Source organism: Xenorhabdus sp. SGI246 (assembly GCF_040838225.1).
Taxonomy (GTDB): domain Bacteria; phylum Pseudomonadota; class Gammaproteobacteria; order Enterobacterales; family Enterobacteriaceae; genus Xenorhabdus; species Xenorhabdus indica.
In genome coordinates this window covers 1-57671 of the sequence record NZ_JBFPEZ010000030.1, presented here as the reverse complement: position 1 = coordinate 57671, position 57671 = coordinate 1, and the positions used below count along the sequence as shown (strand labels likewise).

Sequence of the window (57671 nt, the reverse complement as noted above, 5' to 3'; positions counted from 1 at the left end):
GAAATTAATCAGACTCAATCTAAAGTATCTCTGTAATAGGCTCATTAGTAATAGAAGTGCAAACCCCATGTTCACGCATGGGGTTTTATTTTGCAGTAAGCTTCGTCTGTCATCGTGCTATAAGTTGTCGGATTCATTTCCCTAAAATAGCAGCCAAATCCTGTTTCAAGCTCAACATCTGGTGAGTGTATTTTTCTTTATATTCAGCATCTTCCAATAGTTGCACTATTGTTTCTGATAACGTCTTACCTCGGCGCTGGGAAAGATTTGAAAGGCGCTGCCAGACATGAAAATCCAAATCAATAGACTTTTTACGTGAATGCTGATGTTCAGCATTAAAATGGCGTTTACGTCGTGCCCGAATGGTTTGTTTCATGCGATTGGATAAATCTTGATTCATGTGCTGTGATATCCATTGCATTACCTTGACAGGTTCTCGTTCCAGCTTCAGCAATTCACTAACGGCATCCTGAGCAGCACTTTTTTCAATATACTTAGTAATTGGCTCACCTTCACGATGCTTTTTTACCAAATAAGCCCATTTCCAGCCACATTCCAGATTTTCCAATTGTTGATATTTCATTTCATCTCTCAGTGACAGCGTAACTTAATTTAAGCATAGCAATTATTTATCTAAATTGCTCATAACAGCACAAGATACTGAAATATTTTATGGGCAGTTAATGAGTTAGCACGAATATTATCTTTTTCAAAGATTATAACATGTTGGTTCACTGCTTAATCTTGTATAATAAATGTTTCTTTTTTCACTACATGTAGCTATCACTTTGACGAATCTAAAATTAGACTGGCAGTCATTACAGCCAGACAGTGCACCTTATCAAGCACTTTTCAATTCTGTTGCTAAATTGCCTGCTATTACTATAGAAGCAATTCAACCCAGATTGCATAATGGACTAACACTTTTTTGTCAGGCCAACTTACGTCAATCTTTTATGTTGCTAAAAGCAGAAGAGAGTGATGCCTATCTGGCTCTTCTGTCTGATACAGTGTCTACATTATTACCAGAAAATCGTCCCAATGTTGGAGGCTACTATCAGATTGAACACCAAACCATCACGTGGCACCCTTCTGGTGAAGGCCCTTTCTCACCAAACCAGCGTGTTGCTTATCGTGAGTGGATTGAACCGGAACAATTGTTTGGCAATATTTATACACATCAAGGCGTGCTTCAGTTACAACCAGGGCTTATTCATCACGTTAATGGTGGAGTCCTAATTCTACCTCTGCGCACTCTGTTATCCCAACCACTAATGTGGGTTCGTCTCAAGCAGATGATCATTCAGCGCCGTTTTGATTGGTTATCACATGATGAGAATCGTTCCTTACCTCTGCCAATTCCCTCTATTCCATTAGATTTACATCTGATTCTTGTAGGAGATCGGTTGAGCCTTGAAGAGTTACACGCAATCGAACCAGAGTTGGCAAGTAACGCTTTATACAGTGAATTTGAACTGGATATGCCATTCCATGAAGAAGCAGATCTGGCAATATGGTGTCGCTATGTCAACGGACTCATTCAGCAACAAAAATTCCCATCTTTGAGTGCCGATGCATGGACAGAATTGCTCAGACAAGCTATCCGTTATACTGAAGATCAATTCAGTCTGCCTTTAGATATCCAGTGGTTGAACCAAAAACTGACAACGGCAGCCAATTATCAGCAGAAAAATCAGATTACACTTCATTCTCTGCAACAGGCAGAAGAGAATCGACGTTGGCGCCATGCATATTTGGCTGAGCGTAGTATAGATGAAATCCTGAAAGGCCAAATACTGATCCGCACTCAGGGTGCTGTTATTGGCCAAATTAACGGATTATCCGTACTTGAATATCCGGGCTATCCAGATCCCATCGGTGAACCTTCTCGTATCAGTTGTGTTGCCCATTTAGGCGATGGGGAGTTTATTGATGTAGAGCGTAAGGTTGAACTGGGTGGCAATATTCATGCAAAAGGCATGATGATCATGCAGGCTTATCTGATCTCTGAATTAAAACTGGATCAACCACAGCCATTCTCTGCCTCGATTGTATTTGAGCAATCCTACGGTGAGGTTGATGGGGACAGCGCTTCATTGGCAGAATTATGTGCATTAATCAGTGCCCTGTCACAACAACCTATTGACCAGCAAATCGCTGTCACAGGTGCAGTAGACCAATTCGGTTTTGTTCAACCAATTGGTGGCGTTAATGAAAAGATTGAAGGTTTCTTCCATGTGTGCAACTGCCGTGAATTGACTGGTTCACAAGGTGTGATTATTCCAATGGCCAATGTACAACACCTATGCCTGCATCAGGATATTGTTAGCGCTGTGAAAAGTGGCAAATTCCATATTTGGGCTGTTGAACACGTATCCGAAGCCGCTTCATTATTGACCGGTATCCCTTACTATGATGCACAAAAAGAACACTTGTTAGCTATGATATACGAGCGTATTACACAAGTGAATAATCAAGAACGTCCTAAGCTACCTTGGTTCTTACGCTGGTTGGGTTAGTGAACCTATATCTGATCGGAGTTGTTCAGCGTACAACTGTACGCTATTCTTTAGCCTTACCCAATGATAAGGCTATTTCAAAATATGTTTAAAAAACAAGAGTCCTACACGAAAGAAGAACTTCTAGCCTCTGGAAAAGGTCAGTTATTTGGTGAGAATGGGCCACCGCTCCCTTCTGGCAATATGTTAATGATGGATCGCATCATTAAGATGACAGAAGACGGTGGCACTTATAATAAGGGGTATATCGAAGCTGAGCTCGATATTCATCCTGACCTGTGGTTTTTTGATTGCCATTTTATTAATGATCCCGTTATGCCTGGTTGCCTTGGCCTTGATGCAATGTGGCAACTTGTTGGTTTCTTCATGGGCTGGCTTGGCGGCGAAGGCAAAGGTCGTGCACTTGGTGTTGGAGAAGTAAAATTTACAGGGCAAGTGTTACCAACAGCTAAAAAAGTCACTTATCGCATTAATTTTAAACGTGTTATTAACCGTAAACTTATTATGGGTCTGGCTGATGGTGAAGTATTAGTGGATGGTAAACTTATCTACACAGCGACCGATCTGAAAGTTGGCGTATTCAAAGATACTAGTAATTTTTGATATTTTTGTATTAATTACCCATTCCTTCACCTATGGCAATCACCTCCGATAATTATTGCAGAGGTGATTTTCTTAAGCTGAGTTGTTAGCTAAATACAGAATAAAAAAGCAAAGCAAACTCAATTAATTGATAATCAAATAACCTTATTACTCTGAATAATTGATTAGCCCTGTGAAGCTATCTGGCTGGTAATGGACTGAGTCAACTGATTATAGCCCGTGGCCAAAGTGCGCACTAATTCCGCATAACCATCTTTCGTTTGTTTCAATTCTAAGTTAAATGCTCGCTTAATCACTTCTTTCTGTTTAGATAAGACCCAATATCCTTGAATAGTAACCCGCCCATCATATCTCCCATGAAAAGCTGTTATTGTGACATCCAGTACATCAGCATTCTTCTCTATTGGTTGGTCAGAAACCAACCTTTGTGGAAATGCAGAACTCAGTTGATTGACTAAAATTTGGTGTAATTGTTGTTCCAGTGGACTCGCCCATAAGTGATTTGAGGCATCACTATAAGTGACATCTCCCGTTTGATAAACAATGCCAGATGATGCGAGATAATCAACGAGGTGTACCCTTTTTACCCATAACTGACGCTCTTGATTGGTATTTATCCTGCTTACCTCTGAAATCATTGTTGAATCAGGTAATTGGTAATAAATTTTCTTCGGTTGGCTACTACTGCATCCCGAAATTAATAAGTTTCCCATAATCAAGAAAATGACAGGAATTAAAAGAGCCAATCTTAACATCAACTTTTTCATTAATTATGCGCCTTTTTGGGTTCCGGATCTGGAGTTGCTTCTGCTTCAAATACCAATGCATTGCTCTTATTGTTCAGCGTTTTCAATACTGGCTGCAATTCGCGCAAGACCTGATCCAGGCGCTGCATATTATCAACCAGTTTATTGTAAACCGGCGATCCTGGCTGAATACCCTGCATACTGCGATTTAATTCATTCAACGTATTATGTATATCTTTGGGAAGATTTTGAGCTTCTTTACTTGCAAGAATGCTATTTAACTCATTCATGGTCTTATGTGCTGCCTTGATTGTTTTCTGGCTCTCTTCTAACGTTCGCGTTGCCTGAATAAAGACGGGTTCAATTGGCATTTGATTAATTTTGTTCAGAGCCATGATGACTTTTTGCTGAATTTGAGCTAATCCACCACTTATGGTGGGTAAAATTTCATAACTGGCAAGTTTTCGCGGGCCTTTCCATGCTTTCTCATCGGAATAAAAATCCAGATCAATGTACAGTGCCCCTGTCAGTAAGTTTCCTGTTTTTAAAGAAGCTCTTAAACCACGGGAAATAATTTCTTCCAACTCTTTATCTGTATAAAAACCACCACCAATTTCTTTCTCAAACCGTTCAGGTTCCATATGAATTAAGACAGGAATACGAAAATCGCTATCAAGGCGCTGTCTGATCCCATCAGTATAAAAAGGAACTTTTGCTACCGTTCCTACCCGTATACCACGAAATTCAACAGGTGCTCCCGGTTGCAATCCTCTGACCGAATCAGAGAAGAATAGTAAGAAGTCTCTGTGTTCTGTATAAAGTGAATTTTCGATATTTTTTTCATTATCGTAAAGTCTAAAAATTTCTTTTTCTTTAACCGGACTACCTAAATCCCAACCTTTCGGCACATCAAAACTCACACCTCCGGCAAACAAAGTCGATAATGCAGCTACTTCAACTCTCAGCCCCTGCGAAGAAACATCAAAAGCAATACCGCTGTCTTTCCAAAACCGGACATTAGTTGTCAGTAGTCCATCATAAGGAGCATTCACAAAAATCTGATACTTGGCTAAGCGAGCTTTAGGATCAAAAGTACTCGTTTCCACTGAACCAACACGATATCCACGAAATAAAACCGGATCACCGGGAGATAGTCGTCCTGCTTTCTCGCTGGTTAAAACTAATCGAATACCTTTGGCATCAGGCGATGCCAAAGGTGGTGCATCTAGCAATGAAAATTTTCTTTCTTCACTACCTTCATTGCCGGGTTGTAATTCAATAAATACCCCAGATAACAAGGTACTCAGGCCGGAAACCCCTTCACGACCAATTTGGGGTTTTACAACCCAAAATGCAGTATCTTTATGTAATAACCTCTCCATACCATCATTTAAGCGCGCTTTGATAATCACTTCACCTAAGTTATCGCTTAATGACACTCTTTCAACCACACCAACATTAACACTACGGCTTTTTATTTTCGTTTTTCCGGCTTCAATACCTTCAGCATTAGATGTTATCAGAGTGACTTCGGGCCCTTGATGGCTAAAGTGATAAAATAATATCCAGGCTCCAATAAGCACAGTAACAATCGGTACGATCCATACAGGTGACCAACTCTTAAGTTTACTGATCCTGGCCTGGGTCAGCTTCTCTTCTTTATCTGTCACCTTACGATTCCTCATTCTTCTGTAACTCAAATTTCTTATTAGCTTTATCCCAGGTTAAGCGTGGATCAAATGTCATTGACGCAAACATTGTCAAAATCACCACCAAAGCAAATAATATTGCCCCTGTCGCAGGATAGATACTCATGAACTGCCCCATGCGTACTAATGTCGATAAAATAGCAATAACAAAAACATCAATCATTGACCAGCGCCCAACAAATTCCACCACTTCGTAAATCAAATGCATAGTTTCCGAGTTATATCTGCCGTGACTTTTAGCATCCCAGCATAACCAGCAGATAGAGAACATTTTCAGCAAAGGCACCATAATACTGGCAATAAAAATAACCAGAGCAACCGGATAAGAGCCAGTACTCCAGAGCAAAATAATGCCTTCCAAAATGGTTGAGTTAATGTGACTTCCTAACGTCTGAGTCACCATGATCGGCAATGCATTCGCTGGAATATAAAGTATGGCTGATGTGACTAATAGTGCCATAGTCCATTGCAGACTATAGTGACGGCGAGCATGCCCTCTTGAATGACAACGAGAACATTGATGTTGTTGAGCAGGCAAAATAGCAGTACAACATTGACACAATCTGATGCCCTGGACTAAACCGGGTTTACCCGCTTGCACAGGCATACACACTTTGGGTGCAGATTCTATATCATTCCAAATCCAATATCTGTCAAGGCATTGGAACGCTCTGATCTGAAACAGGCAAAAAAGACAGTAAGGCAGAAAACTCAGACCAACCGCAATATCACCATAAGCCATAAGCTTAACGAAACTAACCAGCACGCCGGCTAAAAAGATCTCAGCCATACACCAGGTTTTCATTTGAAACAAAATACGCGCCAACTCAATTTTTAGCCGGCGTGCTATTTTAATGTTCTGACATAAAAGGATAATGGAAACCATACAGAATGCAGGTACAAACTGCACAAAGATCAAGAAGAATACAGCTATGCTCGAATAATCTTCACTGAACATGACCTCTGGGATCTCTGTCAGAGTAATTTCATTGACAATACCCGCAACATTCATGCTGACGAAGGGAAACAGACAAGCAAGAAATAACATTAATAATGAACTTACGGCATAACCTGTCGGTTGATTACGTGGTTCTTTCCACTTTGCAGTCAGTAAAGTATCACATCGTGGACAAACAGCCTTATTTCCTTCCTCAAGGTCAGGTAAGGCCACCAGCATATCGCATTGGGAGCATAAAACCAGTTTGTCATGCTGATGATTGTCAGAACACAAAGTACCTCTCCTGTAAACAAATCAATGCCGCTTTTTCTTATTTAGCCCTGTAAATTGCCGCTGAATTAGCGGCAATTGGTACACTATCAGATATATATGCAGCAAATATCATCCATTTTTCATCATTTCCAGCTCCTGCCAGCGATCAAAAGCTTTTTCTAATTCTTGCTCTTTATCTGCCAGTTTCTGCAACACGTTTTGTGTGATTTCGTGTGATTGATTAAAAAATTCTGGATCACTGACCTGAGTTTGTAGCTGTTCTATTTCTTGTTCCAACGTTTCCAGTAATGATGGTAGTTGTTCTAACTCTCTGAGTAAATGGTAACTTATCTTATTATTTGAACGTTTCGTCGTTTCCTTAGCTTTAACCGGCTTGGCTTCCACTTTCTCCTTTTTTACGGAAGACTGGCGTAAAGAGACTGTTTGTGCCCGTTGCTGCTGAGCATCAAAGTATCCGCCAACATAGTTGTTAATCTCTCCATTACCTTCAAAAATCCAACATTCTGTTACTGAATTGTCAACAAACTGACGATCATGGCTTACCAAAATTACTGTACCGCTATAACCATCCACGAGTTCTTCCAGTAACTCCAGCGTTTCAACGTCGAGATCATTGGTAGGCTCATCAAGAATAAGCAAATTGCTAGGTTTCAGGAACAAACGCGCTAACAGCAGACGATTACGTTCACCACCCGAAAGCGCCCGAACGGGTGTCATTGCCCGTTTAGGATGGAAAAGGAAATCTTGCAGATACCCCAAAACATGACGTGGTCGCCCGTTTACTACCACTTCCTGTTTACCTTCGGCAAGGTTATCCATCACCGTTTTGTCTGGATCAAGGGCTGCACGATGCTGATCAAAATAAGCGACTTCAAGTTTTGTTCCACAATGGATCCGACCACTATCTGCCGACAAATCCCCCAACATCAACTTCAATAATGTTGTTTTGCCACAACCATTCGGCCCGACTAAAGCAATTTTGTCACCACGTTGAATTTGAGCTGAGAAATTCTTGACTAATGGCTTATCACCAATCTGGTAATTAACATTTTCCAGTTCGAACACAATCTTACCGGAGCGTGTCGCCTCTTCGACCTGCATTTTTGCCGTACCAATAACATTACGGCGTTCAGAACGCTCTACACGCAGTGCTTTCAATGCCCTTACCCGCCCTTCATTACGGGTACGGCGTGCTTTAATCCCTTGACGTATCCAAACTTCTTCCTGAGCCAGTTTTTTATCAAATTCAGCATTCTGTAGTTCTTCAACCCGTAAAGCTTCTTCTTTGCCTTCAAGGTATTTATCATAATTTCCCGGCCATGAAATCAGTTTTCCACGATCCAAATCGACAATTCGAGTCGCCATACTGCGGATAAACGAACGGTCATGGGAAATAAAAACTAAGCTGCCATTAAAATCTCTCAGAAAATTTTCCAACCACTCAATTGTATCAATATCAAGATGGTTAGTTGGTTCATCAAGGAAAAGCACTTTTGGTGAACTGACCAAAGCCCTTCCTAAAGCGGCTTTACGTAACCAACCTCCTGACAGAGAAGATAATTTCGCTTCGGCAGGCAAAGAAAGCTGTTTTAATACATCATTAATGCGGCTGTCGAGTAACCAAAGACCGCGAATATCTAACACTTCCTGCAATTCCGCCAACCGGTTAAGGTTTTTGTCGCTAGGATCTGTTTCTACCAAACGTGAAGTGTGATGAAATGCTTTGATATATTCCGCCTGCTCTTTTACTCCTTCAGCAACAAAATCAAATACTGTTCCTTCTACATCACGAGGAGGATCTTGTTGCAAACGGGCGACAATCAGATCCTGTTCATAGGTAACTTGCCCATCATCCAGCATCTGTTCTTTCGACAGTACACGCAATAAGGTAGATTTCCCTGCCCCATTGCGACCAACCAGGCACACTCTCTCATTCTCTTCGATATGTAACTCAGCATTATCCAATAACGGCGCATCACTGAATGATAACCAGGCACCAGATAAACTAATCAATGACATAATATTATTTTTCCTCGCCAACGTGACGCAGCAACCAGCAATTATGGATCTGGCGGTTACGGGCAAAATCTTGAGATAACGTTTTTTCTGTAATTTCTTCTGCAACCAGACCTAACTTCTCAAGTTCAACAAAATCCATTTTAAAACCACGCTTATTGTTGGAGAACATTAAAGTTCCTCCCCGACGAAGCAAGCGCTTCAGCCCTTTCATTAAGGTAATATGATCACGTTGAACATCGAATGTCTCTTCCATACGTTTGGAATTGGAGAATGTCGGAGGGTCAATAAAAATCAGATCAAATTGTTCACGTGTCTGCTCAAGCCAACCCAAACAATCAGCCTGAATTAAACGATGCTGACGACCAGTCAGGCCATTTACCTGCAAGTTTTTCTCAGCCCACTCAAGGTAAGTGTGGGACATATCCACTGTGGTCGTCGAGCGCGCTCCTCCCAACCCGGCATGAACGGTCGCTGAACCGGTGTAAGCAAATAAGTTAAGAAAATCTTTCCCTTGACTCATTTCTCCCAATTTCCGTCGGGCAATACGGTGATCGAGAAATAGTCCTGTATCCAGATAATCTGTCAGGTTAACCCAGAATTTCGCCCCATACTCATTCACCAAAAAGAATTCTTTCTTTTCAGCAAGTTTTTCGTATTGATTTTTGCCTTTCTGACGCTGACGGGTTTTCAGTATTAGCTGATTAGATTGCAATCTGAGCACATTCATTGTTGCGCTGAGCACATCAAATAAACGTTGACGAGCTTTATTGGCATCAACAGACTTAGGGGGTGAATATTCCTGAACAATAACTTTATCAGCATAGCGATCAACTGCTACATTATATTCCGGTAAATCTGCATCATATAATCGATAGCAATCAATACCCTGCTGCTTAGCCCATTTACTCAGCTTCTTCTCATTCTTACGCAGACGGTTCGCATAATCTTCGGCAATACCGCTATCCAGTGATTGAGGTTTGTCTGATAACTGTGTGTTTTTCTGGATGGTAGAGTTTGTCTGGATAAAATAGTTTTTCTGAATACAATCCAAAGGACCATTTTTCGCTTTAAACTCACGTTCAGCCCGCAATTGCAGGCAACTCAACAATTCTGGTGAAGCACTGAATAGAGATAAGTGCCAGCCCGAAAAACGGCTTTTCATGATCCGGCCAAATACATTGTGTAAAGCGATCAGTGCAGGCTCACTTTCGAGACGTTCTCCATAAGGCGGGTTACTCAATACTGTACCTGTTACCCCTTCCGGCAATGGGTTTTCCAGCTTACTTGCATCTCCCTGCTGAAACTGGATCAATTGGGAAACTCCAGCTCTTCTGGCATTTGAGCGCGCCATATCCATAACCCGACGGTCAATATCTATACCAAAAAAGCGGGAAGTCGTTTCTTGCAATCCCTTTCGGAAACGCACCTGCGCTTCCGTGACAACTTCACGCCAGATTGCTTCATTGAATTTCAACCATGAAGTGAATCCCCAATGTTGACGGCGTAAACCAGGAGCACAATCTGCCGCTATCATTGCCGCTTCAATCAATAACGTTCCTGAACCACACATCGGATCAACCATCGGCGTTCCCGCATTCCAACCAGAACGCAAAACAATCGCTGCGGCCAAATTTTCCTTTAACGGGGCTTGTCCGGCCAAATCACGATAACCACGGATATGCAACCCGTCGCCACTTAAATCCAGGGAGACAGTTGCTTTTTCTTTATTCAGGAAAACATTAATACGCACATCCGGTTGCTGTTTAGTAACATCGGGACGCTGCTTTATCTTGCGCATAAAGCAGTCAACAATGGCGTCTTTTACTTTCAGAGCTCCATATTGTGTATTTCTGATTTCTTCATTTGTACCACTGAAATGGACTGAAAATGTACTATCTACTGAAAAAATCTCAGTCCAGTCAATAGATTGAACTCCCAGATATAGGTCCAGGTCACTGTATACCTTGAATTCATTAAGCGGAAGCAGGATTCGGGATGCCAGTCTGCTCCAGAGCAGGCTTTTATACATCACTCGTTCATCACCTTTAAAATGAACCCCGCCTTGGGCAATCTTGCAGGATTGCGCACCCAGTACTTCCAGTTCGTTTTTTAACAGTTCTTCCAGTCCACGTGCCGTGCTGGCAAAGAGAGAGTTCATGCTATTATTCACCAAGACTATTATTTACCAAGAAATGTACCACCAAAAAAATTGCTGCCATTATAGCTAATACCAGCAACATGTCATAAGATTGCTCACCCTGAACAAAAATCAACCTGTTTTTTATGTGTTACTGCGTATTGTGTTACTGCGGAACTGTACGAAAAAATGCCGGAGACTCTCGATGATCAGATATTAGTTAAGATAGTGAAAGAGAGGAAAAATCAGCCTTTGATTGATGTCGATATAGATCAATATTTATAAGCTATAAAGTTAATTTGCTATCTACCCATAATACAATAACGTTAGATTACCTTAAATCACTTTGTCATATATTGGCTCTTGGGCGGGTTCAATATAAGGCATTAAACGATCATTCATTATTTTGATCGGATCACAAAAATGCATCACGCGATCACCGAGATCTAATTTTTGCTGCACTAATAAGCATAGGCTGGCACTATCTCCAGCTTCAGCAACCATAAACAAAATTTCTGTTCCATCATTTTGTAAACGCACCTGAACAATTTCTCCTTGCTTCGGTTTAGTCATTAAAGAAAAAACAGAAAAATACCAGCTTCTTGGCATTTGTGGCTTCATAAAGCGAAACGCAACTAATCCATTTAGCGCTAATTCAGCCCTGAGCTCTGGTGCAATATTAATACGGCGGGAATATTCTTCGAAAGTATAATAAAGTGCTGCATCATCGACAGAAAAACAGCTTTCTTTCATCGTGGTTGCATAAATAGTCAACATTTTGGCAGGAAAACGGGAACGAAAAACCATACCATTAGCGAGATCGAGCATGACACGATTATGCTCAGCATCAAAATACCAGCACCACTGATCATCAGGTCTAATTCTCATTACTTACCCTTTTATACTCAAAATAGTCTACTTGTTTAAAAATAAGCACCACCATCATGGAGATTCAAAAGAATTGATAAAAGATTAATCTGCCAGACAAAATATAGACGAATTGGGGGCAGAAATAAACCCCCAACATAAAACCTTTAATACAAGATTACAGAAAATACTCAGATATAATTGACAATATCTTTGATTAATTTTGGCCCTTTATAAATAAAACCAGAGAATATCTGAATCAATGAAGCTCCTGCTTCGATTTTTTCTCTGGCAGAAACCAGGGAGTCAATTCCACCAACACCAATAATTGGTATTTCTTCTTTTAATTCCTGAGAAAGACGTCGAATAATCTCTGTGCTGCGCAGTTGTACAGGGCGACCACTCAAACCACCAGCTTCATGACAATGATTCAATCCTGCAATAATCTTTCTATCTAATGTGGTATTAGTTGCAATAACACCATCAATGTGATGACGCATTAAACTATCTGCGATTTTTATTAATTCTTCTTCTGTAAGGTCTGGCGAAATTTTCACAGCAATGGGAACATACTTTTGATATTTTTGTTGTAGTTCACTTTGTTTATTTTTAATCGCAGACAAGAGATCATCCAGTGCTTCACCATACTGTAATGTTCTCAGGCCCGGTGTATTAGGTGAAGAGATATTAATCGTAATATAACCTGCATGAGGATAAACTTTATCCATGCAAATTAAATAATCATCTTTCCCATTTTCTACTGGTGTATCTTTATTTTTACCAATATTAATTCCGATAATTCCGTCGTATTTCGCTCTTTTGACATTCTCGACTAGATTATCAACGCCAAGATTATTAAAGCCCATCCGATTAATAATGCCTTCCGCTTCAACAATGCGGAATAACCTCGGCTTATCATTCCCGGATTGTGGTCGTGGCGTTACTGTACCAATTTCAACAAAACCAAAGCCCATCGCACCAAACGCATCAATGCAATCACCATTCTTATCAAGACCAGCGGCTAAACCAAGAGGATTTTTAAATGATAATCCCATACAAGTGACGGGCTTAGTAGCAACTGATTGGCGGATGAGGAATTCGAAAGGAGTATCGGTAACAAGTTTAAGCTGGCGGAAAGTAAGTTCATGTGCTTGTTCCGGATCAAGCTGGAACAATGCCTTTTTTAGAAGAGAATAATACATGCAATCTCCTGCAAGCATAATGACAGGTCATGGTGACAGTGAAATAAGCGCGGAGCATCTTAAAGAGATCCTGGCAAAATGTAAACGTAGCAAAGAAGATATTTTTCAGTGTACTTCTGTATTAACAAATAGCTGTATTAACACATCGATATGTTAACAAGTTATCGACAGAAGAAGATCTGAACAACAAAATATCCTCCGGTTGTTGCCGGAGGAAGAAAATATCATAACTCAGCTCTCAAGTGCCTTGGTGATTTTTTCGAACAAGTCACCAGATAAGTTTTCCAGTTCTTTCAATTCTTCTAAGGTAGCCCGCATCAGCGCCTGACGTTTTTCATCATAACGTTTCAAACGAATCAACGGTTCAATCAAACGTGACGCTACTTGTGGATTCCGGCTGTTCAGATCAGTCAATATTTCTTTCAAGAACTGATAACCACGCCCATCCTCAGCATGGAATGCGACTGCGTTATTAGCAAAGAAAGTTCTCAGCAATGAATAAACCCGATTTGGATTACTCAGACTGAAAGAACGATGCTTTATCAGGCTACGAACTTTATCAAGTACATCAAACGCCGGGCTAGTGGCTTGAAGAGTAAACCACTTATCCATAACCAAACCATCATGATGCCAACGTTGATCAAATTCATCCATCAGTTGATAACTGCAAGGCAATTCTGCCGCCATCGCCGCAGATAATGCAGCAATAGTATCCGTCATGTTATCAGCCTGATAATATTGGGCAGCGATTAATTTATCTGCCTGCCCTTTATCTTCAATAAAGGCTAAATAATGCAGACAAATATTGCGTAATGCTCGTTTCGCAATATCCTGGTGATCCACACGATATGTTCCTGTATGAATGCTGTGATAAACAGCAGCGAACTCATCTACCATCTCATTAGCCAGACTACGTGTGATGGCATAAAGCACTTCATGAATAGCCTGTGGATCAATCACCGTAAACAACTCTGCCATTTCATTCTCAGATGGCAATGTCAGGATCAGAGCAGCCAAGGCAGGATCGATATCCTTATCCAACAACACCGCACGGAATGCATCAATCACATGCATTGGTAACTCTATTGGCTGAGATTGCTGATAACGGACAACATTCAGTTTTACATAATTAGCCAACAGCGCTTGTGCGGCATCCCAACGGGAAAATTCATTACGTGCATGCTTCATTAAGAACGCCAATTGGGTATCGCTATATGGATAATCCAATTTCACTGGTGCCGAGAATTCACGTAATAAAGAAGGAATTGGCTGTGACGGAACATTATCAAATATAAATGATTGTTCTTCACTGATAACATTCAGGACATGGTGAACCAACTGACCATCACAACACAGTGGGATCACCCGGCCATCTTCATCATACAACTCAATATCCAGCGGAATATGCAGTGGCAGTTTCTCTTGCTGATCGGCAGTTGGTGGTGTCATCTGACTGACATGCAGGGTATATTGCCGTTTTTCTGTATCGTATTTATCGCGGACAGTCACTATCGGTGTACCGGATTGGCTATACCAACGACGAAATAGCGTCAAATCAACGTTTGAAGCATCTTCCATCGCCTGAATAAAATCGTTACAGGTTGCTGCACTACCATCGTGACGATGAATATAAAGCTGCATCCCCGCTTGAAATTGTTCCTCACCCAGCAATGTATGGATCATTCGGATCACTTCCGAGCCTTTTTCATAGACTGTCAGCGTATAAAAATTATTCATCTCCATCACTTGATCAGGGCGGATAGGATGCGCCATTGGACTGGCATCTTCAGCAAACTGTGCTGCGCGCATAACACGCACATTATTAATGCGGTTAACAGAGCGTGAACCTAAATCTGAACTGAATTCTTGATCACGGAATACCGTCAGCCCTTCTTTCAGGCTTAACTGGAACCAGTCACGGCAAGTGATCCTGTTTCCCGTCCAGTTATGGAAATATTCATGGCCAATCACGGCTTCAATGCCGAGATAATCCTTATCTGTTGCCGTTTCAGTTTTCGCTAATACATATTTGGAGTTAAAGATATTCAGCCCTTTATTCTCCATCGCCCCCATATTGAAGAAATCAACAGCGACGATCATGTAAATATCAAGGTCATACTCCAAACCAAAGCGAGTTTCATCCCACTTCATGGAGTTTTTCAGTGATGTCATGGCCCAATCGGCCCGATCCAAATTACCCCGGTCTACAAATAGCTCCAGAGCAACTTCACGACCACTACGGGTAATAAAAGTATCATGCAAGACATCAAAATCCCCCGCCACCAACGCGAACAGATAAGCAGGTTTCGGGAATGGATCCTGCCATTTCACCCAATGGCGGCCATCATCCAGCTCACCCTGCTCAACGCGGTTACCATTAGACAATAAGAAAGGATATTTAGACTTATCTGCGGTAATACGGGTCGTAAAACGGGCCAGTACATCCGGCCTGTCCAGATAATAAGTAATGTTACGAAAACCTTCCGATTCACACTGCGTACATAAAGCATCACCTGACACATACAGCCCTTCAAGTGCAGTGTTAGCAGATGGATGGTTTTCATTAACAATTTTCAGAGTAAATTGTGCGGGTAATTGTTCTATGATTAATTGACCATCCTGTTCCTGATAATGTTCCCACGCTATGTCATTAACATGGATGCTCTTCAGTGTGAGATTTTCCCCATCCAAAATGAGTGGTGTAATATCATTAATCAGGCGTTTTACCTGGCTGGTTGCCGTGACAATTGTTTCATCTGCATCCAGAACAAAATCGAGATCAATATCTGTAATAGTGTAGTCTGGCGCTTTATAATCCAGGCGATGTTTAACAAGCCGTTGTTGTGTCATAAGAAACCTTTTTCATTACTAGATTGAGAAGCTAACGCTGCCACAGAGATCCCATCCTTTCAATCTTGAAATCTCTTTTTTAGAATGCTAATCATTTATTAAATAAAGGTATAAATGATGTAAGCAGAATATTGTGCTTTTGTGCTAATTGTCATCTCATAGTGTATTTAACATGATATCATCTATAAATTGATCAACCTTAATCTTTATTGTTCGGAAAAATATATGTGATTATGTGGCTTTAATAACATAATAATCGCGGTATACTCTTCCGACTTTATCGATTTAGCAGACACAAATGCTCCGCGAGGATGCTTGACGCGCCATGACTTTAGACGCTACCCCGATTATCAAATCACTGCTTGACACCGATGCTTATAAATTTCATATGCAGCAAGCGGTGTATCACCATTACAACGATATTCCTGTTGTTGCAGAATTTCGTTGTCGTGGTGATGAGCTACTCGGTGAATATGCCGAGGAATTACGTCATCAAATTAATATGATGGCTGATTTAGCCCTGACAGAACGCGAAGCTGAATATCTTTCCAGTTTACCGTTCTTTAAACAAGATTATCTGGACTGGTTCAAAACTTTTCGTTTTAATCCAGAACAAGTCGAAGTTTCTGTTACTGATAAGGGGCAGTTAGCCATCAGAATTTCAGGTTTATGGCGTGACGTTATTCTATGGGAAGTTCCACTGCTTGCCTTAATTAGTGAACTGGTTCACCGCCATCGTTCTCCTGAAATAAAACCGGAAGTGGCTGTCAGTCAGCTCAGAAAATTAATTGAGCTGTTCCATCAAGACGCCGCCGCAGAAAATATCGATTTGTCCGGTTTCAAGTTGATGGATTTTGGTACTCGACGTCGGTTTTCACATGAAGTGCAATATGCCGTCGTCAAGGAGCTGAAAGAGAGCTTCCCTTATCTGATTGGCACCAGTAACTACCAACTGGCACAACAGCTGGATCTGGCACCTCTCGGCACACAGGCTCATGAGTGGTTTCAGGCACATCAGCAAATCAGCCCTGAACTCGCTAACAGCCAGCGGGCAGCATTACAGACTTGGTTAAGTGAATATCCAGAGCAGTTAGGCATTGCCCTGACAGATTGCATTACGATGGATGCATTCCTGCGGGATTTTGATAAATCCCTCGCTACTGCTTATAACGGTCTGCGCCATGACTCCGGCGATCCAATCGAATGGGGTGAAAAAGCGATTACACACTACCAATCACTGGATATCGATCCACAGACCAAAACATTGGTATTTTCGGACAGTCTGGATCTACAAAAATCACTGGCTCTCTATCAACATTTTTACAAGCGAATCAATGTTATGTTTGGTATTGGCACACGGTTGACCTGTAATATTCCGGGTATAAAACCGCTGAATATTGTGATTAAACTTGTTGAATGCAATGGTAAACCAGTGGCTAAGCTATCTGACAGCCCCGGAAAAACCATTTGTGAAGATGTTGAGTTTGTCAACAGATTACGCAGAGCATTTGATATACCGGAAATGAAAAAAGCTGTGTAGTTTCCGGTATAGTTTCTACTGTTTGTTTCCGGCATAACCTGTCACATTCCGGTTATGCCGGGAAGAAAAATATTTTTTCTCTTTATTTCCCTGCTAATCCCCTTAATTTCTGCTTGTTTCCTGTGAGATGACAAGTAAGATAAGGGGCCATAGTGCTTGTTTGACACTATTTACAATAAATCTAATTAATTATTTCATTATCATATAAAAGAAGAGAGAAATTTATGAGCGTAGCGCCTGTAGTCGATGTACTGCAAGGCCGTGTTCCGGTTGGCAGCGAAGTCACCGTCCGCGGCTGGGTACGTACAAGGAGAGATTCTAAAGCTGGTATCTCATTCCTCGCCGTCCATGACGGTTCCTGCTTTAATCCATTACAGGCCGTCGTTAATAATAATTTACCTAATTACCAGGATGAAATTCTGAATCTGACTACTGGCTGCTCTGTGGAAGTGACTGGCACAGTAGTAGAATCACAAGGTAAAGGCCAGAGTTTCGAGCTGCAAGCAACCAAAGTCGTTGTTATTGGTATGGTGGAAGATCCTGATACTTACCCAATGGCGGCGAAACGCCACAGCATCGAATACCTGCGTGAAGTGGCCCACCTCCGCCCACGTACCAACCTGATTGGTGCAGTTGCCCGTGTTCGTCACACTCTGGCACAAGCTCTGCATCGTTTTTATCATGAGAAAGGTTTCTTTTGGGTATCTTCACCCTTGATCACTGCTTCAGATACTGAAGGTGCAGGTGAAATGTTCCGCGTTTCCACTTTGGATCTGCAAAACCTGCCACTGACGGATAAAGGTGAGGTTGATTTCAGTAAGGATTTCTTCGGACGTGAAGCCTTCCTGACAGTATCTGGTCAGCTAAACGGTGAAGCCTATGCCTGTGCATTGAGCAAAGTCTACACCTTCGGGCCGACTTTCCGTGCTGAAAACTCTAATACCAGCCGCCATCTGGCTGAGTTCTGGATGCTTGAGCCAGAAGTTGCTTTTGCCGATCTGAACGACATCGCTAAACTCGCTGAAGAAATGCTGAAGTATGTCTTCAAGGCAGCTTTGGCAGAACGTGCTGATGATCTCGCTTTCTTTGCAGAACGTGTTGATAGCGAAGTCATTACCCGGCTGGAAAAATTTGTTGATTCAGACTTTGTTCAGTTAGATTACACTGATGCCATTGAAATTCTGGAAAACTGTGGTCATAAATTCGAAAACCCTGTTTACTGGGGTGTTGATTTGGCATCTGAACATGAACGCTATCTGGCAGAGAAGCACTTTGGTTCGCCAGTTATTATGAAAAACTATCCAAAAGACATCAAAGCCTTTTACATGCGCATGAATGAAGATGGCAAAACTGTTGCTGCAATGGATGTTCTGGCGCCAGGCATTGGTGAGATTATTGGTGGTTCCCAACGTGAAGAACGTTTGGACATGCTGGATAAGCGTATGGAAGAGATGGGACTGAATAAAGACGATTATTGGTGGTATCGTGATCTACGTCGTTATGGCACTGTTCCTCATTCTGGTTTCGGTCTGGGCTTTGAACGTCTGGTGGCTTATGTCACTGGTGTATCAAATGTACGCGATGTTATCCCATTCCCACGGACACCAAGAAACGCAAGTTTCTAATGAATCAGCTCAATAAATAAGCAAAATTTAATCCTAAGAAAAGCCAGCAAATGCTGGCTTTTTTCATTCTATGGCGAAAACAGTGCAAAAAAAGTTCCTTGACATTTACAATTTGAAATATCTATTTTCATTTTGTTACTAATTTTGTGCTTTTGTAGCATTTTGAAGGTGGATAAAACCTATGACCAATGGAACACTGAGCGCAGATTAATAAGACACCTGATATCCATAAATAGTTCCAAAAACTTTAGTGTTCTGTTTCTGGCAGTAACAGATGTCTGAATAACACCAATGAGGGTAATAATAATGAAGCGCAATATTCTTGCAGTGGTAATTCCAGCTCTGCTGGTTGCTGGTACAGCAAACGCAGCCGAAATTTTCAACAAAGATGGTAACAAACTGGATCTGTACGGTAAAGTAGACGTGCGTCATCAGTTTTCCGATAAGAGAAGCAAAGAAGATGGTGATGCTTCTTACGCTCGTATCGGCATCAAAGGCGAAACTCAGATCTCTGATCAACTGACTGGTTTCGGTCGTTGGGAATACAACCTGAAAGCTCACACTGAAGAAGGTAAGCAAGATACTGCTACTCGTCTGGCTTTTGCGGGTTTGAAATTCGCTAACTATGGTTCACTGGATTACGGTCGTAACTACGGCGTAAACTACGACATTAACGCATGGACTGACGTACTGCCAATCTTTGGTGCTGATTCCATGGCTAAAACTGATAACTATATGACTGGCCGTGCTACTGGCCTGTTGACCTACCGTAACACTGACTTCTTTGGTCTGGTTGATGGTCTGAACTTTGCTCTGCAATATCAGGGTCAAAACAGCGATCGTACTAAAAACAGTCGCAGTGGAGATAAAGCAAACGGTGATGGTTACGGTTTAGCTGCTACTTATAACATAGTTGATGGTCTTACTGTTGGTGGTTCTTACGCTAACTCTGCTCGTGCAAATGGCCAATGGAATACTGGTTCTGCCCACGGCAAACGTGCAGAAGCATGGAACATCGGTGCTAAATACGATGCTAACAACGTATATCTGGCAGCAATGTACGGCGAAACCCGCAATATGACCCCTGGTTCAGTAAAAATTCCTGGTGACGAATACAAAGGTGTTGCTAATAAAACTCAAAACGTTGAATTAGTTGCACAATACCTGTTCGCTGACTATGGTCTGAAACCATCTCTGGCTTATGTTCAATCCAAAGGTAAGGATCTGAATCGTAACAACGATGCCAAAGGTATCAACGCTGATCTGGTTAAATATGTTTCTGTAGGTTCTTACTACTACTTTAACAAAAACCTGTCTACCTATGTTGATTACAAAATCAACCTGCTGGACAAAAACGAAGGTCAAGACACAGGTGCTCGTAACGTATTCGGTGTTGGCCTGACTTATCAGTTCTAATCATTTCTGATAAAATTGTTTAACGAAAAGTTAAATAAATTTATCTTAGAAAAGCAGCGCTCCGGCGCTGCTTTTTGTATTTTACTTTACTGTTTTTTCTGACTATTTTCTTCACTCCGTAAACTACTTCACAAGATTTTATTCTTTTTACTACTAGTGGTTGGCAAATGAGTTCCTTAAGGTTACCCTGAGCAGCGTATAACTCATTTTGGGCTTAACTCTCCAAATTTTGGAATTGAAAAAATGTTTGAGAAAATCACCGCAGCGCCTGCCGACCCCATCCTTGGTTTAGCAGATAGTTTTAAAGCTGATCCCCGCGAAAATAAAATCAACCTGGGTATTGGTGTCTACAAAGATGAAACCGGTAAAACCCCTGTCCTGACGACCGTTAAAAAAGCAGAAAAATTCCTGCTGGAAAATGAAACCACTAAAAATTATCTGGCAATTAGCGGATTACCGGAATTTGGTCGTGTAACTCAAGAACTGCTCTTCGGCAACACCAGCGCTATCATTACTGACAAACGCGCCCGTACTGTACAAAGCCCAGGTGGAACAGGTGCGCTGCGTATTGCCGCTGATTTTATTGCTAAACAAACCAATGCCAAACGTGTTTGGATCAGCAACCCGACCTGGCCAAACCATAAAGGTGTTTTCGCCAGTGCCGGTTTAGAGATCCGCGAATACAACTATTACGATGCAGAAAAACACGCTCTGGATTTCGAAGGTATGCTTGCCAGTCTGTCTGAAGCACAGGCAGGTGATGTTGTTCTGCTTCATGGCTGCTGCCATAACCCAACTGGTATTGATCCAACCGCTGAACAGTGGCAGAAACTGGCAGATTTATCTGCGGCAAATGGCTGGTTGCCTGTATTCGATTTCGCTTATCAGGGTTTTGCCAAAGGTCTGGATGAAGACGCCGAAGGTTTGCGCATTTTTGCTAAAAATCACAATGAACTGCTCGTTGCCAGCTCTTACTCCAAAAACTTCGGCCTGTACAACGAGCGTGTAGGTGCCTGCACTATCGTTGCAGCAGATAGTGACACCGCAGAAAAAGCATTCAGTCAGGCGAAATCTATTGTTCGTACCAACTATTCCAACCCACCAGCGCATGGTGCATCTGTAGTAACAACCATTCTGTCCAACGAAGAACTGAAAGCAGAATGGATTCAGGAATTGGCAACAATGCGTGAACGCATTCAGCGCATGCGCCAGTTGTTTGTAAATACGTTGCAGGAAAAAGGAACAAAACAAGATTTCAGCTTTATTATCGCTCAAAATGGTATGTTCTCATTCAGTGGTCTGACTAAAGAACAAGTTGAGCGTCTGCGTGAAGAATACGCCGTTTATGCAGTTAGCTCTGGTCGTATTAACGTAGCAGGCTTAACATTGGAGAACATGGTTCCTCTATGTGAAGCTATCGTTGCTGTGCTTTAACTTTCATAGATACATCAGCCTCCTGACAATAAAGCCGCTTGTTTAGCGGCTTTATTGTTTTTATCTCACATCCCTGGATCTGAAAATTAATTGATCAGTTTTACAAAAAAGGGTTAGTTTTTCGCTCATGGCCCAATGTTGACATTGGCCCATGTCCGGGAATGAATTGATAATCATCTCCCAAAGGTAACACTTTTTCTTTAATAGATTGAATCAACTCATCATAATTTCCGCCCGGAAAATCTGTGCGCCCGATACTGCCTTTAAACAGTACATCCCCCATTGAGATTAATTTCTCAGTATGATTAGCAAAGATAATATGCCCTGGAGTGTGTCCCGGACAATGCAAAACAGAAAGTCGGATGTTGCCAATTTGTAATGTATCCCCTTCATCCAACCAACGTTCAGGAGTAAAGGATGGGCATTCTTCGACACCAAACATCTGACATTGAACTTCTAATGCTTCTATCCAATACGCATCAGCTTTATGCGGCCCATGAACCGGCACATTAAAATGAGCAGCAACATCAACAGTTGCACCAACATGATCAAAGTGACCATGTGTCAGTAAAATTTGAGTTAACTTTAACCCCCGACGTTCTATTTCAGATATCAGTTTTTCAGCTTCACCACCGGGGTCAACAATTGCAGCCTCCAGAGTTTCCTCGCACCAGATCAACGTACAATTCTGCATCGCAGCGGTGACAGGCATAATGTGGTATTTCATTGTATTACTTAACTCCACAATCAGGATAATTTCTAAATATACCCAATAAATTTTCAAGTTATAGCACAGCGAACAGAGAAGCAACTTGAAAAATGAAAGAAGATATTAAGATTACCACGTCCTGACCGGACCAGTATCAATATGGATAAAATTACTTTCTGGATAGAACCCTACTCCACCTGATCTCATCTTCAATGCCGCCTTACAAATATGTGTCAGCTCCACACCATTGATATGAAAATCCATTGCCTGACCACGGGTATGATAACTATGTTTTGCCACACCAGAGCTTTTATGGCGTAACATATTATTAGTTTTTAATGAACGATAGCCCGATATCAACTGAACAGATTTATTTATTCCCATCATCATTTGTAATAAGTAAATCTGGTCAAATAACTTCGGATCAATTGTTTTGATTTCATTTTGGCGATAATCACGGAATAAATAATTCAGACGAGCAAGTTCAGATTTATTATATTGGTGACCGTCAAAAAACTCGGTTTTAATGGTTTCTCCAGTATGGAGATTATCTATATGCAGGCTTCTGGGGCGTAGAGTTGTCAATGTAGCTAATGCATGTTGAGGCAATAAACCTAACCCCAATGCAACCATACCTACGCCGAGCCACTTACGGCGGTTATGATCAATATTATTCATGTATTATGCCCTGCTATTCTATGATTTATACCCCCATTGTCTTTCAAGATATAGCTTTATTCTTTATTGACTATATCTTGAAATTCATAGAGAGATTTGGATAATTTCAAAACTATATTAACAATTATATTTAATCAATTAACAACACAGCAACAGAAAAAAAGTATTTCCTCCTATTTTTGTATATTACTGTAAATTTACCAGTTAATATTTGTGATCTGCTTTACGTATCACGATTTATATTCAACACAATTTAAATATTTATGTTTAATTAATGCAAAATATTATTTGATTAGATCAAGATAATTACACTGTAATTAAAAGAAAAACAATCGGAAGGGATAAAAAATGAGTGGAAGAAAAATAGCAGTGAAGAGATAAATTTCTTATCCTCACTGCATAGATGCGATTATTAATTTTTTTATTCATAATTTAATAAAAATTATGGTGACAATGTATCTCGTTTGATTGCCAAAACTTGGGACACCAGCTCAGATTTTTTTCTGGCATTGCTATCATATTCATATATATCTTCCCGATATTGAGGCTTTCCTTTTTCATCAACCCAAGCTGTCTGATAATAAAGGAATACAGGGATTTTTTTCGGTATATTCACATACCTTGTTGTCCATGTTTTCAAAGAATTACTCACACGATTTTTATCCCAACCTGCATCTCCCAATAGCATATTAGCCAATTCAGGTGCTTTGTTAACACGTACACAACCTGAACTAATCGCTCTCATCTCTCGATTAAATGATGTTTGATTTGGCGTATCATGCAAATATATCGCCTCTGAGTTTGGCATATTAAACTTAAATCGTCCTAATGAGTTAGTTGGGCCTGGAGCTTGCCGTATCCGATAAGGGAAATTGCCGGGTGTTATCACTCGCCAATTAATTGATGAGGGATTGATAACTGTAGCATCACTATGCCAACTGGAAAAAACAGTATAACCACGACTACGAAAATAATTGGGATCACGCATGGCTCTTGGTGCTATATCTTTGCGGATCATACTGACAGGAACCGTCCAAGGAGGGTTGATTACCACATTATTCATCTCACTGCTCATAATCGGTGTCTTTCGGCTTGGACGCCCAACAACAACTTTAGAAGTTAAGACTTTTTCCCCATCTAAATAATAAAATAACGAGTAATTCGGAATATTCACTAAAATCGCGGTAGGAAGATTGTCAGGAATGATGCGTAGCCGCTGCATATTCAAAGCTATAATTCTGGCGCGGGTTTGTGGCGTAGTATTTAACCATACTCTTGTAGATTGTCCAATAACACCATCAGCAGGTAATCCATGTAAAGATTGAAAGCGTTTTACGGCAGCGACTAACTCTTTGTTATAAAGTTTATTTTCTGGCTTGACTACTGATGAATCCAAAGTATCAGCTCGGATCAATATATTTCTTAATGCAGTGACACTTTTACTACTTTGTCCCGGTCTTAACGTTTCTTTCATCGAAAATTCAGACCACGGCTGCTTATCCGATAATTGTTTTAGCATCTCACTGCGCATATTTTCATACATGGAATGATCAGGAGATAATCCCAAAATATAATCACTAAAGCTATTATGAGAAATATGTTTTTGCCAATCATCAATTGAATCAGAAGAAGGTAAATCGATTTTATAAGGTGTTTTTCTATATAACCATGAATCCCCTTTCTTATGAATGTTATTAATAAAATGAAGATAACCTAGCATAGCATCAGATAGAATAACATCTCGCCCCATATCACTTAATTCAGGAGAATTAAGTTGCACAAACCATTTCCCAAATTGGGGCTGAAACCCTGCTAATGATAAGTCAAACAATTGTTGTTCAAAATGCTGTATAGCATTTTTATCCTGCCATAATGGTTTCATGTTATTTACCGAATATAATCTAGCTAACTTCTCAGAGAAAACAGGGATTATTTTTTTCGGTAATAAATTCTGTAATTGTTCCTTACTTTCTTCAAGAGAATTTGTTAAAAATACAGGAGCTATCTGAGTAGAGGTTATGTTGCTATCTGCTTTTTTTTGTTCCCCTGACAATTGCTGGACATCATTTGTTATCAATCCATTTTGTTGATTTGCAAAGATTCCCTCTGATACTACTAAGATGCTACAAATAAAAGAAAATTTCAGTAATCTTACCGTGTTATTTGCCATAAGAGTTCACCTCGCTTTTTATGTATACCCCTCTTTTTCATAGAGACAACTTAATCGACTGAATTCATCAGCCTTAGCACTGTACATGAGATTTACTGGGGATATCTGGCTATCCAATGACTTATTCTAATTATCGGCAGAGCTATTTTATCAAAAGAAAATAATAGTAATTATATACATAATTACTTATTAAGACAGAAAGCTTTTCAATTATATACAATTACATGAGTCAAAAGAAAATTTTCACTATAATAATTTAGATTATGTTAATCCTAAAAAAGAAAAGGCACTTAAAGTGCCATTAATAAGAAATAAACATAATAAATTTTCATATTCATATTCTGAGTTAATCACCACCTCTTCTCCAAATTTTCCTGCTTTAGGTAAAGGTTGATAAGAAGAATTAGATGCTCTCTCATCCAGCTAATTTTATTATTCTTACCAGGATCATCACCAGAAAAAATAATAAGGTTCATTTTATCAGCAAGAAAACCAACAGCAAGCGCAATTGCACTAAATGTCAACATCACTTTACGCATCGTTTTTCCTTCTGCCATCCTGGTCACAACGCATAGAATGATAAACACGCCTATTTCAATAAAATGAGATTCCATGTACATATTTCAAAATGTTATTATTATATTTATAAATTTAAAGCCGTCATTTGATTGAATGACGGCTTTAATCCATTAGTTTAAAAGAAATTATCTTTAAAATATCACTTGAGCTTGCTCTTGCCGCTGTTCGATAGCAGGTACTTCCTGTCCAAAACCTCGCAACCCAACAACATGCACATGTTCCTGGTTATTGAAGATTTTACGTACCAGTTTATAGGTTGTCCCTCTCTCTGGGCTGATATTCTCTGGTGCTGCGATAATTAACTGCATATGTAAACGTTCACATAATTCAAACAGTGTTGCAATTGACTTTGCATCCAAACGGGCCGCTTCATCCAGGAACAGTAAACGACATGGAGAGATATCTTTGCCCCGCAGACGACGGGATTCCTCTTCCCAACTCTGTACAACCATCACCAGAATTGACATCCCCGTACCAATCGCTTCACCTGTGGAAAGTGCCCCACTTTCCGCTTTCAGCCAACCGTCCGAACCACGGTTTACCTCGACTTCTAATTCAAGGTAATTACGATAGTCCAGTAATTCTTCACCTATCGTTTGAGGTAAACGCTGCCCCATATCGATTTGCGGATTCAAGCGCTGATAAAGTTTGGCCATTGCTTCCGAGAAAGTCAGACGCTGGCTATTAAACAGATCCTGGTGCTGCTCCTGCTGCTGAGAAAGTACGTCCAGCAAAACAGAGTGGCTTTCACGTACATTCACATTCAGGCGCACACCACCTACCTGACCGAATGCAACAGTTTGCAACCCCTGGTTCAGCATACGAATACGGTTCTGCTCACGCTGAATGGTTTTACGAATGATATTAGCTACACTTTTTGAGCTAATGGCCAATTTTTGCTCGCGTGCTGTCAATTCCTCCGTTAAGCGACCCAGTTCAATTTCCATTTGTTCAATGGCATCAACTGGATCATCGGTACGAATAATATCCTGACGAATCCTCTCACGCAGATGTTGATACACAGCGACAAAGAACTGAATCTTACGTTCGGGACGTTTCGGATCTTCAGATAATCGTAATGCATCACGCAAATGCTCATTATCCGCTACCGCAAGACGCAATGCTCCCAACGCTTTGTCTGACATTGAACGTAACGCATCACCATCCATATAAGCCAGTTCACGACGATGGAGACGACGTTCAACGCCATTGTCTTTTACCATCCGCATCACAGCACACCAGCCTGCTTTAGAAGAAACCACCTGCTCCCGTTTCAGGTAATAATCACGCTCAGATTTACGCAGCTTTTTGTGGAGGTTTTCTATTTCGGCCTCACAGAATGCAATTTGTTTCTCAAGCTGATTAATTCGGGAACGATTAGTTTGCACGGCAGTATGGAGCTGATCACGACGTTCACGAGCACGATTTTCTGCATCGGCATCAGCCTGAACACCAATCTCTTTCATCTCTTGCTCAAGTTCCTGCAACATATCCCGTTTGGTGTCATAAGAACTCTTCAATGAGGCCAATACCTGACTAAACTGAGCACATTGCGATTGCTGCTGGCGCAATTGTTCACGGGCACGGCGGCGATCAGATTCCGCATGTTCAAGACGCTGACGCAGTTTGTCATTCAGGTCACTATTTTCACTGAGCATTCCCGCCGAGTCGCTGTAACTGAAATGCGCACGACGTTGTACTACTTCAGTCAGAGCAAAAGCCTGTTGTTTAGCTTTAATTTGACTATGCTTAGCTGTTTCATAATCCCGCTGTAACTGTTCATGTTGTTGAGGATCACTTTGTAAAACGGAAACCAATGGCTCAAGTTTACTCAATGCACTACCATACTGTTGTAAAAAACGAACTGCATCTTGTGCTTCAATCATTTCTTCGCGCACGGTTTCTACACGATCAATCAGTGTTTCATCCAACAAAATCGTGACTTGCGGAATCAACCGATTCAGTACAGACAAACTCTCTTTTACCTGAGACTGTTTTTGTTGATGTTGCTGAGTCTGAGTCTCAAATAGTGACAATTCTCGTTCCAGCTCTGCACGGCGTTGGTTTAGGCTACGAATTTCAACTTCCGGATCGTTATCAAACACTACGGATAAGTGTTTACCAACAAAACGACTGAAAGCCTGATGCGCGCGTTGGATTTTCTGTACATCAAATGAGAGCGTTGCGTAACGCTCTGCCAGCGTATCACGCTCCAGGCTAAGAGCTTCCAGACGGTTTTCCCTTGCCGCCCGCCCAAAAAGTGGTACTTCAGGATAACGGGAATAGCGCCACTGGCGATCGGAGGATTTCACCAGAACTGCATTTTCCTGCTCTTCAAAATGGAATACGCTGTCATCGAATGATTGTGGATCTCCCTCAATCAGATAGAGATCTTCCGGGCAATCTTCCAATGCTTCCAGATGTGGACGTACCAAAGAGAGATCAGGTACAACAATCGCATGACGAGCAGGGCCATAGAGCGCAGAGAAATAAGGTGCATCGTCAATGGTAATGTCATCGTAAATCTCTGAGAGAAGAACTCCACCAAAACGCTCCGCCAGTACCAACAATCGGTTATCTTCTGCGCCACTCGGCTGGCTCAGGCGTTCGATCTGTTTTTCAAATTCACGTTTCTGTGCCGCCACATCGTCACGTTCAACAGTGATTTCACGCTCTTGTTCCAGCAACTGTTGCATATATTCCGTAACATCATTGCCACTTTCGAACGTTTCACCACTCTGCTCACTAAGTTGGTTCAGCATTTCCTGCGCAGCCAGCCAAACAGGGGCACGTGATGTCAATTCTTGAATTTTCTGCTTGAGTTGCTCAAGTTCTTGGCGCATCTGCATATGGCGCTCACCACTTTTATGCGCACTCTGGCTTAATTCTTCCAGTTGAGCTTCTAATTCACCCTGCAATGCTTCCAGATCTTCCGCCTGATATTGCTGGTGATGGCGTTTGCAGAATTCTTCCAGCAAACGCTCTGCATTTTGCTGGCTATTCAACCGTTGTTCCAATTCAGCCAGTTGAATACGCAATGGTTGAATGCGATCAGCCAAATGACGCTGAGATGGCCATTCACGCAGTACTTCGCGAGCACTTTGCCATGCTTCGCTACGGCTGACTTCACCAACAATACTTTTTACTAGCTGATAAGCTTGCTCAAACTGGCTATGAGCGGCATCGGCCACACTCAGCTTTTGTTCCAATGACAACAGGGTTTCTGTTGCCTGCTGCTCTTTAGCCTGATAGGTTTCTTGCCATTCTTCTGCATTTTCTATCGATAATTCAGGAAGCTGGCAAAACTCACGGGCACGTTCCAACGCTTGCAATGCCTGCTGGTATTGAATTGCACGGGTTTGTTGGACATCTAATGCCTGCTGATAATCAGCAAGCTGGCTTTTCAATTCGTCAACTTCCTGTTCAGCCGCCTCAGAAACCGCCTCATATTCGGCTTGCAATTCCCTCGCTTCTTCAACAACTTCAGTTTGTTCTTCCAGTCGATAAGTCAGCTCTTCAACATCCGCCTGGTAACGGTCAATTTTCTCCTGCTGGCGCATGGCTGTTTGAACCAGATTCAGGTGATCACTGGCGGCCTGATAATCCATCTCCAAATCAGAAGATGCGTCACTCTGTTCAGCAAGTTCCCGTGCCATATCAACATGGCGATACTGTTGCGTCACTAGCTGACGACGGCCGGCAAACAATTCACTGCGTAAAGCCAGCGCTTCATCTAAATGGATGCGGCGCTCGTTAGCATGACGCATGTAATCAGCCGAAACATACGCCGTCGCTTCAGTGATAAGATGCTTAAACAAATCGCGGTCAGATTGAGTGACACGAATAGCTTCCAGCGTAATACGGTTTTCACGCAGAGCGGCTTCCATATCCTGAAATGCTTTTCTGACGCCACTATTTTCTGGCAATAAGTAATCACGCAATGAACGGGTAATGGCACTAGAAATCCCACCATACAGCGATGCTTCAATCAGACGGTAAAACTTGCTGCGATCACTGGCAGAACGTAGACGTTTCGGGATCACACCTAAATCAAACATCAAGGCATGGTAGTCAGTGATGGAGTTAAACTGTTTGAACTGGACGCCATCCATCTCATCAAGACGCTCTTTCAGTTCATTTAATGGCAGAACCCGCGCCTGACGTTCGCTGATGTTTTCGGTTAATAACTGCGTCGGCTGAACTGATGCAGGGACGCCCTGGATCATAAAGGGCTTGATATCAACTTTCCGGTCTCGTCCGGCAACCTGCTGCAAACGTACACCAGCAATGATCCGCTGATGACGGGAATTAACAACATCCAGTGTAGAATAACAGACTCCTGCACGCAGTTTTCCGTGCAGGCCTTTATCACGGGAACCACTTGTTGCTCCTGCCTCCGTGGTATTACGGAAATGCAGTAGCGTCAAGTCAGGGATCAAAGCCGTGACAAACGCTGCCATCGTCGTGGACTTACCCGCACCATTACCCCCGGATAACGTGGTTACCAGTTCATCAAGATCAAAGGTTCTGGCAAAAAAGCCGTTCCAGTTAACAAGTGTCAGTGAGCGAAATTTACCGCGTTCAATCATGACTGCTCATCCTCCGTACCTTCTGCTGAATGCACCGATGCTTCTTCGTGTTGATTACCTTCTCGCGATAAGCTACTTTCCACCGACATCGCCTCTCCATCACGGATCATCCGTAACTGGGCTTCACGTGGATCATCACCGCTACGTACATCTGCACCGAAACGAAATACAGCTTCGGCGATCGTAAATTTATTACTGTCATTTTGCAGGAAACAGACCATTCCCAAACGACGCAAACGGTTTAAGGAAGTACGTACTTTTTCCTGTAGTTTTTGTTTATCCAAATCAGAGCCGATTGAACGTTGGTTCACCAATTTCATCAGCTTGTTTTCATCTGCCAATGACAACAGTTCTTCATAAAGTTCCTGATAAGTAAATATACCCTGATTGGATAAACGCTCCGGGCTGAGATAGAGATAGCACAGGATCTTACCCACCATCATATCCAACTCAGACAAAACAGAGCGGGAAATCAGCGTATTTGAACGCGGGCGTAAATAGAAAAAACCTTCTGGTGCGCGAATTAACTCGACGTTATAACGTGAGTAAAAAGTTTCCAACTCTTCCTGAAAATCCATTAAAAAAGCATGATTATCAAGATCATCCATTCCAATATGACGCCCCGAACGAAGCTGGCTGTCTAATTCTGGAAAAAGTGTGTTGGATAATGCCTGAGCCAGTTTAACTGGCATAAATTGTTCAATATGTGTCGATGACATGTGCCTGCACCTTGGCTCCGTAATCATTAATCGCTAACCATTCCGCTGGTAACCCAGAGAAATCCGCTTCTGCAACGCCCAACCGTATTGCCTGATCCACCAGAATACGTGCCACATCAAAATGACGCTTGCGGGGATGCTGAGCAAGGTAGTCACGCAATACTGCACCTAAATCCAACGGAAGTTTGGCCTGTTGGTAAATTGCCAACGCCTGTTCTACCATCTCCGCCAGTTGCTCGTTGATTTCACTAAACTCTTCGTATTCCATTTCTGGTGGTAATTCACCCATGACTTCTTCATTACGCAATGTCAGCTCTTCATCACGCATATCCAACAAACGCTCTGCATTCGCGACAGTCAGCACCCACGGGTTATCAAAATAGTGTTGGATAGATTGGCGAAGACGCTGAGCAAAAATGCGGTTTTTATCCATGTCAATGGCCGTTCGAATAAATTTGTGAACATGGCGGTCGTAACCGATCCAAAGATCAATAGCCTGCTGCCCCCAACTAATAATACGGTCGAGTTTGTTTTGCAGATCAAAAACCAATTTATCAACCAGCTCAGATCCTTCATTTACCATATTGGCATCTTGGATCCGCAGTAGATTAGCCTGTAGTTTATCACCGGCTGCCTCCAGGGTGTCCTGAAGCTCTCTCAGAGTTCCAGAGGTTTCAGACAGTAGCTGCTCACAGTTGGCGATAGCTGCCTGCCAATCCTGATTAAGCAACGCCGCAATATCTGCTTTTACGCTGTTTTGTTGCTCATCCATAATGCGCTGTGACATATCAATACTGTCAAATATTTCAGCTACTGAATATTTAAGTGGCGCAAACACATTGCGATGCCAATGAAATTCATCACCACTTTCTTCAGCAGCCTCAGCCGCACGATGCAGTTCACTGGCAACGATAGAAAGCTGCATAGAAAGACGCAATGTAGAGAATTCACGCTGGCGAATATAATAATCACTAATGCCAATCCCTAATGGAGTCAGGCGATAGATAGCACTACCCTCTGCTAATTCACTGGTAAAACGGCTAAGCAGCTTTTGACGTACCATATCGTTAATGGCGTTGTTCGCCCTGACAGCAACAGATTCCGCAGTTTGTTCAAAACCTTTACAAACTTCCCGGAAAGCATCAACCAGCTCTCCTTCACTCATTTCGCCATCAAGACGTTCACTATTCAATACAGCAATTGCCATCAAAAAAGCCAACCGCTCTGGTGGCAACGAAATGGAAAAATCATTCTTTCTGGCCCAGGACACAAGTTCAGGAACAGTCTGGGAATATTCACTCATAATTCGCTCTTTAAGGTAGGCTTGCGTGCTATCACATGAATGTAGCGTCCAAGGCTGATATAGGGCTCTTGTCTGCAATAACGTTGTTCAAGTTCTAGCAACGCTGGAAAATCTGTATCTTGTAATTGGCGACTTTGCAGGTAGTCGTGAAAAACCCTGACTCCTGTTTTTCCGGTTATTTCCATATTGAGTTCAACGAGCCATTGATATACCTGTTCGGGCACTAATGGATTCTGTGGCGATAGAGAACGTTTACGGCGACGCTGAATATTCGGCGTCGCCAAATGAAAATTACCCAAAATGGCATTGCGCATAACTAACCCATTAGCATTATAAAACATTAATGAGAGCGCACCACCGGGCGTGATTATATCTCCCAATATTTCTATCGCATCTTTTTGATCGGTGATCCATTCCAATACCGCATGGAACAGAATTAAATCAACGGGCTGTTCAATATATCGGTGAATTTCCTGTACCGGACTCTGGATAAATTGCATCTGATGAAGAACGCCACGTTCTTCTGCATTACTTTTTGCCCGTTGGATCATTTCTTCAGAGAGGTCACATAATATTACTTGATGGCCTAATTCAGCTAATTGGCAAGCCATATTTCCTTCACCACCTCCTGCATCCAAAATACGCAGTGGTTGTTGAGGTAAATGGTTCAGCAATTCTTTGATATCCTGCCAGACAACGGCCTGTCTGATTTTACCTTTGGTTGTGCCGTAAATATTACGCGAAAATTTGTCTGCAATATCATCGAAATTGCGATCCCGCATGAAAAACTGCCTCACTTATCAACTAAGTTTGATGTATCTATTGAATATTTATGCTGTCTATTGCTATTTTTTACTATTGTTATTTTGGCACAGTAATCAGTAAATTCACTACTTTTAGCCCTGAATCTACCCCTGTGCGGTGATAATTCAATCAAACCATAGGTCAATTGATGTTATTCCTGCTTAAAAAATACGTTGGTGCACTATTAATGCCGCTACCTTTAATTATTCTTATCTCTCTGGCTGCTTTGCTCTTGTTGTGGTTTACCCGCTGGCAAAAAACGGGGAAAGTTATTTTATCACTGAGCTGGCTTATGCTACTTTTATTAAGCTCACAACCCGTTGCTGACAAATTGTTACTTCCTGTTGAAGGGAAATATATCCAACGCTACAAACCTGATACCAAACATACACCATCGGTAAAATACATTGTCGTTCTTGGTGGCGGCTTCACTTATAACCCGGAATGGGCACCCAGTGCCAATCTTATTAGTAATAGCTTGCCCAGAGTAACCGAAGGTATTCGGTTATATCGTCTTAATTCTGGTGCAAAAATGATTTTTACTGGGGGTAAGGGCGTTAATCCAATTAGCAGTGCAGAAATCGCGGCTATGGTAGCACAATCTTTGGGAGTTCCTGTAGAAGACACGATAACATTAAAAAAACCACTGGATACAGAGGAAGAAGCGATCGAGGTTGAAAAGATCGTTATGCAACAGCCCTTTATTCTTGTCACTTCCGCAAATCATATGAAACGTTCTCTGAAATTTTTCGAACGACGTGGTATGCACCCTATTCCCGGCCCGGCAAATCAACTGGCAGTCACAACTCCATTATATGGATGGGAAAAATACATTCCATCTTCCTATTATTTTTCCCATACGGAGCGTGCCTGGTATGAAACACTGGGGAAAATTTGGCAAGCAATCAAGCCTTCCAGTACAGATAAAGAGAGCGAAAAATTAGAAAATTCGCGGTAGAAAACCACTAGCACCAGCAATATCACTATACTGTTTTGTATGACGCAACAGGGAAAGTTAAGTCATAATAAAAAGTTTCAAGCATAAGGGGCTAGGCCAATGTGGTTAAAATTAGGCGGTTCAAGTCGCCTAATTGCGTTTCTTGTGCTCTGAATTCCGCTGGTTTCCAAAAAAATCTACTATTCAAAAACCAGCGCATTCAAAATTTCTTATACTCAAAGTGCTGCGAAAGCTTTTCTGGCTGCATCCAGATCTTCCGGTGTATCCACACCAGCACCCGGTGCTTGCAGTGCTTTCGCCACATGAATTTTTTCCCCGTACCAAAGTACCCGTAGCTGTTCGAGCATTTCGATATTTTCCAATGGGCTTGGCATCCATTGTACATAGCGACGAATAAATCCGGCTCTGTAAGCATAGATCCCGATATGGCGCAGAAAATTATCTCCGATAGTCTCTTTGGAGTGCATAAAATGATCGCGTTCCCACGGGATCGTGGCACGAGAAAAATAGAGCGCATAACCTTGCGCATCCATGACGACTTTTACTACATTGGGATTGAATGCTTCTCCTGCATCCTGGATCTGTACAGCAAGTGTTGCCATACCAGCATCACTTGCTGCCAGATTATCAGCAACCTGTTTGATGATTTGTTCGGGAATAAGTGGTTCATCACCCTGAACATTCACGATAATTTCGTCATCGGCAAATTGGTATTTGTCGATAACTTCCGCCAAACGTTCTGTACCTGAATGATGATTTTCACTTGTCATGCAGACTTCACCACCTTCAGCGGCAACTGCATCAAAAACGGCCTGATTATCTGTGGCGACAATTACGCGATGGGCACCAGAACGGATAACTCGTTCCATAACCCGCACAATCATCGGCTTTCCATGTATATCGGCCAATGGTTTTCCGGGTAAACGAGATGAAGCAAAACGTGCTGGAATAATGACAGTAAACATGAATTATCTTTTTTCCTTTGTTGGCAGAACACGTGCTTCATGTTCCAGCAGCACAGGAATACCATCACGGAAAGGAAAAGCGAGGCGGTCAATTTTGCAAATCAGTTCAAAATTTTCTTTATCGTAACTGAGCTTACCGTGACATACTGGGCAAGCAATGATTTCGAGTAAACGGTGATCCATACATCCCCCAAATGACGGGCTTGAAGTTTAATGCGGCTCAGAATACCACAAGCGATGCCTCACCGTTAACTCTGTTGTTTTATTCAGGGATCAAGGCACAAATATCACCTAGCATTTTTTCCCCTTGTTCCTCCGGTAAATAGGCAGAAACCGGTAAATACCACCAATTAGGCTGTGCAAACTGAGAACATTTAACAGCATCTTTTTCTGTCATCAACAAATTCTGATCATTATTAGCTAAAGCCAATAATTGTGCTTTCTCATAGAATTGATGGTCAGCAAAGGTATGAGTTGCTTGCAGATTTACACCCAGTTGCTGCAATGTAGCAAAAAAACGCGGTGGATGGCCAATTCCTGCCATCGCCACACCATTGGGAATATCACTGACTTTTCGGGATTCTCCTGTCCGCAGATTGACTGCAACTTCACCTTTTAATGTCATGGGCAGTTCACCTGTTTCTGGCATTCCTCCATTAACAATAATGGTATTGACGCTATTTAAGCGGCCTGAAAGTTCCCGCATCGGCCCTGCCGGCAACCAACAACCGTTACCAAAACGGCGAACTCCATCAATAACAACGACTTCATAATCACGCTGCAAAGCATAATGTTGAAGGCCATCGTCAGTGATAACAATATCAACGGGGAAATGCGCCAATAATTCTTTGACAGCATCAGCGCGTTTTGGAGCAACTACCACTGGCGCACCAGTACGACGCTGAATTAAAATCGGCTCATCTCCCGCTTGTGCGGTAGTCACTTCACCCGTTACCAGCAACGGGTAATGCCCAGATTTTCCGCCATAACCGCGAGAGACAACACCAACCCGGTAACCTTTCTGCTGTAATTGCTCAACTAACCAGATAACCACCGGTGTTTTACCATTACCTCCAGCGGTTAAGTTACCTACCACAACCACAGGAACAGGGGCTTTCCAGGAACGAAGCAATCCTGATTTGTAGCCTAACTTGCGCAAACCGATTATCAGCCCATAAAGGGCTGATAGTGGCAATAATAGGATGTAGAGCCTTGAACGGCCAAACCAAATGCGCTCAATCATTGGCCAAATTGCATCCGATATAACTGCGCATATGCACTTTCTTTCTCCAACAGAGTTGTATGGCTACCTCTTTCAATAATATTACCATCTTCAATGACAATAATTTCATCAGCATTTTCAATAGTAGAAAGACGGTGAGCAATTACCAGTGACGTTCTGTTTTTCTGTAATTCATCCAATGCTGCCTGAATGGCACGCTCAGATTCCGTATCCAGTGCCGAAGTAGCTTCGTCCAGAATCAAAATCGGAGAATCACGCAGTAAAGCACGGGCAATGGCAATACGTTGACGTTGTCCACCAGAAAGCAAGACACCATTTTCACCAATCATGGTATCAAGGCCATTATCTAATTTTTTGATAAAATCCATTGCATATGCCATCTCTGCCGCACGTTCAATTTCTGCACGATTGAACTGACCTTCACTGGCATAAGCAATGTTGTTAGCCACAGTATCATTGAACAAATGAACATTTTGCGATACCAACGCTATCTGGTTACGTAAAGAAGACAATGTATACTCACGCAAATCATGACCATCAAGCAAAATACCACCTTCGTTGACGTCATAAAAACGGGTAAGAAGATTGGCAATCGTTGATTTTCCTGAGCCAGAACGCCCAACCAAAGCAATGGTCTTGCCTGCCGGGATTGTCATGGAAATATTTTTCAGAGCGGGGTGATCTTTGGTTGGATAGCAGAAAGTAACATCATGGAATTCGATATCGCCTTTCGCTTTTTTAATTTCTAACTTACCTTCATCTTTTTCCTGCTCCATATCCAGAATCGCAAACAAAGTCTGACAAGCAGCCATACCACGCTGAAATTGTGCATTAACATTGGTCAGAGATTTCAGTGGACGCATTAAAGCGATCATAGATGAGAATACCACTGTAATCTTACCCGCTGTCAGTGCGCCCATAATTTCAGGAAAGCTGGCAGCATACAGGATAAATGCCAATGCAAATGAAGCGATAATCTGGATGATCGGGTCTGAGATGGAATCAGCGGAAACCATTTTCATTCCTTGCTGACGCATATGGTTACTGACTTTATTAAAACGTTCTGTTTCAACTTTCTGACCACCGAAGATCAAGACTTCTTTGTGCCCTTTCAGCATTTGTTCCGCACTCGTTGTCACCATTCCCATACTATTTTGCATGTTTTTACTAATACGGCGAAAACGTACAGACACAAGGCGGATAACACCCGCAACAATCGGAGCAATAACAATCAGAATTAAGGACAGTTCCCAACTGTAATAGAACATCAGGACAAACAGCCCGATAATTGATGCTCCTTCCCTGACAACTGTAACTAAAGCACCGGAAGAAGAAGAAGCAACCTGTTCTGAATCATAGGTAATACGAGAAAGTAATGTTCCCGTAGATTGTTGGTCAAAAAAGGAGACTGGCATGCCCATCATATGATTGAACAAACGACGGCGCATCTGCATGACGACTTTGCCGGATACCCAAGATATACAATAACTTGATACAAACCCAGATATGCCACGCAAAAGCATCAATCCAATGACCACCAATGGCATCCACTTCAATACACTCATGTCTGCCTTGCCAAACCCCTCATCCAGCAAAGGCTTTAACAAGGAAAGCATCAATGTATCGCCGGCAGCATTTATAACTAGCGCAACTGCCGCAACTAACAGCCCAACCTTAAATGGTGTGATGATCGGCCACAGGCGGCGAAAGGTCTGCCAGGTAGAAAGGTCTTTATCATTCATTATTGAGTTACCAAAACCAAAAGAAATAGCGGCTTATTCTACTCATGATTACCGCGAATACCAAACCACTGATGATACCACCGTGATATTAACTGCTGTCTATATCCCTCAAGTTTAATGTGATCGTAATAAATATAACCGGTGATCTGCCCTGAAAAAGTAGTACTATACCATTGAATTTTGGCATGTTTATAACGCTGTCTGACTTTCATTGAGGGGAGCTTCCAGGGACTATAACGTGCAACTGAAACCAAAGCATATTCTGGCTTGACTCTGTGTATAAATGCAGCGGTAGATGAAGTATTACTCCCATGATGAGGAACTTGTAAGAATGTTGCATTAAGGTTTTCCCTTTCAAGGCCCAGTAAACGATATTCTCCTTGTTTTTCCAAGTCCCCCGTTAACAACAAGCTATGTTTACCATCATCAATACGGATAACACAAGACTGATTATTACCCACATTTTCTGCTTTTTCCAAAGGCCAGATAACCTGAAAAGTTAATTCCTGCCATACCCATTTTTCACCACGAATACAGGGTAAGTGAGTATGACCAATAGAAGAACTTCTAATTTGAATATTTGGATATTTTTCACGCAGATATTCCACTCCTCCCGTGTGATCCAGATGATCATGGCTCAGAATAATCTGTTCAGGAGTTAACCGATGCCAACGCAAATAAGGCTGGATGACTTTTTCTGCCATACTTCCTGTTTCCCAACGGTTTCCTGTATCGAATAGAACCGCCTTTCCTCCTTTATCAATGATAACAGACAGACCATGCCCAACATCCAGCATTGAAAAACGCCATTGGAATTCATCACCACGTTTAAAATAACAGAGGGCAACTCCAACAGAAGCACACAACAACCCTGCATAGGATTTCCACCAACCAAGTCGCCACGCAATAACGAAAAACCAACAGGCAAAAGTAATGAAGAAAGGAATATGCCCTGTCTCAATCCATGAATGGGTAAGAACAGGCAGAGGTATTAACGCGAATGAGATAGTGTAATCAACTAATTGCCATAAAAATGGTTGAATAAGTTGGTGCAAAGGTAATATGGCGCTCAGCAATGCCAACATGATCAATGGAACTGTCAAAAAAGAGATTATCGGGACGGCCCATAAATTCGCAATCAATGAAGCAATATTAATTCCTTGAAAGAGCAAAAGCTGCAACGGTAATAACATTAGCATTATTCCCGATTGCATATGCAATCCACGTAGCCAACTCCACCGCCAACCATAACGAATTTTTTCAGGCAACGGCATCCAGTGAAACCAAAACAGCAACGCCATTACTGCAAAAAACGAAAGCCAAAAGCTATCAGAAAGGATAGCTAGTGGATCAAAAAGTAAAATCAGTGCAGCACTCCATAAAGCCCACTGCCATGAAAAACAAAAATAATTTCTGCATCGTAAATATATCCAAAGTGTCAACCCCAGCATTGCCCGAATTGCCGGGATCCCCCATCCAGAAAGCCAACCATATAACATTGCAGTCAACCATCCCATGAGGAGCGGGAAACGGAAGCCAATCCATTTTGCAGGGAAACAAAGCTGGACTCCTCTGGCAAAACCCCAACCAAATAAACTGGCTATTGTAATATGTAGCCCTGAAATCGCCATTAAATGCGCAATTCCTGTTTGTTGTAACAACAACCGGGTTTGTTTATCTAACCATGCTCTTTCACCAAACAGTAATGCCAAAGCAATACCAGCCTGTTTTAGAGATTGTATTTCAGGTGCCAGTTCATTGATGAGTTTTTGTCTGAAATTACAATTACCATTCAATAAATTCGCCTTGATGATTTTGCCATTAAGAGGTTGACGAATTGACAAGGCATATCGTTGGCTATCATAACTCCCTTGATTCAATTGGGCATGAACAGGCCTGAGTTTCACTGTAACCTGCCATTTCTGGCCTGCACATAAAGGTATTGAAGAATTCCATGATACTGACGCATAAAGTCCGGGAAAAATATATTTCCCGTCACTTTCAATCAATCTGACTCTATAACGTGTTTTCCCTTCTCTATCTGCTTCATTCAACGATGCACTATCAACTATAATGGTTGCTGAACGCGTTGTTTCACTGAAATATATTATTTGAGCCAAGATATTGTGACCATGCCAACTTCCCCATATCAATACCCATAATATCAGTGAAATAAAACGACTTATTTTATAGGGAATAAACCATAAAACCATTGCCACACCCGCTAAAGCGAGGAGTTCTGCCCATTGAGGTAATTCACCAAATAATAAAAGTGGAACTATTCCCAAGATAATAATTGCAGCAGCTTGGTTTAAGTTGATAATCGGTAAAAATTTTTGCCAAAAAGATCCCCGACAAAATAGCCTTCGACATATTTTCAAAAATAATTTTCGTAAAATAGATAAAAAAGCAGTAGAGAGAAACAAAATAGTCTGCTGCATCCATTTATGCCTCTGTATTGAAATTCCATTCACGCAGAGAAGACTATTTGATAATGTGTACTACCACCAGTCAGTTGAAATTTATTCTGAAAGTGTTTCGCAAATTAATTTCAGAAGAAGAGAGAGTTAACAGAAAAATGTGAAATACATCACAATAATTAAATAAATTTAATCAAAAAAAATGGTAAAAAAAGAACGGCACCCGAAGGTGCCGTAGCAATTAAGTAATAACTTCTATCTTTAGCTGTCGCTATAGATATTCACGCGGTCACGTAATTCTTTACCAGGTTTAAAGTGAGGAACGTACTTACCGTCCAGTTCGACTTTATCACCCGTTTTTGGATTACGACCCACACGCGGAGCTCGGTAGTGAAGAGAAAAGCTGCCGAACCCGCGAACTTCAATACGTTCACCGGAGGCCAATGTTTCTGCCATATGATCAAGCATTTCTTTCACTGCATCTTCAACGGCTTTAGCCGGCATATGAGATTGTTGCTCAGCAAGTCTTTCAATTAACTCAGACTTGGTCATGGTACCTCCCTAAACTACCGTATTCGGGTAATATTATCGTATCTGAAAATATTACCCGCCGTTATTGACTTAGATTATTCGCCTTTAGCTGCTTTGAAAGCTTCAGCCATTGCGTTGTTAGCAAAGTTCACATCTTCTTGCTTGTTCACAGAAGCGATAGCATCTTTTTCATCAGCTTCGTCTTTCGCACGAACAGACAGGTTGATTACGCGGTTTTTGCGGTCAACACCAACATATTTGGCTTCGATTTCATCGCCAACGTTCAGAACTTGAGTTGCATCTTCAACGCGGTCACGAGAAGCTTCTGATGCACGCAGGTAACCTTCAACGCCGTTAGCTAATTCAACTGTAGCACCTTTTGCGTCAACTGCAGTTACTTTACCATTAACAATAGTACCTTTCTTGTTTACAGACAGGTAGTTATTGAATGGATCTTCTGCCAGTTGCTTGATGCCCAGAGAGATACGCTCACGCTCTGCATCTACTTGCAGAACTACAGCAGCAATTTCGTCACCTTTTTTGTATTCACGAACTGCTTCTTCACCTGCAACGTTCCAGGAGATGTCAGACAGGTGAACCAAGCCGTCGATACCGCCGTCCAAACCGATGAAGATACCAAAATCAGTGATTGACTTGATTTTACCTTCAACACGGTCGTTTTTGTTGTGAGTTTCAGCAAATTGCTGCCAAGGGTTAGCTTTACACTGTTTCAGACCCAGGGAGATACGACGACGTTCTTCATCGATATCCAGAACCATAACTTCCACAACATCACCAACGTTAACAACTTTAGATGGGTGGATGTTTTTGTTAGTCCAATCCATTTCTGAAACGTGTACCAGACCTTCAACGCCTTCTTCGATTTCAACGAAGCAGCCGTAGTCAGTCAGGTTAGTTACGCGACCAGTCAGTTTAGTACTTTCTGGATAACGTTTAGCGATTGCTACCCATGGATCTTCACCCAATTGTTTCAGACCCAGAGATACGCGAGTACGCTCACGATCGAACTTCAGTACCTTAACTGTGATTTCATCGCCCACATTGACGATTTCGCTTGGGTGTTTAACACGTTTCCAAGCCATATCAGTAATGTGCAGCAGGCCATCAACACCGCCCAAATCAACGAATGCACCGTAGTCAGTCAGGTTCTTAACGATACCTTTAACTTCCATGCCTTCTTGCAGGTTTTCCAGCAACTGATCACGCTCTGCGCTGTTTTCAGATTCGATAACCGCACGACGGGAAACAACTACGTTATTGCGTTTTTGATCCAGCTTGATGACTTTGAACTCAAGCTCTTTGCCTTCAAGGTGAGCAGTATCACGAACTGGACGAACGTCAACCAGTGAACCTGGCAGGAACGCACGGATACCGTTCAGTTCTACAGTGAAGCCGCCTTTTACTTTACCGTTGATAATACCAGTAACAGTTTCAGCTTCTTCGTATGCTTTTTCCAGCATCAGCCATGCTTCGTGACGTTTCGCTTTTTCACGGGACAGGATAGTTTCACCGAAACCATCTTCTACCGCATCCAGAGCTACGTCAATTTCATCGCCAACCTGGATTTCCAGCTCGCCCTGAGCATTTTTGAATTGCTCTACAGGAATAGCAGATTCTGATTTCAGACCTGCGTCAACCAATACAACGTCTTTATCGATAGCAACGACAACGCCACGTACGATTGCACCTGGACGAGTTTCGATAGCCTGTAGGGATTCTTCAAAGAGTTGAGCAAAAGATTCTGTCATTTTAATGATCTTCAAGGTTTTAAATTAACGTCCATCTAGCATCCGGCCGAATGGGGTTGTTTTACATACCCCGCAACATTCCTTGTTACAAGGTGTTTTGGTATGCCAGTATATTTCACTACCCACATACCAGAATTCTATATACATCGTCTTGATATGCAGTTGCAATAGTATAATATGCGAAAAGAAGTAATCTAAACAGGTAATGTTAACGTATTTCTCACATAACTCAGAGCCTTAGCGATCACTTCTTCAATAGACATATTAGTCGAATTTAAGATCAATGCATTCTGTGCAGGCACTAGTGGTGCAACTGCCCGATTGCGGTCACGGAAATCCCGCTCTTGTATCTCAGACAAAAGGTTTTCAAAGTTAACACTAAAACCTTTTTCCTGCAACTGCAACATACGCCTGCGAGCGCGTTCTTCCGCACTGGCATCAAGAAAAATCTTTACTGGTGCATCAGGAAAGACGACCGTTCCCATATCACGACCATCAGCAATCAAGCCCGGAGCAACACGAAAAGCCCGTTGCCGACGTAGCAATGCTTCGCGGACACGCGGGAATGTTGCCGCCTGAGAAGCAGTGTTACCTACAGTTTCTGTACGGATTTCATTACTGACATCTTCACCTTCAAGAATCACTCTGAGCTTGCCATTTGCAGGAACAAAACGAACATCCAGATTTGCAGCCAGAGGAACCAGTGAATCTTCAGACCGGATATTCACTTGATGGTGGATGGCAGCTAGTGCCAGCACACGATAAATGGCGCCTGAATCAAGCAATTGCCAATCCAATGCTTCAGCCAGTGCCTGACATAATGTTCCCTTACCTGCACCACTTGGCCCGTCAACGGTGATTACTGGGGCTATTGCTGTCATTCATTTTCCTCCTTTTTGGCTTTGCATAGCGCTTTCAGCATTGCTTTCCGACATAACAAACGGATTAATTACGAATGCAAAAAATTGCTCAATTAGCAATCAGTAAAAATATGCCTTATTATACCTACTCGGAAGGTGAGTGGAATAAATACATCATAATTAATCAACGAATTTCGCCATGAATATATACTCTTTATTTCAGCTACCACGATACGGCTCGAAATCTATTGGGTATAACTGATGGATTTAAGTTGTTTGAAATAATCGGGGAATGTTTTCGCTGTACAGCCAGGATCAAGAATAGTCACTGGGGTATCCGAAAAAGCAACCAATGAAAAACACATCGCAACGCGGTGATCATTATAGGTTTCAATTTCAGCAAACTTCAGTTTTTCCGGTGGAACAATGCGTATGTAATCATGCCCTTCTTCTACTTTAGCACCAACTTTACGTAGCTCAGTCGCCATAGCATTAAGACGATCAGTTTCTTTTACCCGCCAGTTATAAATATTACGAATAGTGGTTTCACCTTTGGCGAATAGTGCAGTTGTCGCGATAGTCATAGCAGCATCAGGAATCGCATTCATATCCATATCGATGCCAATCAATGCGCCACGTTCGCATTCTACAAAATCATTGCCCCAACGTATGGTCGCACCCATTTTCTCCAACACATTTGCGAACTTCGTATCACCCTGCAAGCTATTTTTACCAATACCTGTAACGCGAACTGTGCCACCTTTAATCGCAGCAGCGGCAAGAAAATAAGATGCAGATGAAGCATCACCTTCAACCAGATAATGCCCCGGTGACTGGTATTGCTGTTGTCCCTTAACACGAAAAACTTGATATTGTTTGTTTTCCACTGCCACACCAAAACTGTTCATCAATGCCAGTGTAATATCGATATAAGGTTTAGAAACCAGATCTCCTTGAATATGAATTTCGGTGTCATTCAACGCCAAAGGTGCTGCCATCAATAAAGCGGTCAGAAATTGACTGGAAACACTGCCATCTACAACAATTTTTCCACCAAGAAAACCGCCTTTGATACGCAACGGAGGATAATTTTCTTGTTCAAGATAATCTACTTGAGCCCCGCCTTGACGTAAGGCATCCACTAAATGACCAATGGGACGTTCTTTCATTCGTGGTTCACCCGTCAGAATAACATCGTTATGTCCCAAACATAATGCAGCAGCCAGTGGGCGCATCGCTGTTCCTGCATTCCCCAAGAATAGTTCCACATTTTTACCAGTTATAATTCCGCCAATGCCATCCACTTCACAGGCAGTTCTGTCATCTGACAAACGATAGGAAATACCCAATTCTGTCAATGCATTAAGCATATGGTAAATATCATCACTATCTAATAAATTGGTCAGATAAGTCGTCCCTTTGGCAAAGGCCGCAAGTAATAATGCACGGTTGGAAACACTTTTGGAACCGGGTAAATTAATAGTTCCATTAATGCAGGATATAGGTTGTAACGTCAGGGATTGCATAAACGGCGGGCTCTCCGATTGGTAACATACTGTATTTTTAATTGATGAGATAGATTCATATCGGGAGGTTTTAGTCCTCCCGATCCGATAATAAAATGATTATGCGTTGCGACGCTCAAAATCTGCCATAAATTCGACCAATGCCTGGACACCTTCATATGGCATCGCGTTATAGATTGAAGCTCTGGCTCCCCCGGCGACTTTATGCCCTTTCAAAGCATGTAATCCTTGTGAATAGGCTTCTTCCAGAAATTTGCCATCCAGAGCCGGATTTGCCAACTGGAATGGCACATTCATGATAGAGCGGTTTTGCGGTGCGACACGGTTGATATACAGGTTACTGTTATCAATAGCCTGATACAGGCTTTCAGCTTTTGCATAATTCCGTTTTTTGATCTCCTGCAAACCACCTTGTTCTTTCAACCACTTGAATACCATACCAGAGAGATACCATGCAAATGTTGGCGGCGTGTTATACATAGAGTCATACTTAGCCTGTACGGTATAGTCCAGAATGGAAGGGGTGTGCTGATGCGCTTTACCCAACAAATCTCCACGGATAATCACGACCGTAATCCCTGCCGGCCCGATATTTTTCTGAGCACCTGCATAAATGACACCATAACGGCTCACATCAATGGGTGCAGAAAGAATGGTTGAAGAATAATCGGCAACTACAATCTTATCATCGCCAAAATCCGGCTCTTCAAAAATGGCAATGCCATCAATAGTTTCATTAGGGCAATAATGAACATAAGCAGCATCCCGATTTAAAACCCATTCACTCATGGGCTTCACACTTTTAATGCCATCTGTTTCAGTTAGAATATTAATGACATTAGGTGTACAATATTTTTCTGCATCTTTAGCCGCACTTTCAGCCCAATAACCGCCAACGATATAATCTGCTGACGTTTTATTGCCAAGTAAATTCAATGGCAATGCTGAAAACTGGCCTCGGGCACCACCATGGCAAAATAGCACCTTATAATTATCAGGTATCGATAATAAATCCCGGAAATCTTTTTCTGCTTCAACCGCAACAGAGATAAATTCTTTGCTGCGATGACTGATCTCCATAACCGACGTTCCCAGTCCATGCCAGTTGCAAAGTTCTTGTTCAGCACGACGTAATACTTCTGCTGGCAACATAGCTGGGCCAGCACTGAAATTATATACCTGACTCATTAACCTACCCTATCATTATGGATACAATAAAAATCGGACGTACTGGTTTTATCACTCCCGCTGTGCCTCTGCAATGGTTATTACCAGATTCTTTTAACTTGCGGTTAGGCCATGCTGCTTGTAAGATATTAATCCACCCAATAAAAAACTAATTACCTCCGATTAATAATTAATTCAGTTTTCATTATTTGGATTCATATCATTTAATAAAAACATGAATATCAAATTATGTGTAATACATTTCAAAGCCATTCAGCGTAAATTATTTATCAACTATTGATACAGTAAAGAAAATAACAAACCTCCTGATATATAAATAAAGAAAAGCTCTTAATTATTTGCGAAAGGAATAACAAGGATTCATACAATGATAAATACCACTCCCTATAATTTCGAAAGTAAATCAATATCTCCTACTGACTGTGATTTGATTAATCTTCTTATACAAAAAACCTCAGAAAACCCTGACCACCATGCAATAATTACAGAAGAACGGACAATCAGTTACCGAGAATTAATCTATCAAGCACGATCATTAGCATTTCACTTATATAATCTGGGTGTGAAATATGAAACTCCCGTCGCTATTTTATTGGAACCAGGAATTGAACAAATCATTAGTCAAGTTGCCATTCTAATGGTAGGTGGAAGTTGTGTTCCTCTCGATCCTGCCGTGCCTGATAACAGGTTATGCTTTATGTTACAAGACTTACAAATAAATCTGACATTAACAACTCATCAATATCAAGATCGCACCTTACCAACCGATTTCGTTATTATTAATCAAGATATACTGGAAGTTTCAAAGACTGAAGATCTTCCTAATATTCATAGAGGGAAAAACCATCGCTCCCATATTTTATTCACTTCTGGAACGACAGGAACTCCTAAAGCAGTTGAAATTGAAGCTCGCGGTATTCTACGCTTCGTTGTTAATCCTACTGGTATCAATTTAACTGCTACTGATATAATAGCCTCTGTTTGTAATACTACATTTGATGTTTATCTATTCGAAATCTGGGTAACTTTATTAAATGGAGCTTCAATAGTTATTATTCCAAGAAAAATAATTATTGATCCTTATTTATTTAAAACCACATTAGAAAAGTTCTCTGTGAGCTGTCTGATTATGACGGCCACTTTATTCCACTTAACTGCTCAAACATATCCTCAAGCATTTCGTCAATTACGTTACCTTCTCATAGGTGGTGAAACACTCAATTCACATATTTTACGCCAAGTTTTACAATTTAACCCTCCCCAACATTTCATAAACTGCTATGGTCCCACTGAAAGTACCATCATGGCCCTAAACTATGAAGCCACGTTAGACGAATTAACAGAAGACAATGTACCAATAGGAAGGCCAATTGCTAATGCCGATATCTATATTTTGGATGACCAGCAACAACCTGTTGCGCCAAATCAAATAGGTGAGATATATCTTGCAGGCGAGGGGTTAGCCCGTGGTTATTGGAATCGTCCAGAAATTAATGCTGAACGTTTCATGATGGTTGACATTGGGAAAAATAACCAATTGAAAAGAATATATAAAACCGGTGATTTAGGCTGGCAACGTTCTGATGGTGTTTATATGTATGCAGGACGGATAGATAATCAGATAAAAATACGCGGACACCGTGTCGAAATTGAAGAAGTAGAAACTCAACTACTGAAAAGTCAACTACTACAATCAGCAGCTGTATGCGTAGTAAAAAAAGAGAATTCAGAACCCTACTCAATTGCCTTTATCGTTCCTAAAGAACCGGAGACTTTCTCCAAACAAACACTTACTCAATGGGTGAGTCATTATTTACCTAATTATATGCTTCCCCGGCTTATCGTTGTTGAACATATTCCTCTTACCCAAAATGGTAAAATGGATAGAGCTCGTTTGCTAGAAGAATATTCGAAGAATCAAAAACAACAATTTCTGTCTCAACTAAATACTAAAATGAGCGAAGAGGAATTGATCGTTTTAAATATTTGGAGTCAAGTCTTAGATAATTACGATATTACGTTAGATAGCGATTTTTTTCAGTCAGGAGGTAATTCAATACAAGCTGCCAGACTTATTATTGATATCGGGAATAAGATGCAGAGACGTTTACCTGTTCAGCTCTTATATGATTCACCCACGCCAAGAAAACTAGCAACAAGTCTACAACAAAACAAGAACGAGCCTACTGATATATGTGCTGTTATGCTTAAAGATAGCCAACTTCCTTCCGATATCCAGCCGTTATCTCAACCACTTCAACCATGGCTGGATTCAAACTCAGGGCGAGTATTATTAACCGGTGCAACGGGATTCCTAGGCGCATTTCTCCTACGTGACCTTTTGTTACAAACTGAAATTAATAAAGTCACTTGCCTGGTACGTGCACATAATAATGAGGCTGCCCTGCTGAAAGTTAAGGAAAACCTGAATCAATATGGTCTATGGAAAGAAGAATTTCTCTCACGATTGCAAGTTATTGCCAGTGATATTGCAAAACCTCAATTTGCCCTGAGCCAACAAATTTATGAAAATCTATCTACAGAATGTGATGTTATTTTTCATTTAGCCGCGCATGTAAATTATTCTCAGCCTTATTCTATACATTACTCTAGCAATATTTTGGGAACACTAAATGTATTACGCTTTGCTGTCAGTAAGAAAATAAAACCTCTACACTATATGTCCACTATTGCTGTTTTTGGTCCCGTCGGGCTTTTCTCTACTGTACCCAGAATATATGAAGATGACGATATAACATCCTACTTGCCTGGCTTAAAATATGATTCAGGATATACACAAAGTCAGTGGGTTGTTGAACAGATAATATGGCAGGCCAGAGACAGAGGAATACCTCTTGCGGTCTATCGCCCTGGTTTTATCGTGGGAGATAGTTTGACTGGAGCAAGTAATCCCAACGATTTTATCTCCAGATTGGTCAAAGGCTGTATAATGATCAAGGCTTATCCACTACTCGCTAATCAACGAAAAGAATTCGTTCCAGTTAATTATGTCAGCCAACTCCTACTTGATATCTCTCGCAATAATCGCAACCTGGGAAAAGCTTATCACTTGGTTTCACCTGATAATAAGCAATCTGTCGATTTAGAACCATTTTTTGAATTACTTAATCAGTGTGGTTATCATCTCAAAGGCATGCATTATTCTGAGTGGCTAAAAAAATTAGAAACAGATCAAAAGCTGATAGACAGCCCTCTGCTACCATTACTGCCCATGTTATCTGAAAAAGTTTATGGTGAGCTTACACGATGGGAGGTGTACGAAAATATGCCGGCATATGATGCAAAAAATACAGAATCAGCACTAGAGACATCCGTTATATATACACCAATGGATAGTGATCTTCTAAAACGTTATCTTAATTACTGGAAAAAAACAGGTTTTTTGTCATAGCGTAGAGTTTATATTTTATACAATACAGAAAGACGTTTTTAAACGTCTTTCTGCCTGGATCAGGAATTAATATTTAGAAAACATTTCCTGAATTTTTACTGGATCAGACGTTTCAGTCAGAGCCAGTTGCAGAAGAACACGTGCTTTCTGCGGGTTCAAACGTTCTGATGCAACAAAACCATATTTGCTGTCATTAACTTCAGCATTCTGAGTAGTGTAACCGAAAGGAATACGGCTAGAGCGAACAACGACAACGCCATCTTTAGCTGCTTGAGCCAGTGTGTCCAAAATGGATTTATAGATATTACCGTTACCTACGCCCGCACTGATAATTCCTTTATAACCATTTTCCACAAATGCTTTTGCTGGCAGATCAGAAGCATTCGAGTAGTTATAAACGATACCTACTTTTGGCAATTCGTTTAATTTGCTGACATCAAAAACAGCTTTATCAGCTCTTACTGGTGCAACAGAATAGTAGTTGACTTTACCGTTATGAATAAAACCCTGTGACCCCGCATTTACTGCCTGGAATGCCTGAACTTCAGTGGTGCTCAATTTACTGATGTCACGACCATGAATAACAGAGTCATTCATAGCTAACAAGACACCACGGTTTGCGGAATTTTTATCTGCTGCTACAGCTACTGCATTATAGAGGTTCAATGGACCGTCAGCACCCAGAGCTGTGGATGGACGCATTGCACCAACCATTACAATTGGTTTACGGCACTGAGTAGTCAGATCAAGGAAGTAAGCGGTTTCTTCCATAGTGTCAGTACCGTGAGTGATTACAAAACCATCAGTTTTATCACAATCAGCATTGATTTTTTTCGCCAGAGTCAGCCAAACTTGATCGTTCATGTCCTGTGAACCAATGCTAACAACCTGCTCCCCTTTCAGATCAGCAATATTTTTGATAGCAGGAACAGCATTCAGCAATGAATCAATACCGACTTTACCCGCAGTATAACTAGACTGAGTTGCAGATTCACCACCCCCAGCGATTGTGCCACCCGTTGCCAACACAGTAATATTTGGCAAAGCAAACGCAGAACCACTGACTAAAGCCAAAAAACTGGCCATTGCTGTTTTTTTGATCTTTTTCATTATTCAACCTCTTGTAAAAAAAACTATTTTAGTATGTATAAGAGAAATAAATAAACTCTAATTAACAATAATTTTTGGAATTAAATAGAGGAGACAAAAAAAACGCCGTATGATATGCAATTCTTAATAGAAACCGAAGTGAATAAACGATGACGCAAACCTATATCCCAGGCAAAGATGCCGCACTGGAAGATTCAATTAATAAATTCCAACATAAACTGAACTCTCTCGGCTTTAATATTGAAGAAGCCTCATGGCTAAATCCTGTTCCGAATGTCTGGTCAGTGCATATCCGCGATCGCGATTGTCCATTGTGTTTTACTAACGGCAAGGGAGCCAGTAAAAAAGCAGCATTAGCCTCTGCATTAGGTGAATACTTTGAGCGTCTATCAACAAATTATTTTTTCGCTGATTTCTATCTTGGAAATACGATTGCCAAAAGCGAATTTGTTCATTATCCAAACGAAAAGTGGTTCCCGCTGCCGGAAGATGATTCCTTGCCAGAAGGTATCCTGGACGAACATTTACACCGTTTTTACAATCCTGCCAACGAACTTTGTGGCAGCCAGTTGATTGATTTGCAATCCAGTAATGAAGAACGTGGGATCTGCGCATTACCATTCACGCGTCAGTCCGATAACAAAACCGTCTATATTCCAATGAATATCGTTGGGAATCTGTATGTTTCAAACGGTATGTCGGCAGGTAATACCGTAAATGAAGCTCGTGTTCAGGGGCTATCCGAAGTATTCGAACGTTATGTGAAAAACCGCATTATTGCAGAATGCATTAGTTTGCCTGAAATTCCACAAGTTGTGATGGCTCGCTACCCCGGTATTGTTGCATCAGTCAATAAATTGCAGGAAGAAGGTTTCCCACTCTATTGCTATGATGCTTCTCTGGGCGGTCAATTCCCGGTGATCTGCGTTGTATTGTTCAACCCCAATAACGGCACATGCTTTGCCTCTTTTGGTGCTCACCCTGATTTCGGTGTTGCGTTAGAACGTACCGTAACAGAACTTTTACAAGGCCGCAGTCTGAAAGATCTTGATGTCTTTACACCACCAAGTTTCGATGATGAAGAAGTTTCTGAACACACAAATCTGGAAACTCACTTTATTGATTCAAGCGGTGCAATTAGTTGGGATTTGTTCAAACAAGATGCTGATTATGAATTTGCCGACTGGGATTTTAGCGGTACAACAGAAGAAGAATTCGCAACCTTAATGGGCATTTTCAATTCGCTTGATGCAGAAGTTTATATTGCTGATTATGAACATCTCAGTGTTTATGCCTGCCGCATTCTAGTGCCGGGTATGTCAGATATTTACCCGGTTGAAGATCTGTACATTGCCAATAATACGATGGGAACTCACTTGCGTGACACGATTCTGTCCTTGCCGGATAGCCAGTGGCAACCGGAAGAATACCTTGCCTTCCTCGAACAAATAGATGAAGAAGGGCTGGATGATTTTACCCGTGTTCGTGAATTATTAGGAATTGCAGCAGGAAAAGATAACGGCTGGAGCAACTTGCGTATTGGTGAGCTGAAATCCATGTTGGCACTGGCAGGTAATGATCTGGAGCAGGCTCTGATATGGGTTGAATGGACACAAGATTTCAATTCTTCTGTCTTTACAGCAGAAAGGGCAAATTATTATCGCTGCCTGCATACCCTATTATTGCTTACCCAAGACGAAGATCGTGATCCAGACCAATATCATCAGGCCTTTGTCAAAATGTACGGTCAGAAAGCGGTAGATGCTGCATCTTCAGCCATTGATGGTAAAAACTGTTTCTACGGATTATGGTCTGTCGATGCAGAATTAAAAGCATTACCAGCCCATCAGGCATTATTGAATGCTTATGAAAAATTACAAAAAGCCAAACGGGATTTTTGGATAAATAAGCAGGAATAAACAACCTGTTAAATTAAAGTTATTTTTGGCCAAAATTAAAACTCAGGTTAAATTACATTTATTTTCAAATAACAAATAAATGACAATTTAACCTGTTATTTCACTTTTTCTGTATTTTTCTCAAAACCCTTCAATATTAAATATTTTTATAATTTTTAAAAAATATTTAATATATAAAAATTAACAAATTAACCCCAATAAAGGCTATTTTAACAGCTATAATTCACCAGAATTTCTATTTAACATGATCCATATCAAATTTAGGTCAATGCCCGTTTGTTACTATCATCACGTGCTATAATTAACTAAGAATAAAGTGAGTGTTAGTATGAAAACTGACAACCCTTTTAATTTATATTCACCTGCTGTAATGGCACAAATTGCTGATGATAACGGTGTATATAAAGTCAATAAACATCTCGCAGTAACTTATTTATCAGCAATCATGGCTGGTGTATTTATTTCCATCGCTTTCGTCTTTTATATTACGGCTACAACAGGAACTTTTTCTATTCCTTATGGTTTAGCTAAATTGATCGGTGGCATCTGTTTCTCCCTGGGTTTAATGTTAATAATAATATTTGGTGTCGATCTCTTCACTTCCACAGTATTAACTATTGTTTCAAAAGCAACAGGCCGTATTACCTGGTCACAAATGCTCAAAAACTGGATTAACGTTTATATCGGTAATCTGATTGGCGCTTTATTTTTTGTCACTTTAATGTGGCATTCAGGCCAACATACCGCCGCCAGTGGTTTCTGGGGCCTGAACGTATTACAGGTAGCCGATCATAAAATGCATCATACCTTTATTGAGGCACTATGCTTAGGCATTTTAGCTAATCTGATGGTATGCCTTGCTGTCTGGATGAGTTATGCAGGCCGCAGTCTTATTGATAAATTATTTGCATTAATTCTGCCCATTAGCATGTTCGTCGCAAGCGGCTTTGAACACAGCATTGCTAACATGTTTCTGATCCCTTTTGGAATTGTTATTAAAGAATTCGCCCCCGCTGAATTCTGGGAAAAAATAGGAACAACACCGGAGCAATTTCCCCAACTGACAGTCTCAAATTTTATTACTGATAACCTGCTACCAGTTACGATTGGTAACATCATTGGTGGTTCAATATTGGTTGGGTTGACTTATTGGTTCATTTATTTACGTGGTAGCCGCTGACATTAATTTGCTTCCACACCAAATTTCCAAGTTCTACGGTTAAAAGGTAAAAGTATCATGTCCGAGTTAAATGAAAAATTCTTTGTAGCATGGCAAGGCTTTAACAAAGGTAGCTGGCAGAATGAAGTCAATGTTCGTGACTTTATTCAGAAAAACTACACGCCATATGAAGGTGATGAATCATTTCTTGCAGGCGCCACAAAAGCGACAGATATTTTGTGGGAAATGGTCATGGAAGGTATCAAAATCGAAAACCGCACTCATGCTCCGGTTGATTTTGATACTCACGTTGCGTCTACAATTACCTCTCATGATGCTGGTTATATTGAAAAAGATCTGGAACAAATCGTTGGTCTGCAAACTGAAGCGCCACTGAAACGTGCCATTATTCCATTTGGTGGGATTAAAATGGTTGAAGGCTCTTGCAAAGCATACAACCGAGAGCTGGATCCGAAACTGAAACAAATTTTTACTGAATATCGTAAAACCCACAATCAGGGGGTATTCGATGTTTATACACCTGATATTCTGAAATGCCGTAAATCCGGTGTACTAACTGGTTTACCTGACGCTTATGGGCGCGGTCGTATTATTGGTGATTATCGTCGTGTTGCACTATACGGTATTGATTTCCTGCGTGATGAAAAGTATGCACAATTCACCTCATTGCAGGAAAAATTGGAAAATGGCGAAGATCTGGAAGCAACTATTCGCCTGCGGGAAGAGATTTCAGAACAACACCATGCTCTTGGTCAAATTAAAGAAATGGCTGCTAAATATGGCTACGATATTTCCGGCCCTGCGACCACAGCCAGGGAAGCTGTACAGTGGACTTATTTTGCCTATCTGGCTGCTGTAAAATCTCAAAATGGTGCTGCAATGTCTTTCGGCCGTGTATCCAGCTTTCTGGATATCTACATTGAGCGTGACCTGCAAGCGGACAAATTGACTGAACAAGAAGCGCAAGAGCTGATCGACCATCTGGTGATGAAACTGCGTATGGTTCGTTTCCTGCGTACTCCAGAATACGATGAGTTGTTCTCCGGTGACCCGATTTGGGCTACTGAATCAATAGCTGGCATGGGTCTGGATGGCCGTACCCTTGTTACCAAAAACAGTTACCGTTTCCTGAATACGCTGTACACAATGGGGTCATCTCCGGAGCCCAATATGACCATTTTGTGGTCTGAAAAATTACCAGCCAACTTTAAAAAATACGCAGCAAAAGTGTCTATCGATACTTCATCCTTACAGTATGAAAATGATGATCTGATGCGTCCCGATTTCAACAGTGATGATTACGCCATTGCATGTTGCGTCAGCCCAATGGTTGTTGGTAAACAAATGCAGTTCTTTGGTGCCCGTGCAAATCTGGCGAAAACCATGTTGTATGCGATCAATGGTGGTGTAGATGAAAAACTGAAAATGCAAGTTGGCCCGAAAGAAGCCCCTATGAAAGATGACGTTTTGGATTACGACAAAGTCATTGAACGCATGGATCACTTTATGGACTGGCTGGCAAAACAGTATGTTACAGCGCTGAATATCATCCACTACATGCATGATAAATACAGCTATGAAGCTGCCTTAATGGCACTGCATGATCGGGATGTTCATCGTACTATGGCATGTGGTATCGCAGGTTTGTCTGTGGCGGCAGACTCTCTGTCCGCGATCAAATATGCAAAAGTATCACCAATCCGTGATGAAAATGGCCTGGCGATTGATTTCAAAATCGAAGGCGAATATCCCCAGTTTGGTAATAATGATACTCGTGTTGATGATATTGCCTGCGATTTGGTTGAACGTTTCATGAAGAAAATTCAGAAATTGCAGACTTATCGTAACGCAGTACCAACTCAGTCTGTACTAACCATTACCTCTAACGTTGTTTATGGTAAAAAAACTGGTAACACACCTGATGGCCGTTGCGCAGGTGCTCCATTTGGACCGGGCGCTAACCCGATGCACGGTCGTGACCAAAAAGGCGCAGTGGCTTCACTGACCTCAGTTGCTAAACTACCCTTTGCTTACGCGAAGGATGGTATCTCTTATACCTTCTCCATCGTACCTAATGCTCTGGGTAAAAATGACGAAGCACGCAAAACGAATCTGGCTGCTCTGTTGGATGGCTACTTCCATCATGAAACCGATATTGAAGGTGGTCAACATCTAAACGTTAACGTAATGAATCGTGAAATGTTAATGGATGCAATGGAAAATCCTGAAAAATATCCTCAGTTAACAATCCGTGTATCTGGTTATGCGGTACGCTTCAATTCTCTGACTAAAGAGCAGCAACAGGATGTAATTACGCGCACATTTACGCAAACAATGTAAATATTTATTTGTATTAGTCGCATCGTGTTACTTCAAAAATGCCATAATTTTCTCATTGAACAAAATGGCATGCACTTCAAGGCCCCTGTACAATCGGGGGCCTTTACTCTCTCAGCATCCAATCAGTTTTTGGAGAAACCCTTTCATGTCCGTACTTGGTCGTATCCACTCTTTTGAATCCTGCGGAACCATTGATGGCCCTGGTATCCGTTTTATCGCGTTTTTCCAAGGCTGCCTGATGCGTTGTCTTTATTGCCATAATCGTGATACATGGGATACGCACTGCGGCAAAACGGTAACTGTCGAAGAACTTATCAAGGAAGTAACAACTTATCGTCATTTTATGAATGCCTCAGGCGGCGGAGTCACAGCATCAGGTGGAGAAGCAATCCTTCAAGCTGAGTTTGTCCGTGATTGGTTCAGAGCTTGCCATGCAGAAGGTATTCACACTTGTTTAGATACCAATGGCTTTGTTCGCCGCTATGAACCAGTAATTGATGAGCTGCTGGATGATACCGATTTAGTGATGCTGGATCTAAAACAACTTGACGATGATATTCACCGAGAGCTGGTCGGTGTTTCCAATCACCGAACGCTCGAATTTGCCCATTATCTGGCAAAACGTAATCAAAAAACATGGATCCGCTATGTTGTTGTACCCGGATGGTCAGATGATGATAAATCTGTCCACATGTTGGGAGAATTCACCAGGGATATGAAGAACATCGAGAAAATTGAATTATTGCCTTATCATGAGCTTGGAAAGCATAAATGGATTGCCATGGGGGAAAAATACAAACTGAAAGAGGTAAAACCCCCTTCTCATGAGACCATGGAGCGCGTGCAACGAATCCTGACTAATTACGGACATCATGTAATTTATTGAATCCAATATTCTTCAACCGCCTTAAAAGAAATCGTCACAAATAGCAACTGGTTCAATAATAAATTGCAGCCAGTTTTGCGCTAAAAAATCATTTTATCATTTAAATATTGTGCAAATTTAAACCCGATGTTTTTATCAGACAACGTTCTATAATATTAATTCGGTGTTCAAAT

The 57671-nt window shown here is 41.4% G+C and carries 40 protein-coding genes and 2 pseudogenes (1 of these 42 running past the window's edge); 14 read left to right on the top strand and 28 right to left on the bottom strand.

Features of this window, described 5'->3' with window-relative positions:
* Positions 1 to 36 carry the end of a porin OmpA gene (ompA, locus tag ABLA85_RS07755; protein WP_367962846.1) on the top strand. The gene continues 1233 nt to the left of window position 1, outside the view, so the window shows 36 of its 1269 coding nt (coding positions 1234-1269); the start codon falls outside the window, past its left edge; the stop codon is at positions 34 to 36.
* A gap of 97 nt (positions 37 to 133) precedes the next feature.
* Here ompA and matP read toward each other — a convergent pair whose 3' ends face one another.
* A complete protein-coding gene (matP, locus tag ABLA85_RS07750; protein WP_367962844.1) occupies positions 134 to 583 on the bottom strand; it encodes a macrodomain Ter protein MatP in 450 nt (149 codons plus the stop codon).
* A 205-nt stretch (positions 584 to 788) separates the two neighbouring features.
* Between matP and ABLA85_RS07745 the strand changes: the two genes are divergently transcribed.
* On the top strand, positions 789 to 2519 hold the full coding sequence (locus tag ABLA85_RS07745; protein WP_367962842.1) for an AAA family ATPase: 1731 nt from the start codon (positions 789 to 791) through the stop codon (positions 2517 to 2519).
* Between the two features lie 84 nt (positions 2520 to 2603).
* Complete coding sequence (gene fabA, locus ABLA85_RS07740; RefSeq protein WP_367962839.1) at positions 2604 to 3122, top strand: bifunctional 3-hydroxydecanoyl-ACP dehydratase/trans-2-decenoyl-ACP isomerase; 519 nt, start codon at positions 2604 to 2606, stop codon at positions 3120 to 3122.
* A gap of 164 nt (positions 3123 to 3286) precedes the next feature.
* On the opposite strand, the gene pqiC is transcribed toward fabA, so the two are convergent.
* The 5 genes from pqiC to rlmKL all read right to left on the bottom strand — a co-directional run bounded on the left by pqiC (position 3287) and on the right by rlmKL (position 10985).
* Entirely contained in the window at positions 3287 to 3889 is a 603-nt protein-coding gene (pqiC, locus tag ABLA85_RS07735) for a membrane integrity-associated transporter subunit PqiC (protein ID WP_367962837.1), read from the bottom strand.
* Positions 3889 to 5553 (bottom strand): intermembrane transport protein PqiB, encoded by a 1665-nt coding sequence (pqiB, locus tag ABLA85_RS07730; RefSeq protein ID WP_367962836.1) that lies wholly within the window; start codon positions 5551 to 5553, stop codon positions 3889 to 3891. The genes pqiC and pqiB overlap by 1 nt, the downstream gene beginning before the upstream one ends.
* Positions 5540 to 6808 carry a membrane integrity-associated transporter subunit PqiA gene (gene pqiA, locus ABLA85_RS07725; RefSeq protein WP_367962834.1) on the bottom strand — a complete coding sequence of 423 codons (1269 nt, stop codon included), beginning with the start codon at positions 6806 to 6808 and terminating at the stop codon, positions 5540 to 5542. Before pqiA ends, pqiB begins: the two co-directional genes overlap by 14 nt.
* Before the next feature lie 108 nt (positions 6809 to 6916).
* On the bottom strand, positions 6917 to 8827 hold the full coding sequence (locus ABLA85_RS07720) for an ABC transporter ATP-binding protein (RefSeq protein ID WP_367962832.1): 1911 nt from the start codon (positions 8825 to 8827) through the stop codon (positions 6917 to 6919).
* A 4-nt stretch (positions 8828 to 8831) separates the two neighbouring features.
* Positions 8832 to 10985 carry a bifunctional 23S rRNA (guanine(2069)-N(7))-methyltransferase RlmK/23S rRNA (guanine(2445)-N(2))-methyltransferase RlmL gene (gene rlmKL, locus ABLA85_RS07715; protein ID WP_367962831.1) on the bottom strand — a complete coding sequence of 718 codons (2154 nt, stop codon included), beginning with the start codon at positions 10983 to 10985 and terminating at the stop codon, positions 8832 to 8834.
* A 138-nt stretch (positions 10986 to 11123) separates the two neighbouring features.
* On the opposite strand from rlmKL, the pseudogene ABLA85_RS07710 reads away from it, so the two are divergent.
* Positions 11124 to 11249: pseudogene (locus ABLA85_RS07710) on the top strand (antitoxin); the annotation flags it as partial.
* Between the two features lie 51 nt (positions 11250 to 11300).
* On the opposite strand, the gene ABLA85_RS07705 reads toward ABLA85_RS07710, so the two are convergent.
* From ABLA85_RS07705 to pepN, 3 genes are all read right to left on the bottom strand, one after another.
* Entirely contained in the window at positions 11301 to 11852 is a 552-nt protein-coding gene (locus ABLA85_RS07705) for a cell division protein ZapC (protein ID WP_367962830.1), read from the bottom strand.
* A gap of 170 nt (positions 11853 to 12022) precedes the next feature.
* Positions 12023 to 13033, bottom strand: a complete 1011-nt coding sequence (pyrD, locus tag ABLA85_RS07700) for a quinone-dependent dihydroorotate dehydrogenase (RefSeq protein ID WP_367962828.1) — start codon at positions 13031 to 13033, stop codon at positions 12023 to 12025.
* Between the two features lie 231 nt (positions 13034 to 13264).
* Positions 13265 to 15883 (bottom strand): aminopeptidase N, encoded by a 2619-nt coding sequence (gene pepN, locus ABLA85_RS07695; RefSeq protein ID WP_367962826.1) that lies wholly within the window; start codon positions 15881 to 15883, stop codon positions 13265 to 13267.
* Positions 15884 to 16208: 325 nt separating this feature from the next.
* On the opposite strand from pepN, the gene pncB reads away from it, so the two are divergent.
* The 4 genes from pncB (at position 16209) to ABLA85_RS07675 (ending at position 21898) form a co-directional block, all read left to right on the top strand.
* Positions 16209 to 17423, top strand: coding sequence for a nicotinate phosphoribosyltransferase (pncB, locus tag ABLA85_RS07690; RefSeq protein WP_367962824.1), 1215 nt, complete (start codon positions 16209 to 16211; stop codon positions 17421 to 17423).
* A 224-nt stretch (positions 17424 to 17647) separates the two neighbouring features.
* Positions 17648 to 19048: an asparagine--tRNA ligase gene (gene asnS / locus ABLA85_RS07685; protein ID WP_367962823.1), complete on the top strand. Its 1401-nt coding sequence runs from the start codon at positions 17648 to 17650 to the stop codon at positions 19046 to 19048.
* Positions 19049 to 19354: 306 nt separating this feature from the next.
* Positions 19355 to 20464, top strand: coding sequence for a porin (locus ABLA85_RS07680; RefSeq protein WP_367962821.1), 1110 nt, complete (start codon positions 19355 to 19357; stop codon positions 20462 to 20464).
* A gap of 243 nt (positions 20465 to 20707) precedes the next feature.
* Positions 20708 to 21898, top strand: coding sequence for an amino acid aminotransferase (locus tag ABLA85_RS07675; protein WP_367962820.1), 1191 nt, complete (start codon positions 20708 to 20710; stop codon positions 21896 to 21898).
* Between the two features lie 100 nt (positions 21899 to 21998).
* On the opposite strand, the gene ABLA85_RS07670 is transcribed toward ABLA85_RS07675, so the two are convergent.
* The 8 genes and pseudogenes from ABLA85_RS07670 to cmoM form a co-directional block, all read right to left on the bottom strand.
* The gene (locus ABLA85_RS07670) at positions 21999 to 22625 is read right to left on the bottom strand and encodes an MBL fold metallo-hydrolase (protein WP_367962818.1); all 627 of its coding nucleotides are present in this window, start codon (positions 22623 to 22625) and stop codon (positions 21999 to 22001) included.
* Positions 22626 to 22736: 111 nt separating this feature from the next.
* Positions 22737 to 23285 carry a DUF882 domain-containing protein gene (locus tag ABLA85_RS07665; protein ID WP_367962817.1) on the bottom strand — a complete coding sequence of 183 codons (549 nt, stop codon included), beginning with the start codon at positions 23283 to 23285 and terminating at the stop codon, positions 22737 to 22739.
* Positions 23286 to 23727: 442 nt separating this feature from the next.
* The gene (ldtD, locus tag ABLA85_RS07660) at positions 23728 to 25455 is read right to left on the bottom strand and encodes a L,D-transpeptidase (RefSeq protein ID WP_367962815.1); all 1728 of its coding nucleotides are present in this window, start codon (positions 25453 to 25455) and stop codon (positions 23728 to 23730) included.
* A gap of 336 nt (positions 25456 to 25791) precedes the next feature.
* A pseudogene (gene aphA, locus ABLA85_RS07655) lies at positions 25792 to 25940 on the bottom strand (acid phosphatase AphA); the annotation flags it as partial.
* Between the two features lie 225 nt (positions 25941 to 26165).
* The gene (mukB, locus tag ABLA85_RS07650) at positions 26166 to 30623 is read right to left on the bottom strand and encodes a chromosome partition protein MukB (RefSeq protein WP_367962813.1); all 4458 of its coding nucleotides are present in this window, start codon (positions 30621 to 30623) and stop codon (positions 26166 to 26168) included.
* On the bottom strand, positions 30620 to 31342 hold the full coding sequence (gene mukE / locus ABLA85_RS07645) for a chromosome partition protein MukE (RefSeq protein WP_367962811.1): 723 nt from the start codon (positions 31340 to 31342) through the stop codon (positions 30620 to 30622). The genes mukB and mukE overlap by 4 nt, the downstream gene beginning before the upstream one ends.
* On the bottom strand, positions 31323 to 32645 hold the full coding sequence (gene mukF, locus ABLA85_RS07640) for a chromosome partition protein MukF (RefSeq protein ID WP_367962809.1): 1323 nt from the start codon (positions 32643 to 32645) through the stop codon (positions 31323 to 31325). Before mukF ends, mukE begins: the two co-directional genes overlap by 20 nt.
* A complete protein-coding gene (gene cmoM, locus ABLA85_RS07635) occupies positions 32642 to 33427 on the bottom strand; it encodes a tRNA uridine 5-oxyacetic acid(34) methyltransferase CmoM (protein ID WP_367962808.1) in 786 nt (261 codons plus the stop codon). The genes mukF and cmoM overlap by 4 nt, the downstream gene beginning before the upstream one ends.
* A gap of 170 nt (positions 33428 to 33597) precedes the next feature.
* On the opposite strand from cmoM, the gene elyC reads away from it, so the two are divergent.
* Positions 33598 to 34407, top strand: a complete 810-nt coding sequence (gene elyC / locus ABLA85_RS07630) for an envelope biogenesis factor ElyC (RefSeq protein WP_367962806.1) — start codon at positions 33598 to 33600, stop codon at positions 34405 to 34407.
* Positions 34408 to 34622: 215 nt separating this feature from the next.
* Here elyC and kdsB read toward each other — a convergent pair whose 3' ends face one another.
* The 10 genes from kdsB to serC form a co-directional block, all read right to left on the bottom strand.
* Positions 34623 to 35372, bottom strand: coding sequence for a 3-deoxy-manno-octulosonate cytidylyltransferase (gene kdsB / locus ABLA85_RS07625; RefSeq protein WP_367962804.1), 750 nt, complete (start codon positions 35370 to 35372; stop codon positions 34623 to 34625).
* A 3-nt stretch (positions 35373 to 35375) separates the two neighbouring features.
* The gene (locus tag ABLA85_RS07620) at positions 35376 to 35555 is read right to left on the bottom strand and encodes a Trm112 family protein (RefSeq protein WP_367962803.1); all 180 of its coding nucleotides are present in this window, start codon (positions 35553 to 35555) and stop codon (positions 35376 to 35378) included.
* A 79-nt stretch (positions 35556 to 35634) separates the two neighbouring features.
* On the bottom strand, positions 35635 to 36615 hold the full coding sequence (lpxK, locus tag ABLA85_RS07615; protein WP_367962801.1) for a tetraacyldisaccharide 4'-kinase: 981 nt from the start codon (positions 36613 to 36615) through the stop codon (positions 35635 to 35637).
* The gene (gene msbA / locus ABLA85_RS07610; RefSeq protein ID WP_367962855.1) at positions 36612 to 38360 is read right to left on the bottom strand and encodes a lipid A ABC transporter ATP-binding protein/permease MsbA; all 1749 of its coding nucleotides are present in this window, start codon (positions 38358 to 38360) and stop codon (positions 36612 to 36614) included. Before msbA ends, lpxK begins: the two co-directional genes overlap by 4 nt.
* 35 nt (positions 38361 to 38395) lie before the next feature.
* On the bottom strand, positions 38396 to 40798 hold the full coding sequence (locus ABLA85_RS07605; RefSeq protein WP_367962800.1) for a ComEC family protein: 2403 nt from the start codon (positions 40796 to 40798) through the stop codon (positions 38396 to 38398).
* A gap of 240 nt (positions 40799 to 41038) precedes the next feature.
* Positions 41039 to 41329, bottom strand: coding sequence for an integration host factor subunit beta (gene ihfB / locus ABLA85_RS07600; RefSeq protein ID WP_086953639.1), 291 nt, complete (start codon positions 41327 to 41329; stop codon positions 41039 to 41041).
* 74 nt (positions 41330 to 41403) lie between these two features.
* Positions 41404 to 43077 carry a 30S ribosomal protein S1 gene (rpsA, locus tag ABLA85_RS07595; RefSeq protein ID WP_047678930.1) on the bottom strand — a complete coding sequence of 558 codons (1674 nt, stop codon included), beginning with the start codon at positions 43075 to 43077 and terminating at the stop codon, positions 41404 to 41406.
* A gap of 194 nt (positions 43078 to 43271) precedes the next feature.
* Complete coding sequence (gene cmk, locus ABLA85_RS07590) at positions 43272 to 43958, bottom strand: (d)CMP kinase (protein ID WP_367962799.1); 687 nt, start codon at positions 43956 to 43958, stop codon at positions 43272 to 43274.
* A 224-nt stretch (positions 43959 to 44182) separates the two neighbouring features.
* On the bottom strand, positions 44183 to 45463 hold the full coding sequence (gene aroA / locus ABLA85_RS07585) for a 3-phosphoshikimate 1-carboxyvinyltransferase (protein WP_367962797.1): 1281 nt from the start codon (positions 45461 to 45463) through the stop codon (positions 44183 to 44185).
* Between the two features lie 99 nt (positions 45464 to 45562).
* Positions 45563 to 46651, bottom strand: a complete 1089-nt coding sequence (gene serC, locus ABLA85_RS07580; protein WP_367962796.1) for a 3-phosphoserine/phosphohydroxythreonine transaminase — start codon at positions 46649 to 46651, stop codon at positions 45563 to 45565.
* A 367-nt stretch (positions 46652 to 47018) separates the two neighbouring features.
* On the opposite strand from serC, the gene ABLA85_RS07575 reads away from it, so the two are divergent.
* Entirely contained in the window at positions 47019 to 50063 is a 3045-nt protein-coding gene (locus tag ABLA85_RS07575; RefSeq protein WP_367962794.1) for an amino acid adenylation domain-containing protein, read from the top strand.
* 66 nt (positions 50064 to 50129) lie between these two features.
* Here ABLA85_RS07575 and ansB read toward each other — a convergent pair whose 3' ends face one another.
* Complete coding sequence (gene ansB, locus ABLA85_RS07570; RefSeq protein WP_367962793.1) at positions 50130 to 51173, bottom strand: L-asparaginase 2; 1044 nt, start codon at positions 51171 to 51173, stop codon at positions 50130 to 50132.
* Positions 51174 to 51322: 149 nt separating this feature from the next.
* Here ansB and ycaO point away from each other — a divergent pair, with 149 nt between their 5' ends.
* The 4 genes from ycaO (at position 51323) to pflA (ending at position 57498) form a co-directional block, all read left to right on the top strand.
* The gene (ycaO, locus tag ABLA85_RS07565; RefSeq protein WP_367962792.1) at positions 51323 to 53092 is read left to right on the top strand and encodes a 30S ribosomal protein S12 methylthiotransferase accessory factor YcaO; all 1770 of its coding nucleotides are present in this window, start codon (positions 51323 to 51325) and stop codon (positions 53090 to 53092) included.
* Between the two features lie 328 nt (positions 53093 to 53420).
* On the top strand, positions 53421 to 54272 hold the full coding sequence (gene focA, locus ABLA85_RS07560) for a formate transporter FocA (protein ID WP_367962790.1): 852 nt from the start codon (positions 53421 to 53423) through the stop codon (positions 54270 to 54272).
* 57 nt (positions 54273 to 54329) lie between these two features.
* Entirely contained in the window at positions 54330 to 56612 is a 2283-nt protein-coding gene (gene pflB, locus ABLA85_RS07555; RefSeq protein ID WP_367962788.1) for a formate C-acetyltransferase, read from the top strand.
* Between the two features lie 145 nt (positions 56613 to 56757).
* Entirely contained in the window at positions 56758 to 57498 is a 741-nt protein-coding gene (gene pflA, locus ABLA85_RS07550) for a pyruvate formate lyase 1-activating protein (protein WP_367962787.1), read from the top strand.
* The last annotated feature ends 173 nt before the right edge of the window (positions 57499 to 57671 follow it).

Coding starts and splice junctions, on each gene's coding strand:
- ihfB (WP_086953639.1), bottom strand. CDS start 41,329: ATGACCAAGTCTGAGTTAATTGAAAGACTTGCTGAGCAACAATCTCAT.
- ABLA85_RS07680 (WP_367962821.1), top strand. CDS start 19,355: ATGAAGCGCAATATTCTTGCAGTGGTAATTCCAGCTCTGCTGGTTGCT.
- mukE (WP_367962811.1), bottom strand. CDS start 31,342: ATGTCATCGACACATATTGAACAATTTATGCCAGTTAAACTGGCTCAG.
- pflA (WP_367962787.1), top strand. CDS start 56,758: ATGTCCGTACTTGGTCGTATCCACTCTTTTGAATCCTGCGGAACCATT.
- kdsB (WP_367962804.1), bottom strand. CDS start 35,372: ATGTTTACTGTCATTATTCCAGCACGTTTTGCTTCATCTCGTTTACCC.
- mukF (WP_367962809.1), bottom strand. CDS start 32,645: ATGAGTGAATATTCCCAGACTGTTCCTGAACTTGTGTCCTGGGCCAGA.
- ABLA85_RS07575 (WP_367962794.1), top strand. CDS start 47,019: ATGATAAATACCACTCCCTATAATTTCGAAAGTAAATCAATATCTCCT.
- ABLA85_RS07705 (WP_367962830.1), bottom strand. CDS start 11,852: ATGAGAATTAGACCTGATGATCAGTGGTGCTGGTATTTTGATGCTGAG.
- pyrD (WP_367962828.1), bottom strand. CDS start 13,033: ATGTATTATTCTCTTCTAAAAAAGGCATTGTTCCAGCTTGATCCGGAA.
- aroA (WP_367962797.1), bottom strand. CDS start 45,463: ATGCAATCCCTGACGTTACAACCTATATCCTGCATTAATGGAACTATT.
- mukB (WP_367962813.1), bottom strand. CDS start 30,623: ATGATTGAACGCGGTAAATTTCGCTCACTGACACTTGTTAACTGGAAC.
- elyC (WP_367962806.1), top strand. CDS start 33,598: ATGTTATTCCTGCTTAAAAAATACGTTGGTGCACTATTAATGCCGCTA.
- ABLA85_RS07675 (WP_367962820.1), top strand. CDS start 20,708: ATGTTTGAGAAAATCACCGCAGCGCCTGCCGACCCCATCCTTGGTTTA.
- ABLA85_RS07670 (WP_367962818.1), bottom strand. CDS start 22,625: ATGAAATACCACATTATGCCTGTCACCGCTGCGATGCAGAATTGTACG.
- pncB (WP_367962824.1), top strand. CDS start 16,209: ATGACTTTAGACGCTACCCCGATTATCAAATCACTGCTTGACACCGAT.
- asnS (WP_367962823.1), top strand. CDS start 17,648: ATGAGCGTAGCGCCTGTAGTCGATGTACTGCAAGGCCGTGTTCCGGTT.
- pqiC (WP_367962837.1), bottom strand. CDS start 3,889: ATGAAAAAGTTGATGTTAAGATTGGCTCTTTTAATTCCTGTCATTTTC.
- ABLA85_RS07620 (WP_367962803.1), bottom strand. CDS start 35,555: ATGGATCACCGTTTACTCGAAATCATTGCTTGCCCAGTATGTCACGGT.
- serC (WP_367962796.1), bottom strand. CDS start 46,651: ATGAGTCAGGTATATAATTTCAGTGCTGGCCCAGCTATGTTGCCAGCA.
- cmk (WP_367962799.1), bottom strand. CDS start 43,958: ATGACAGCAATAGCCCCAGTAATCACCGTTGACGGGCCAAGTGGTGCA.
- pflB (WP_367962788.1), top strand. CDS start 54,330: ATGTCCGAGTTAAATGAAAAATTCTTTGTAGCATGGCAAGGCTTTAAC.
- ycaO (WP_367962792.1), top strand. CDS start 51,323: ATGACGCAAACCTATATCCCAGGCAAAGATGCCGCACTGGAAGATTCA.
- fabA (WP_367962839.1), top strand. CDS start 2,604: ATGTTTAAAAAACAAGAGTCCTACACGAAAGAAGAACTTCTAGCCTCT.
- rpsA (WP_047678930.1), bottom strand. CDS start 43,077: ATGACAGAATCTTTTGCTCAACTCTTTGAAGAATCCCTACAGGCTATC.
- ABLA85_RS07720 (WP_367962832.1), bottom strand. CDS start 8,827: ATGTCATTGATTAGTTTATCTGGTGCCTGGTTATCATTCAGTGATGCG.
- focA (WP_367962790.1), top strand. CDS start 53,421: ATGAAAACTGACAACCCTTTTAATTTATATTCACCTGCTGTAATGGCA.
- cmoM (WP_367962808.1), bottom strand. CDS start 33,427: ATGCGGGATCGCAATTTCGATGATATTGCAGACAAATTTTCGCGTAAT.
- pepN (WP_367962826.1), bottom strand. CDS start 15,883: ATGACACAACAACGGCTTGTTAAACATCGCCTGGATTATAAAGCGCCA.
- pqiB (WP_367962836.1), bottom strand. CDS start 5,553: ATGAGGAATCGTAAGGTGACAGATAAAGAAGAGAAGCTGACCCAGGCC.
- ldtD (WP_367962815.1), bottom strand. CDS start 25,455: ATGGCAAATAACACGGTAAGATTACTGAAATTTTCTTTTATTTGTAGC.
- rlmKL (WP_367962831.1), bottom strand. CDS start 10,985: ATGAACTCTCTCTTTGCCAGCACGGCACGTGGACTGGAAGAACTGTTA.
- ABLA85_RS07605 (WP_367962800.1), bottom strand. CDS start 40,798: ATGCAGCAGACTATTTTGTTTCTCTCTACTGCTTTTTTATCTATTTTA.
- ansB (WP_367962793.1), bottom strand. CDS start 51,173: ATGAAAAAGATCAAAAAAACAGCAATGGCCAGTTTTTTGGCTTTAGTC.
- matP (WP_367962844.1), bottom strand. CDS start 583: ATGAAATATCAACAATTGGAAAATCTGGAATGTGGCTGGAAATGGGCT.
- ABLA85_RS07665 (WP_367962817.1), bottom strand. CDS start 23,285: ATGAATAATATTGATCATAACCGCCGTAAGTGGCTCGGCGTAGGTATG.
- lpxK (WP_367962801.1), bottom strand. CDS start 36,615: ATGATTGAGCGCATTTGGTTTGGCCGTTCAAGGCTCTACATCCTATTA.